The sequence below is a fragment of the Enterococcus sp. H57 genome, assembly GCF_003112495.1.
GTDB classification, from domain to species: Bacteria; Bacillota; Bacilli; order Lactobacillales; family Enterococcaceae; genus Enterococcus_B; species Enterococcus_B faecium.
This window is the reverse complement of record NZ_BEHC01000015.1, coordinates 1-57,671: the sequence shown is the minus strand read 5'-3', so window position 1 is coordinate 57,671 and position 57,671 is coordinate 1. Positions and strand designations below refer to the sequence as shown.

The 57,671-nt window shown below is 38.7% G+C and carries 53 protein-coding genes, 1 tRNA gene, 1 pseudogene and 1 riboswitch (1 of these 56 running past the window's edge); of the genes and pseudogenes, 11 read left to right on the top strand and 44 right to left on the bottom strand.

Translation table 11 applies throughout. The features are described 5' to 3' along the window. The 3 genes in view from DIZ30_RS04985 to pdhA are tightly spaced (at most 24 nt apart) and all read right to left on the bottom strand, a layout consistent with a single transcriptional unit that may run on beyond the window. A protein-coding gene (locus tag DIZ30_RS04985) for a dihydrolipoyllysine-residue acetyltransferase (RefSeq protein ID WP_002300399.1) crosses the window boundary here: on the bottom strand, positions 1-200 show its 5' portion. Its footprint begins 1,444 nt before the window's first position; only the first 200 of its 1,644 coding nucleotides appear in the window; its start codon is at positions 198-200; its stop codon lies off the left edge, out of view. A gap of 24 nt (positions 201-224) precedes the next feature. Further along, complete coding sequence (locus DIZ30_RS04980) at positions 225-1,202, bottom strand: alpha-ketoacid dehydrogenase subunit beta (protein ID WP_002289688.1); 978 nt, start codon at positions 1,200-1,202, stop codon at positions 225-227. 2 nt (positions 1,203-1,204) lie between these two features. Continuing rightward, on the bottom strand, positions 1,205-2,314 hold the full coding sequence (pdhA, locus tag DIZ30_RS04975; protein WP_002289692.1) for a pyruvate dehydrogenase (acetyl-transferring) E1 component subunit alpha: 1,110 nt from the start codon (positions 2,312-2,314) through the stop codon (positions 1,205-1,207). A 161-nt stretch (positions 2,315-2,475) separates the two neighbouring features. Between pdhA and DIZ30_RS13915 the strand changes: the two genes are divergently transcribed. After that, complete coding sequence (locus DIZ30_RS13915) at positions 2,476-2,733, top strand: hypothetical protein (RefSeq protein ID WP_073460623.1); 258 nt, start codon at positions 2,476-2,478, stop codon at positions 2,731-2,733. A gap of 41 nt (positions 2,734-2,774) precedes the next feature. Here DIZ30_RS13915 and DIZ30_RS04965 read toward each other — a convergent pair whose 3' ends face one another. From DIZ30_RS04965 to chvE, 5 genes are all read right to left on the bottom strand, one after another. Continuing rightward, a complete protein-coding gene (locus DIZ30_RS04965; RefSeq protein WP_002298994.1) occupies positions 2,775-4,199 on the bottom strand; it encodes a PLP-dependent aminotransferase family protein in 1,425 nt (474 codons plus the stop codon). Between the two features lie 263 nt (positions 4,200-4,462). Next, positions 4,463-5,440: a GMP reductase gene (gene guaC / locus DIZ30_RS04955; RefSeq protein WP_002287992.1), complete on the bottom strand. Its 978-nt coding sequence runs from the start codon at positions 5,438-5,440 to the stop codon at positions 4,463-4,465. Positions 5,441-5,696: 256 nt separating this feature from the next. Beyond that, entirely contained in the window at positions 5,697-6,902 is a 1,206-nt protein-coding gene (gene mmsB, locus DIZ30_RS04950) for a multiple monosaccharide ABC transporter permease (RefSeq protein ID WP_109023123.1), read from the bottom strand. Between the two features lies 1 nt (position 6,903). After that, a complete protein-coding gene (gene mmsA, locus DIZ30_RS04945; RefSeq protein ID WP_002287995.1) occupies positions 6,904-8,430 on the bottom strand; it encodes a multiple monosaccharide ABC transporter ATP-binding protein in 1,527 nt (508 codons plus the stop codon). Between the two features lie 53 nt (positions 8,431-8,483). Next, positions 8,484-9,572, bottom strand: coding sequence for a multiple monosaccharide ABC transporter substrate-binding protein (chvE, locus tag DIZ30_RS04940; RefSeq protein ID WP_002298998.1), 1,089 nt, complete (start codon positions 9,570-9,572; stop codon positions 8,484-8,486). Positions 9,573-9,791: 219 nt separating this feature from the next. Here chvE and DIZ30_RS04935 point away from each other — a divergent pair, with 219 nt between their 5' ends. Genes DIZ30_RS04935 through DIZ30_RS04925 form a run of 3 tightly spaced genes read left to right on the top strand, consistent with a single transcriptional unit; the run spans position 9,792 to position 13,852 of the window. Next, positions 9,792-10,808: an ABC transporter substrate-binding protein gene (locus tag DIZ30_RS04935; RefSeq protein WP_002300388.1), complete on the top strand. Its 1,017-nt coding sequence runs from the start codon at positions 9,792-9,794 to the stop codon at positions 10,806-10,808. A 13-nt stretch (positions 10,809-10,821) separates the two neighbouring features. After that, entirely contained in the window at positions 10,822-12,273 is a 1,452-nt protein-coding gene (locus DIZ30_RS04930; RefSeq protein WP_002295478.1) for a sensor histidine kinase, read from the top strand. Then, on the top strand, positions 12,266-13,852 hold the full coding sequence (locus DIZ30_RS04925) for a response regulator (protein ID WP_109023122.1): 1,587 nt from the start codon (positions 12,266-12,268) through the stop codon (positions 13,850-13,852). The genes DIZ30_RS04930 and DIZ30_RS04925 overlap by 8 nt, the downstream gene beginning before the upstream one ends. A gap of 111 nt (positions 13,853-13,963) precedes the next feature. On the opposite strand, the gene DIZ30_RS04920 is transcribed toward DIZ30_RS04925, so the two are convergent. From DIZ30_RS04920 to purC, 10 genes are all read right to left on the bottom strand, one after another. Next, positions 13,964-14,878 carry an aldo/keto reductase family oxidoreductase gene (locus tag DIZ30_RS04920; protein ID WP_002288005.1) on the bottom strand — a complete coding sequence of 305 codons (915 nt, stop codon included), beginning with the start codon at positions 14,876-14,878 and terminating at the stop codon, positions 13,964-13,966. Between the two features lie 121 nt (positions 14,879-14,999). After that, positions 15,000-16,274, bottom strand: coding sequence for a phosphoribosylamine--glycine ligase (gene purD / locus DIZ30_RS04915; protein WP_002299002.1), 1,275 nt, complete (start codon positions 16,272-16,274; stop codon positions 15,000-15,002). Positions 16,275-16,289: 15 nt separating this feature from the next. Further along, positions 16,290-17,825 (bottom strand): bifunctional phosphoribosylaminoimidazolecarboxamide formyltransferase/IMP cyclohydrolase, encoded by a 1,536-nt coding sequence (gene purH / locus DIZ30_RS04910; protein WP_002302313.1) that lies wholly within the window; start codon positions 17,823-17,825, stop codon positions 16,290-16,292. Beyond that, entirely contained in the window at positions 17,822-18,400 is a 579-nt protein-coding gene (purN, locus tag DIZ30_RS04905; protein WP_002302314.1) for a phosphoribosylglycinamide formyltransferase, read from the bottom strand. Before purN ends, purH begins: the two co-directional genes overlap by 4 nt. Next, complete coding sequence (gene purM, locus DIZ30_RS04900) at positions 18,397-19,449, bottom strand: phosphoribosylformylglycinamidine cyclo-ligase (protein ID WP_199914195.1); 1,053 nt, start codon at positions 19,447-19,449, stop codon at positions 18,397-18,399. The genes purN and purM overlap by 4 nt, the downstream gene beginning before the upstream one ends. 22 nt (positions 19,450-19,471) lie before the next feature. Continuing rightward, the gene (gene purF / locus DIZ30_RS04895) at positions 19,472-20,911 is read right to left on the bottom strand and encodes an amidophosphoribosyltransferase (RefSeq protein ID WP_002299010.1); all 1,440 of its coding nucleotides are present in this window, start codon (positions 20,909-20,911) and stop codon (positions 19,472-19,474) included. Next, entirely contained in the window at positions 20,896-23,118 is a 2,223-nt protein-coding gene (gene purL / locus DIZ30_RS04890) for a phosphoribosylformylglycinamidine synthase subunit PurL (protein WP_002299012.1), read from the bottom strand. The genes purF and purL overlap by 16 nt, the downstream gene beginning before the upstream one ends. After that, positions 23,119-23,790, bottom strand: a complete 672-nt coding sequence (gene purQ / locus DIZ30_RS04885; protein WP_002302316.1) for a phosphoribosylformylglycinamidine synthase subunit PurQ — start codon at positions 23,788-23,790, stop codon at positions 23,119-23,121. 1 nt (position 23,791) lies between these two features. Then, positions 23,792-24,046 (bottom strand): phosphoribosylformylglycinamidine synthase subunit PurS, encoded by a 255-nt coding sequence (gene purS, locus DIZ30_RS04880; protein ID WP_002295474.1) that lies wholly within the window; start codon positions 24,044-24,046, stop codon positions 23,792-23,794. Continuing rightward, positions 24,046-24,774: a phosphoribosylaminoimidazolesuccinocarboxamide synthase gene (gene purC / locus DIZ30_RS04875; protein WP_002288021.1), complete on the bottom strand. Its 729-nt coding sequence runs from the start codon at positions 24,772-24,774 to the stop codon at positions 24,046-24,048. The genes purS and purC overlap by 1 nt, the downstream gene beginning before the upstream one ends. Before the next feature lie 255 nt (positions 24,775-25,029). Between purC and DIZ30_RS04870 the strand changes: the two genes are divergently transcribed. Beyond that, complete coding sequence (locus tag DIZ30_RS04870) at positions 25,030-25,407, top strand: hypothetical protein (protein ID WP_002297115.1); 378 nt, start codon at positions 25,030-25,032, stop codon at positions 25,405-25,407. A gap of 179 nt (positions 25,408-25,586) precedes the next feature. Here DIZ30_RS04870 and purB read toward each other — a convergent pair whose 3' ends face one another. The 14 genes from purB to DIZ30_RS04795 form a co-directional block, all read right to left on the bottom strand. After that, positions 25,587-26,882, bottom strand: a complete 1,296-nt coding sequence (gene purB / locus DIZ30_RS04865; RefSeq protein WP_002288023.1) for an adenylosuccinate lyase — start codon at positions 26,880-26,882, stop codon at positions 25,587-25,589. Positions 26,883-26,894: 12 nt separating this feature from the next. Beyond that, positions 26,895-28,019, bottom strand: coding sequence for a 5-(carboxyamino)imidazole ribonucleotide synthase (purK, locus tag DIZ30_RS04860; RefSeq protein WP_002300547.1), 1,125 nt, complete (start codon positions 28,017-28,019; stop codon positions 26,895-26,897). Then, positions 28,012-28,500, bottom strand: coding sequence for a 5-(carboxyamino)imidazole ribonucleotide mutase (gene purE / locus DIZ30_RS04855; protein WP_002303771.1), 489 nt, complete (start codon positions 28,498-28,500; stop codon positions 28,012-28,014). The genes purK and purE overlap by 8 nt, the downstream gene beginning before the upstream one ends. A gap of 415 nt (positions 28,501-28,915) precedes the next feature. Next, positions 28,916-30,223: a nucleobase:cation symporter-2 family protein gene (locus tag DIZ30_RS04845; protein ID WP_002295470.1), complete on the bottom strand. Its 1,308-nt coding sequence runs from the start codon at positions 30,221-30,223 to the stop codon at positions 28,916-28,918. Positions 30,224-30,225: 2 nt separating this feature from the next. Continuing rightward, positions 30,226-30,807: a xanthine phosphoribosyltransferase gene (locus tag DIZ30_RS04840; RefSeq protein WP_109023120.1), complete on the bottom strand. Its 582-nt coding sequence runs from the start codon at positions 30,805-30,807 to the stop codon at positions 30,226-30,228. A 115-nt stretch (positions 30,808-30,922) separates the two neighbouring features. After that, positions 30,923-31,020: riboswitch (purine riboswitch) on the bottom strand. A 358-nt stretch (positions 31,021-31,378) separates the two neighbouring features. Further along, positions 31,379-32,671 carry a Gfo/Idh/MocA family protein gene (locus DIZ30_RS04835; protein ID WP_002306874.1) on the bottom strand — a complete coding sequence of 431 codons (1,293 nt, stop codon included), beginning with the start codon at positions 32,669-32,671 and terminating at the stop codon, positions 31,379-31,381. After that, positions 32,668-33,291, bottom strand: a complete 624-nt coding sequence (locus DIZ30_RS04830) for a hypothetical protein (RefSeq protein ID WP_109023119.1) — start codon at positions 33,289-33,291, stop codon at positions 32,668-32,670. The genes DIZ30_RS04835 and DIZ30_RS04830 overlap by 4 nt, the downstream gene beginning before the upstream one ends. A 2-nt stretch (positions 33,292-33,293) precedes the next feature. Beyond that, positions 33,294-34,130: a carbohydrate ABC transporter permease gene (locus tag DIZ30_RS04825; RefSeq protein WP_002300540.1), complete on the bottom strand. Its 837-nt coding sequence runs from the start codon at positions 34,128-34,130 to the stop codon at positions 33,294-33,296. A 16-nt stretch (positions 34,131-34,146) separates the two neighbouring features. Continuing rightward, a complete protein-coding gene (locus tag DIZ30_RS04820; protein ID WP_002295465.1) occupies positions 34,147-35,034 on the bottom strand; it encodes a carbohydrate ABC transporter permease in 888 nt (295 codons plus the stop codon). Between the two features lie 15 nt (positions 35,035-35,049). After that, the gene (locus DIZ30_RS04815; protein WP_002289643.1) at positions 35,050-36,333 is read right to left on the bottom strand and encodes an ABC transporter substrate-binding protein; all 1,284 of its coding nucleotides are present in this window, start codon (positions 36,331-36,333) and stop codon (positions 35,050-35,052) included. 683 nt (positions 36,334-37,016) lie between these two features. Next, positions 37,017-37,700, bottom strand: coding sequence for a hydrolase (locus DIZ30_RS04810; RefSeq protein WP_002298744.1), 684 nt, complete (start codon positions 37,698-37,700; stop codon positions 37,017-37,019). Positions 37,701-37,717: 17 nt separating this feature from the next. Further along, complete coding sequence (locus tag DIZ30_RS04805) at positions 37,718-38,335, bottom strand: glycoside hydrolase family 73 protein (RefSeq protein WP_002298743.1); 618 nt, start codon at positions 38,333-38,335, stop codon at positions 37,718-37,720. A 9-nt stretch (positions 38,336-38,344) separates the two neighbouring features. Beyond that, positions 38,345-39,169, bottom strand: coding sequence for a D-alanyl-D-alanine carboxypeptidase family protein (locus DIZ30_RS04800; protein ID WP_002298742.1), 825 nt, complete (start codon positions 39,167-39,169; stop codon positions 38,345-38,347). Then, positions 39,162-39,722, bottom strand: a complete 561-nt coding sequence (locus DIZ30_RS04795) for a hypothetical protein (RefSeq protein ID WP_002295457.1) — start codon at positions 39,720-39,722, stop codon at positions 39,162-39,164. Before DIZ30_RS04795 ends, DIZ30_RS04800 begins: the two co-directional genes overlap by 8 nt. Positions 39,723-39,895: 173 nt before the next feature. Here DIZ30_RS04795 and DIZ30_RS04790 point away from each other — a divergent pair, with 173 nt between their 5' ends. Continuing rightward, positions 39,896-40,852, top strand: coding sequence for a Gfo/Idh/MocA family protein (locus tag DIZ30_RS04790; protein ID WP_002298741.1), 957 nt, complete (start codon positions 39,896-39,898; stop codon positions 40,850-40,852). Between the two features lie 427 nt (positions 40,853-41,279). Here DIZ30_RS04790 and DIZ30_RS04780 read toward each other — a convergent pair whose 3' ends face one another. Further along, the gene (locus DIZ30_RS04780) at positions 41,280-42,236 is read right to left on the bottom strand and encodes an aromatic acid exporter family protein (protein ID WP_002299760.1); all 957 of its coding nucleotides are present in this window, start codon (positions 42,234-42,236) and stop codon (positions 41,280-41,282) included. Between the two features lie 104 nt (positions 42,237-42,340). Between DIZ30_RS04780 and DIZ30_RS04775 the strand changes: the two genes are divergently transcribed. Then, complete coding sequence (locus DIZ30_RS04775; protein WP_002295450.1) at positions 42,341-42,943, top strand: aromatic acid exporter family protein; 603 nt, start codon at positions 42,341-42,343, stop codon at positions 42,941-42,943. 87 nt (positions 42,944-43,030) lie between these two features. On the opposite strand, the gene DIZ30_RS04770 is transcribed toward DIZ30_RS04775, so the two are convergent. After that, entirely contained in the window at positions 43,031-44,530 is a 1,500-nt protein-coding gene (locus DIZ30_RS04770) for a flotillin family protein (RefSeq protein ID WP_002299759.1), read from the bottom strand. Between the two features lie 15 nt (positions 44,531-44,545). Further along, on the bottom strand, positions 44,546-45,070 hold the full coding sequence (locus DIZ30_RS04765) for an NfeD family protein (RefSeq protein WP_002328579.1): 525 nt from the start codon (positions 45,068-45,070) through the stop codon (positions 44,546-44,548). A 174-nt stretch (positions 45,071-45,244) separates the two neighbouring features. On the opposite strand from DIZ30_RS04765, the gene DIZ30_RS13910 reads away from it, so the two are divergent. Together DIZ30_RS13910 and DIZ30_RS04755 are read left to right on the top strand one after the other, a co-directional pair. After that, positions 45,245-46,894: an ATP-binding protein gene (locus DIZ30_RS13910; RefSeq protein WP_045135970.1), complete on the top strand. Its 1,650-nt coding sequence runs from the start codon at positions 45,245-45,247 to the stop codon at positions 46,892-46,894. After that, entirely contained in the window at positions 46,863-47,579 is a 717-nt protein-coding gene (locus tag DIZ30_RS04755; RefSeq protein WP_002321172.1) for a response regulator, read from the top strand. Before DIZ30_RS13910 ends, DIZ30_RS04755 begins: the two co-directional genes overlap by 32 nt. A 101-nt stretch (positions 47,580-47,680) precedes the next feature. Here the strand turns inward: DIZ30_RS04755 and DIZ30_RS04750 are convergent, their stop codons facing one another. From DIZ30_RS04750 to DIZ30_RS13505, 6 genes are all read right to left on the bottom strand, one after another. Continuing rightward, positions 47,681-48,700 (bottom strand): 2-hydroxyacid dehydrogenase, encoded by a 1,020-nt coding sequence (locus DIZ30_RS04750; RefSeq protein ID WP_002299757.1) that lies wholly within the window; start codon positions 48,698-48,700, stop codon positions 47,681-47,683. An 18-nt stretch (positions 48,701-48,718) separates the two neighbouring features. Then, a complete protein-coding gene (locus tag DIZ30_RS04745) occupies positions 48,719-49,720 on the bottom strand; it encodes an AEC family transporter (protein ID WP_079291926.1) in 1,002 nt (333 codons plus the stop codon). A 278-nt stretch (positions 49,721-49,998) separates the two neighbouring features. Then, positions 49,999-51,147, bottom strand: a complete 1,149-nt coding sequence (nagA, locus tag DIZ30_RS04740) for an N-acetylglucosamine-6-phosphate deacetylase (RefSeq protein WP_002289803.1) — start codon at positions 51,145-51,147, stop codon at positions 49,999-50,001. A gap of 75 nt (positions 51,148-51,222) precedes the next feature. Next, positions 51,223-52,059, bottom strand: a complete 837-nt coding sequence (locus DIZ30_RS04735) for a helix-turn-helix domain-containing protein (protein ID WP_002292704.1) — start codon at positions 52,057-52,059, stop codon at positions 51,223-51,225. 183 nt (positions 52,060-52,242) lie between these two features. Then, positions 52,243-53,460 (bottom strand): pyridoxal phosphate-dependent aminotransferase, encoded by a 1,218-nt coding sequence (locus tag DIZ30_RS04730; RefSeq protein ID WP_002317674.1) that lies wholly within the window; start codon positions 53,458-53,460, stop codon positions 52,243-52,245. Between the two features lie 148 nt (positions 53,461-53,608). After that, on the bottom strand, positions 53,609-53,788 hold the full coding sequence (locus DIZ30_RS13505; protein WP_002303756.1) for a hypothetical protein: 180 nt from the start codon (positions 53,786-53,788) through the stop codon (positions 53,609-53,611). A 54-nt stretch (positions 53,789-53,842) separates the two neighbouring features. On the opposite strand from DIZ30_RS13505, the gene DIZ30_RS04725 reads away from it, so the two are divergent. Continuing rightward, a tRNA-Leu gene (locus DIZ30_RS04725) sits at positions 53,843-53,926 on the top strand. Between the two features lie 239 nt (positions 53,927-54,165). Here the strand turns inward: DIZ30_RS04725 and DIZ30_RS04720 are convergent. Further along, positions 54,166-55,536: a DUF6056 family protein gene (locus DIZ30_RS04720; RefSeq protein ID WP_002327954.1), complete on the bottom strand. Its 1,371-nt coding sequence runs from the start codon at positions 55,534-55,536 to the stop codon at positions 54,166-54,168. A gap of 92 nt (positions 55,537-55,628) precedes the next feature. Between DIZ30_RS04720 and DIZ30_RS13645 the strand changes: the two genes are divergently transcribed. Then, on the top strand, positions 55,629-55,979 hold the full coding sequence (locus tag DIZ30_RS13645; protein ID WP_002317672.1) for a VOC family protein: 351 nt from the start codon (positions 55,629-55,631) through the stop codon (positions 55,977-55,979). Between the two features lie 271 nt (positions 55,980-56,250). Here the strand turns inward: DIZ30_RS13645 and DIZ30_RS04710 are convergent, their stop codons facing one another. Both DIZ30_RS04710 and DIZ30_RS13640 read right to left on the bottom strand, forming a co-directional pair. Continuing rightward, entirely contained in the window at positions 56,251-56,541 is a 291-nt protein-coding gene (locus DIZ30_RS04710; RefSeq protein ID WP_002295437.1) for a hypothetical protein, read from the bottom strand. Positions 56,542-56,748: 207 nt separating this feature from the next. Continuing rightward, a pseudogene (locus tag DIZ30_RS13640) lies at positions 56,749-57,441 on the bottom strand (DNA-directed RNA polymerase subunit omega). Positions 57,442-57,671: the final 230 nt, after the last annotated feature.

Sequence of the window (57,671 nt, the reverse complement as noted above, 5' to 3'; positions counted from 1 at the left end):
GCTACGGTACCTTCTGGAACAATCACATTTTTAACCGTTCCTGTAACAGGTGACGGGATTTCTTCTACTGATTTGTCATTTTGAACTTCTAGTAATGTATCATCTTCATTGATCGTATCTCCTGGTTTGACGAACCATTTGACGATTTCACCTTCTGCGATTCCTTCACCGATATCCGGCAATTTAAATTGATAAGCCATGACTTTGTTTCGTCCCTTCTTTTCTTAAAATTCCGCGATTTCTTTTACTTTGTCTTCGATATCTTTTGCATTTGGCAACCAGACATTTTCTGCTTGTCCAAATGGGAAGACTGTATCAGGTGCAGAAACTCGTCCGATTGGGGCTTCTAATGAAAGGATAGCGCGTTCTGAGATCTCAGAAACTACTTGCGCGGCAACGCCCGCTTGTCGTTGTGCTTCTTGGACAACAACTACGCGACCAGTTTTTTCCACGGATTGAATGATCGTTTCTACATCTAATGGCGCAACTGTACGAAGATCAATGATTTCAACAGATATATTTTCTTTTGCAAGATTGTCTGCTGCTTTGATTGCTTCACGCACCATTGCTCCGTATGTGATAATAGATACATCTGTTCCCTCACGAGTAACTGCTGCTTTATCCAAAGGAACTTCGTAAGCTTCATCCGGCACTTCTTCTCGGAATGAGCGATATAGTTTCATGTGTTCTAGGAAAACAACCGGATCGTTACTTCTAATAGAAGAAATCAATAGTCCTTTTGCATCATAAGGGTTGGAAGGAATCACTACTCGAATACCAGGAGACTGAGCGATCAAACCTTCTAAATTATCCGAATGCAATTCTGGTGTATGAACACCGCCACCAAATGGCGAACGAATTGTGATGGGTAGATTTCTAGTGCCGCTCATTCGATATCTTGTACGAGCCATTTGAGCTACTACTTCGTCCATTGCTTCGAAAATAAAACCAAAGAATTGGATTTCAGGAACTGGACGAAATCCTTCTAACGCAAGACCGAAACTCAATCCTGCGATTCCAGATTCAGCTAAAGGAGTATCGAATACTCGGTCTTCTCCGAACTTTTCCTGCAATCCTTCAGTTGCCCGGAAAACTCCTCCGTTTTTCCCAACATCTTCACCAAAAACAACGACATTCTCGTCATTTTCTAGTTCAAGTGCTAAGGCATCTGTGATTGCTTGGATCATTGTTTTTTGTGCCATGATTATTTCGACTCCTTCGCTTCATAAATTGCAATTTGTTCTTTGATTGATTGTGGAGATACTTCGAACATGTTTTTCAAGAAATCTGAAACCTTCTGTTTTGGTACTTTGTCGGCTTCAGCAATAGCTGCTTTGATTTCTTCTTTAGTTGCTTCGATGACTTGTTCTTCTTTTTCTTCAGACCAAAGTCCTTTTTCCGTCAAATATTTACGGAAGCGGATCAATGGATCTTTTTTCTGCCAATCGTCATCTGTGTCTTTTGTACGGTAGCGGGTTGGATCGTCACCAGATAGTGTATGTGGTCCATAACGATAAGTCAGTGTTTCGATTAGGACTGGTCCATTTCCACTGATTGCCCATTCCCGTGCCATTTTAGATACAGTATATACTGCAAGCGGATCCATTCCATCGACTTGAATACCAGGAATCCCAGCTGCGACAGCTTTTTGTGCAAGTGTTTTTGCTGCAGTTTGTTTTTCACGAGGTGTAGAGATCGCATACCCGTTGTTTTGGATATAAAATACGGCATTTGCATGGTAAGCGCCAGCGAAATTGATTGCTTCGTAAAAATCACCTTGTGATGAACCGCCATCACCAGTATAAGTGAAGACGACATTTTTCTTGTTTCGTTTCTTCAAACCTAATGCAACACCGGCTGCTTGTACATATTGTGCACCGATGATGATTTGTGGTGGTAGAGCTTTCAATTCTTCCGGATAAGAATTACCTGCAGCATGTCCTCTAGACCATAAAAAAGCTTGAGATAAAGGTAAACCATGTTTTACTAGTTGAGGTACATCCCGATAACCTGGAAGAAGAACATCTTCTTTATCAAATGCGTAAGCACTAGCCAGCTGACTTGCCTCTTGTCCAGCAGTTGGTGCAAAAAAGCCTAGGCGTCCTTGGCGGTTCAGCGCTGTTGAACGTTGGTCTAATACACGAGACCATACCATATGAGTCATTAATTCAACGAGTTCATCATCGGATAAATCAGGTACTAAATCTTTGTTAACTACGTTTCCATCTTGATCAAGTGCTTGATATACTGGGAAATCTGCATTGACTTCATCTAGCAGTGCTTGGAAGTCGATCGGTGCTTTTTTGTTTGCCATTTGTCACACATTCCTCTCTCATCTATAAGAAAATCTCTTCATTCTGCGATTGAAACAGTGAATAAAACTGTATCACTATTTAACCGTCTTCATTAATAAATTATCATGGATTTATGAGAAATACAAGCTAAAAGCACAAATTTTCACGATGAAAGGAAATTATGCCAATCCGCATATTAACAGCATTAGTGAATATAATCACAATAAGGAAAGCGTTTTATATTTCATCTGCATTTTTTCTATTTTCTAATCAAACTTACAACCATCTGTTTCTATTTAGAAACGTTGGTGTTATACAGTTTTGTTGCAAATATTTATTTTATTTACACATCGTGAACGGACGTACAAATAATGGTTTTTTCTTAGTTTCTTTATATCGTATTCTTTTTCCGAAAAAAAAGAAACAGCTTGAAATTTAAATCCAAGCTGTTATATTCTTTAATCTATTTACTTTGTTAAATTATTCTGTTAACCACTTTTCTAGAATTTTCATCTTTGAATAAAACAACGGTATTTGGGTTTCATCCAGCCTACTGTAATTGATTCTGATTCCATTTATATCTTGCCCAAAAAGTAGACTTGGTGCAATTCCAAGACCCATATCTACTACTTTTTCTGCTAGTTCGGGGTCTAGTTTTTTCCCATCCCAAGTAATCCAGGCATAGTAACCACCTAAAATTGAATGAAGCTTGAAAAACGATTGTGAATCTCCCCAAGCGCTTATCAGTCGGCTTTTTTCTTTCAACTTTTTTCTTACATCTTGCATTTTCAAATCAATTGCTTCATTAAATACATTAGCCACTGTGATTTGTGTAAGGATATTCATCGAAAACTCCATCATTTCTTGCGCTTGAGCTAGTTGCGAGATAAAAGTCTCAGGTCCTATCACCCAACCGATTTTCGTTGTTTTTCCTAAAACCCTAGATAACGAACCGACGTATAACACATTATCCGGATCAATCGTTCGTATAGGAAGGACTTCTTCTTGATTTAGAAATGAAAGATCCGTAAATACATCGTCTTCAATAATTGGAAGCCGATACTGTCGACACAATTCTACTAGCTTTTCTCGTCGTTTTTGACTCATCACTTTTCCTGTAGGGTTTTGAAAATTCGGGTTGATAAGCACTGCTTTCAATTTATTTTTATGGATCGATTCTTTCAGTTTTTCTAAGTCGATCCCTTCTTCATCCATCGGTATCCCAAATAAACGCGTTCCTGAAGCTTTGAAAAGAGGTAATCGATAAAAAAAAGAAGGTGACTCTACAGCTATCCCCTCTCCAGCTGAAAGAATCGTTTGTAAAATCAAAAAGATTGCTTGCTGACCGCCACCAGTCACAAGAAGCTGGTTGGGGGAAAATGCCAATTCAAATTTACTTTCCAAATACCGTTTGATTTTGTTACGTAACGGAGTATAGCCTAAAAGATCCATTTCTTTTTCTTCCGCTAAGATTTCTTCAAGAGAATAAGAAGGAAACTCAAAATTCGGCAAAAGCTCATCTGGCATCTCGCTAGCGTATAAATCAAGAAACGATGTTTTTTGGATCTGCTTTGCTTCTCTTATTTTTTGCTCATACCAGTCCATCTGCTCATAACGAGGAGAGATCATTTGCCGCCAATCGATTCTTGGAACAGCGAATTTCCCCCATTCAGTCTGATTAACAAACCATCCGCTGCCACGTTTGCTCGTTAGTACCCCAAGCTCCCTAAGCTCTTCCAATGCATGGACAACGGTGGAACGATTCACACCAAAAAGTTGCCCTAGTTTTCGTTCTGATTCAAGTTGACTTCCAGGATTGATCCTTCCGTTTTCGATTTCTCTCATAATCTGTTCCATGATTTGACGATAAATCGGTCCTTGTTTTTTCTCTACTTTTTCCCACATAAGCTTCTCTTTTCTATTGTCTATTTTTTCTTTTGATTTTACCGAATTTACGAGAAAAAAGAAAAACTTTTTTTGCAAAACATAAGGGACTGTGACAAAAGTCTTATCACAGTCCCTTATTCTGAATAATGATGTTCAAAAGCTTGTATCTGCGATAATAAGTCCAGCCAAACAAAACATATAAAGAACTATTTTTGTTTGGCTGTTCTTATTACTTAATGCAGGACAACTTTTTCACAACATCCTAATATTTTATTTATTTTTTAGATTGTGTCTCCATTAAAAATCGAATTTTTCACGATGACATAGTCAACTTTTCGAATGGCTTCCAGATCTCTTCCTCCAGCATAAGAAATAGATGATTGAAGGTCTTGTTGCATTTCCACTAGTGTATCTTTCAAAGATCCTTTATGCTGGATCCAGATTTTCTTTCCTTCAACATTTCGTTTTTCGCCTTTTTGGAATTCTGAAGCAGAACCAAAGTATTCTTTATACACGATTCCATTTTCGACTTTTGTTTCGCCAGGAGATTCCTCGTGACCGGCAAACAATGAACCAATCATGACCATTGTCGCACCAAAACGGACAGATTTTGCAATATCGCCATGTGTTCTGATCCCACCGTCAGCGATGATCGGCTTGCGAGCTGCTTTCGCACACCATCTAAGAGCTGCCAGTTGCCAGCCTCCAGTCCCAAAGCCTGTCTTGATTTTTGTAATACATACTTTTCCTGGACCAATCCCGACTTTTGTTGCATCTGCGCCCGCATTTTCCAATTCACGGACGGCTTCCGGTGTACCAACATTACCGGCAATCACAAAAGTTTCAGGCAAATATTTTTTAATATGCTGAATCATATCAATAACTGAGTTAGCATGTCCATGTGCGATGTCGATAGTGATATAATCAGGATTTAGCGATTCTTCTGCCAACTTCTCTATAAAGGAATATTCCTCTTTCTTGACGCCAACACTGATTGAGGTAATCAATCCACGCTTTTTCATTTTTTTGATAAACGGAATTCGAGCTGCTTCATCAAACCGATGCATGATATAGAAATAACCATTTTCCGCTAAGAATTCTGCGATTGTTTCATCAATAATCGTCTGCATGTTGGCAGGCACTACTGGCATTTTGAATGTATGTTTACCTAATGTGACCGTTGTATCACATTCAGAACGGCTATTTACGATACATTTATTAGGAATTAATTGAATATCTTCGTAATCAAATACTTTCATTACATTATCCTCCTGATGTTCACATCCAGCAAAACACGAACATTATTAATTTAATCAAGGCTTTTTTTAGCGCCCTATGTAATTTAACTCAATTAAGCAAAAAAATCAAGAGCAAAAAGAGAATTTATACGAATGGTAAAAAAACATATATTATTTTTAGTCTATACAAACGAAACAATGAATGTTCGCTTTTAGCAAAAAAAAGACTGTGACAAATGTCTTGTCACAGTCTTTTTTCTGAATAACCGGCGTTCTCCTACGTTGTTCGTTTTTTCTTATTATACAAGTCTAACACAACGGCTAAAAGCAAGATCAATCCTTTGATTGCCTGCTGCCAGTCTACCCCGACGCCTAAAATCGACATGCCATTGTTCAATACACCCATGACCAAGCCACCGACAATCGCACCCATGATTGTTCCAATGCCGCCGGAAGTCGAAGCACCACCAAAATATACTGCCGCCATTGCATCCAGTTCCATCGATGTACCTGCTTGAGGTGTTGCCGCATTCAATCGAGCAGCTAAAACTAATCCAGCTAAAGCTGCCATGACTCCCATGTTGACGAATACCCAGAACGTGATTCGCTTTGTTTTGATCCCTGATAGTTCAGCCGCTTTTCGATTTCCGCCCGTCGCATAAATCTGTCGACCTGCTACTGTTTTATTTGTCAAAAACCCATATGCTGCAACGATCAAACCAAGAATGATCAAAATAATCGGATACCCTTGATAAGAGGCAAAGATATAAGTTATTCCTAGTACAACGACTGCTGTAAATACCGCCTTTACCAAGAAAGCTGCTGGAGATTCCACTTCAAATAAATGATTTTTCCGACGATTTCTTGTTCGCCATTGACCAACAACTAACACGATCGTGATGATCATTCCTAAAATCAATGTCAAGAAGTGAAGGCTGCTTCCTTCGCTTAAGTCTGGTAAATAACCCGTAGACATTTTTTGGAAAACAGCTGGAAAAGGTGCTAGAGATTGGCCTCCTAGAACAACTTGTGTCAGTCCACGAAACATCAGCAATCCTGCTAAAGTCACGATAAACGCCGGTATCCCTGCATAAGCTACCCAAAAACCTTGCCATGCGCCGATCAGCCCGCCTACTGCAAGACATGCGATAACTGTCATCCACGGGTTCATTTGGCGATTGACCATCATCATGCCCGCAATTGCACCAACAAACGCCATCACTGACCCTACCGACAAATCCACATGACCTAAGAGCACAACTAATAACATCCCTACAGCTAGTACTAATATATGGCTATTTTGCAGAACAAGGTTAGTTATATTCAATGGACGCCAGAAAATACCATCCGTCATCAATTGAAACGCAATAAGTAGTCCCGCTAAAATGATCACCATGCTGTAGCGACCAAAAAGATCAGCTGCTCTACTTTTCAAATTTAGTTTTTTCTCTTTTTTATCCGTAAGATTTTTTGCCTGTTCCAACTTAACCCACCTCTTCTTTCGTCATTAATTTCATCAAGACTTCCTGATCTGCATCTTCTCGCGAGACTTCTCCTGTAATACGTCCTTCGTTCATCGTATAGATTCGATCACACATCCCTAATATTTCAGGAAGTTCAGAAGAGATAAGACAGACAGCTTTGCCATTTGCTGCCATTTCTTCGATAATCGTGTAGATCTCATATTTTGCCCCAACATCTATCCCACGGGTTGGCTCATCCAAAAAAAGAATATCGGGTTGTGTCATCAGCCACTTGGATAAAACGACTTTTTGCTGATTCCCACCACTAAGACTACTGACAATTTGATGGATGGAGTTTGTTTTTATACGCATCTTTTTCCGGAAATTTTCTGCCTCAGTTACTTCTTTTTCTTTATCTAATACTCCTTTTTGACTTATTTTATCCAAACTGCTCAGCGTCACGTTTTCCCGAATATCCATCAGCAGATTCAGTCCTAAAGATTTTCGGTCCTCCGAGACATAAGCGAGTCCGTTTGCAATGGCTGAAGGAACGGTCTTAACTGATATCTCTGCCCCTTCCTTTAATATACGTCCGGATATCTTGCTTCCATAAGAATGTCCAAATAGACTCATAGCGAATTCAGTTCTGCCCGCTCCCATCAGTCCAGCTATTCCTACAATCTCTCCTTTTTTCAAATGCAAGTTGATGTGGTCATTTATGATTCGCTCATGATCAAGAGGGTGATAGACCGTCCAGTCTTCTACTTTAAAATAAACTTCTCCAATATCCGGTTTTCTTTCAGGATAACGATCAACTAAATCTCTGCCCACCATCCCGCGAATAATATGCTCTTCGCTGATCATTTCATTTTCTAGTGTCTCAATCGTCTGTCCATCCCGTAAAATGGTGATTCGATCTGCGATATCCACGATTTCATTCAGCTTATGTGAAATAATGATGGAGGTTACACCTTGCTCTTTCAACTCTCGGATCAATCTCAGCAAATTCGCGCTTTCTTCTTCATTCAATGCAGCGGTAGGCTCATCCAAAATCAACAGACGGACGGATTTTGATAATGCTTTAGCTATTTCAACTAATTGCTGTTGCCCTACGCCAATCTGGGATACTAGAAGATTCGGGTCGATAGACAAACCGACTTTATTCAGCAGTTCATACGTTTTCTTTTCTGTCAGTTCCCAATCAATCACGCCTCTTTCTGCTTGTTCATTTCCGAGAAAAATATTCTCTTTTATTGAAAGATAAGGACTTAGTGCTAATTCTTGATGAATGATGACGATGCCTTTTTCTTCACTATCTTTCAAATCTTTAAATTGACACAGCTTTCCATCATAAAAGATTTCCCCGTCATAGGAGCCATATGGATACAAGCCGCTCAAGACATTCATCAATGTTGATTTTCCCGCTCCGTTTTCTCCGCACAATGCATGGATTTCCCCACGTTCAATCATCAGATTCACGCAATCTAACGCTCGGATTCCAGAAAATTTTTTGGTGATATCTGCCATTTTTAAAATACAATCCGCCATAATTCTTATCCTCTCTCTGACTTAGATCTCTTTAGTTCCTTGTTTGGTTCCTCTTAATTTTTCAGATCGGATTCTTTATAATAATCGGTGTCGATCAGCTCTGCTTGATAATTATCTTTATCGACAGATACTGTATTTGCTAAATACGTAGGGACAGTTTTCACCCCATTATCATAAGTTTCAGTATCGTTGACCGGGACCTCTTCTCCATCACTGATTGCTTTGATCATTTCAATCGTATTTTTTGCTAAGATACGTGTGTCTTTAAAGATCGTTTGTGTTTGTTCCCCGGCAATGATCGATTTAACGCCAGCAACTGTCGCATCTTGTCCAGTAATCACAGGTAAAGGTTTACTTTCACTCCCATACCCCACGCCTTTTAATGACGAAATGATCCCTAAACTTATTGGATCATATGGCGACAAAACAGCATCCAATGTTTGGTCAGTATAATTTGCGCTTAACAGATTATCCATCCTTGCTTGCGCCGTAGAACCATCCCAGCGAAGCGTAGCGATTTGACTGAAACTCGTCTGTCCAGATGGCACAACCAACTGACCGTTGTCCATATATGGTTGTAAAACAGACATCACTCCGTTGTAATTAATTAGTGCATTGTTGTCGTCAGGCGAGCCACCAAATAATTCAATCGTGAATGGTCCTTTTCCTTCTTTCAATCCTAAGTGCTCTTCAATATAAGCTGCTTGCGATACACCTACTCCAAAATTATCAAAAGTCGCGTAATAATCGACATTTTCTGAATTCATCAGTAAACGATCATAGGCGATCACCTTGATATCTGCTTCTTTTGCTTTAGCTAACACATCAGTTAAAGCCGAACCATCGATAGAAGCAATCACAAGTGTATCTACCCCTTTTGTAATCATATTTTCGATTTGTGCTACTTGATTTTCTACTTTATCTTCTCCATATTGAAGATCTGTTTTATAACCCAGTTTTTCTAATTCCGAGACCATGTTGTTCCCATCAGCGATCCATCTTTCTGCTGATTTGGTCGGCATAGCGATTCCTACATACCCCGTACTATCATCTGCAGATCCTGAATTGCCACACGCACTTAATAGAATGCTTGCGGTCAAAATAGCGATACTCCCAACAATCTTTCTAAATTTGTTTTTCATTTTTTATCCCCCATTTCAATTGATACACCGAGTATAGCTAATAAAGAAAGCGTTAACATTGATTTTTTTATGGGATTTACTTTAAATTTTTTAGGTGTACTTTTTTTGTCTTGGATTTTTTTAAGTTTCTTGGATTTTTTTCGATTGATTCCTTTTGACTTTGATTTTCCCTTTTATCTGATAAGATAGTACTAACAAATCCAGATGGAGTGATTTAAAGTGAAACGTGTTTTATTTTTTTTAGCCCTTGTTGTAATCGCTTACCAAATGATGGGGTGTACACCTAATACAAAGGAAGCACCTGACCCACTAGTCGTTGGTTTTTCGCAATCAGGAACGGAGAGTAGCTGGCGGAAAAAGCATACTGAATCAATTATCACTGCGCTTGAAAAAGAAGATTACCAAGTTCTCTACCGAAATGGCTACATGAATCAGGAACGGCAAATCCAAGATATACGGACGTTCATTGCCTATAAAGTGGATATGATCATTTTTACTCCTTTGCAAGAATCCGGGTGGGACTCTGTATTAAAAGAAGCAAAGCGAGCAGGGATCCCTGTCATACTTGTCGACAGACATATTCAAACGAATGATCCCGAGCTTTTCGTCACCCACATTGGCCCCAGTTTCAAAGCAGAAGGAAATCGGGCGGGTTTATTTGTCAGCAATCACTTCACAAATTCAAAGAAACAGGAAATCAGAATCCTAGAACTTGCTGGTTCAGAGAACTCCACACCGACCAAGCTACGCTCCGAAGGATTTTTGGAATCAATCAATCGTAAACCAACCCTAAAAAAAGATGGAACCATCGACCATAAACCTCCGATGACTATTGTTCACCGAATTGTCGGTGATTTTATTCGGATGAAAGGAAAAGACCAGATGAAACGATATTTAGAAACAAATGATTTATCCGAAATCGATGTATTATACAGCCATAGTGATGAAATGACTCACGGTGCTTTAGCTGCGATAAAAGAAACATCAATCAAACCTGGAGAAGATTTGATCATTGTAACGATTGATGGACAAGAAGATATGATCGAGAAGCTACGCTCAGGAATCGTCAATTGTGTAGTCGAGTGTAAACCTGATGTCGGCTGGTATATAGCCAATACCGTTACTCGTTATTTTGGAAATATTCAAACAGGAAAAACATTACCTAAAGATATTTTTATTTCCGAGACTGTCTTTTCCCAGCAGAATATAGCTAACATCCCAACCAGAAATTATTGACTGGAGAAGTATCATGACAAAAAATTTAAGCATAAAACAGATTTTTGCCCAAGCAAACAAAGCCATGCTTCTATTTGCTGTTATCCCTTTGCTACTGAGCATACTGTTATATTCGCAACAGCTTTTGATTTATCAACAGACGATCGCAAATATCCAAAAAGCAGATGCAATTGCTTTGAAGGTTGATCAAAAAGTTTTGGAAAGTATGTGGGACTTGATTTCTGGCCAAGTAACCGTAGATGAGTTCAATGAGGAAAATATCCTAGAAGAACTTAGGAATGATATTCGAGAGATCAAAAATAATACAAATACACTTAAAGAAATTAGTACGTTAGATGTATCGCTACGTACGATCGATACACTGGAAGATTATCAAAACGAGCTGATCAATAATATCTTGGCAAAAGATTTTATGGATACCAATGAAGAGATCATCAATCAGGTAGATTCTGTCACTCAACTGCTGTCAGATATCTTACAAGATTTTGTTCGTGTGGAGATCGACTTAGCAAGCAAAAAAAATACGACACTTGTCCGCTCGCTCATTCTATTAACAATAGTGGAACTTGGAGTTCTTAGTACCATTTTTTTCTATGCGAAAAAGAATCGTCGCTTTTTAGAGAGAAAGGTCCAAGAACCGATCAATCAGCTGATCGAGATGTCAGAACAACTTTCTTCAGGGAACCTTGGCTTTCGTTTAACCCTGCCGGAAACACTGGAATTACAAACACTTACCGCTAGCATGAATAAAATGGCGGAAGATCTAAACCAGTCTTTACGGGAGAACGCTTTGAAACAATACCATTTAGCACAAAGTGAAGTTCGTGTATTGCAAGCTCAGATTACTCCCCATTTTATTTATAACAGTTTGGATGCCATTATTTCTTTGATCGAACAAGACTGCTTTGAAGAAGCTCTGACTATGACCCATGCACTTTCCGGCTTTTTTCGTACGTCTTTAAGCAAAGGACAAGACTGGATTCCTCTTGAAAAAGAAATTAGCCATATCAATGATTATCTAGTCATCTTAAAAATAAGATACGGCCATATGCTTGACTATAAGATCGATATACCAGAAACACTTTTTCCTGTTTCTATTTTAAAAATGATCTTGCAGCCATTGATTGAAAATGCTGTGTACCATGGAACGAAGTACGTCCGTCACAAAGGATTTATTCGTATTACCGCATGCAAAATCGATGAGATGATCCAATTCAAAGTCATAGACAACGGGATTGGAATCCCTGCAGAAAAACTGGCAGAAATACGTAAAGAGTTAGCCAAAGGGATCGATTCAGATTTCAGTATCGGCTACGGACTTTACAACGTAAACAAGCGTCTCCTTCTTTATTACGGAAATGATCAAAAACCTATCACGATTGACAGCAAATACCGAGAAGGAACAACTGTCACACTGATGATCCCTCTATCTCCCAAAACAATTGGAGGAAACAAACATGTATAAAGTTTTTATCATCGAAGACGAATACCTCATTCGCAATAACTTGCGGGAACAAATAACTGTCCTTGGTTCTTATTATCCAATCACTTATGTCGGCGAAGCTGGAGATGGTGAGATGGCACTGTCTTCAATTATCGACTTACAGCCCGACATCATTCTGACTGATATCCAAATGCCTTTCATGGACGGGTTGACTTTTTCAAAAGAAGCAAGGAAACTACTTCCTTGGACTCGTCTCATATTTATTAGTGGATTCGACGATTTCGATTATATGAAAGGAGCAATCCAGGTACAGGCAGATGATTATCTGCTTAAACCGATTAAAAGTAACGAATTGAAACAAGCAATAGAAAAAGCAGTAACTACTTTAGATTTGCAGCAAAAAGAAACGCACACTTCTTCTGATCTTGTTTTCGAATTGAAAAAAAATCATTTCTTGAACGGTTTGTTCAAAGGCTCACTTACGATCAGTGAAACATTGAAACTTGCTGAATCTTTCAATCGCTCTTTAGCAGGGAAAAAAATGACCGTATTATTAGCAGCAAACCAAGTTAGTACAGACTTTGAAGATTACGCTCATCTCAGTGATTATTTAAAGTTTTTATTTAGGGAGAATCAACAAGTGATCTTCTCTGCTGTTTCCTCTCGATTCATCAAATTTTTAATAGTTGATTCTCTTGAAGAAAATGTGATCGAGACCAGTTATCAGGTAGCCCAAACGTTGGTCCATGAATTAGAAAAGGGACAAAAAAATAATTTTTCTGTCGCCATTGGTCCTGTCGCAGAAAGAATCAGCGAATTACCTGCATCTTTTGAGATCACGCAGATGATACTTGAAACCGCCAGTTCCCTTAAAGAACAAATTATCAGCTATGAGGATTTGATTCAAGAAGCGAAACTTCCAGTTGATTCTGTCTTTTACTTTGACCTCTCACTTGATTTGTCTTCATTATCGAAAAACGAAGTATCTAAGTACATCGAACACTTGACGAAACCACAAGGCACACCAACTCGAACACGATTATATCGTTTATTTGTCTTGACTAAGCTACTCCAGCATGTCTGCCTGAAAGAAAAGAAAATCCCGCAAGAAATGGTTCATTGCACATCCACCAGTCAACGCTTAGCAATCAGCGCCGACGACTCGCTTTACCGTTCGACAGTTTATATGTTCATTTCTTTCTTAACTGCTCTGCCCTCACAGCCTTCAAGGAACAAATATCAGCCAATTTTGAACCATGCATTGGATTTTATCAAAGAAAATTTTACCGATCCAGATATGTCCTTAACTTGGGTCGCTCAACAAGTTGCATTAAGTCCCTCTCATTTCAGTACGATTTTTTCTCAATCGTTTAACCAAACATTCATCGATTATCTGACAGAACAAAGAATCGAATTAGCAAAAAAATTATTGCAGCAATCAGACTATCGTATTTCAGATATTGCTTTTGAAATTGGTTATAATGACCCTAACTATTTCAGTTATTTATTTAAGAAAAAACAAGGGATTTCTCCAAAAGAATATCGGACACAACTTTTCCTTAAAAACAAAAATAACCAACAAACGAAATCCGTACAATGATACTCTTTCCATTTGCAATTAAAAAAGACAGAATATCTCGAAGCCGAAAACAGCTTTCAAGTTATTCTGTCTTTTTAATTTATAGCCCTTTTGACCTGCTTATGACAATCTTTAAGGTAAAATGTTTCCAGCAGCACGGTACAATTCGTACCAATCTTCCCGAGACATATTAATTTCTGAAGCTTGAGCGATTTCCTTGATTCGCCCTACGTTCATCGTACCGGCGATCACTTGCATATTGGCTGGATGGCGCAAAATCCAAGCAGAAGCCAAGCCAGTTGGTGTCGTTTGATATTTAGCTGCTAGTTCTTCTAATGTTTGGTTTAATTCAGGGAATTTTTCGTTCCCGATAAATACACCTTCAAAAAATCCATACTGGTATGGTGACCATGCTTGGATCGTCATATCATGCAATCGGGAATAATCAAGTACACTACCGTCATGATCGATACTTGCTTCATCTGTCATATTGACATGAATCCCTTGATCGATCATTCCAGTATGTTTCAAGCCAAATTGGAGCTGATTAGCTACTAATGGTTGACGAACATATTTTTTCAGCAATTCGATCTGCATTGGTTTTTGATTGCTGACGCCAAAATAACGAACTTTTCCTGACCGTTCCAATTCATCAAACGCTTCAGCTACTTCCTCTGGTTCTACCAATGTATCTGGACGATGAAGAAGTAAAGCATCCACATAATCCATTTTCAGACGGGTCAAACTTTTTTCCACAGATTCAATGATATGTTTTTTAGAAAAATCAAACATCACACCTGGAACGATTCCACATTTTGTTTGAATAAAAAGATCTTCTCGTTTGATTGATGTTTTTGCTAGAGCATCTGCAAAGATTTCTTCACATTCACCGTTTCCATAAATATCTGCATGGTCAAAAAAATCAATGCCGTTTTCATAAGCTGTCTCAATCACTTTTACTGGATCTTCCGCATTATTGATACGCATACAGCCTAAGATCACTGCAGCTGCTTTCTGATCAGAAGTACCTAATTGAATTTTTTTCATCTGAACTCCTCCTTATTTATATACACAACAAAAGTGTACCACACTCTTTATGAAAAGGCTTCACTAAAATCGGCGCTTCCGATTATGTTTGTTGTATTTTTTATAAATGGAAGCAGCTGATTTACTTCACGATCAGTTCGCTATTGGCAGCTTTTTCTCCAATATCTGTACGATAAAATGTTCCATCTGTCGTTTTATCCATTAACGCGGTGTAGATTTTTTCCTGTGCTTCTTTGATCGTCTCACCGTATGCTTCTACTAAATAAAGACGTCCTCCTGCTCCAACTAGTTTGCCGTTATTTGAGGAAACTCCAGCATAGTAAACAGAAAGCTCTTCTTCCGGAAAATCTGGTAGAACCATTCCTGTCTCATATTCTTCGGGGTAACCGGCAGCTGCCACCACAACGCCTACATTGTATCCTTCTTGCTGCCACTTTAACTCTACTGCACGATTCTCTAATAAGTCATCGATTACTTGCGCAAAGTCACTCTTCAACCGAGAAAGAACGACTTGCGTTTCAGGATCACCGAAACGCGCATTGAATTCGATCACTTTTGGTCCTTCCTTCGTAGCAATCAAACCCGCATATAAAACACCCGTGAAAGAGCGTCCTAGTTCTTTCATTCCCAAAGCCGCTGGTTTTAAAACTTCTTCCACAGCTTCTTCAATCATCTTTTTTGGAATTTGCGGTACTGGTGAATAAGCACCCATTCCGCCTGTATTTGGCCCTTTATCGTTATCAAATGCCCGCTTATGATCTTGCGAAATGACCATCGGATACACCTTGGTATCACGGACAAACGCCAAAAGGGAGAATTCTTCTCCTGCCAAAAACTCTTCTACGACGATTTTTTTGCTGCTGTTCCCAAATCGATGCTGGTTCAACATTTGTTCTGCCGCATCCAGCGCTTCCTTCACTGTTGTAGCCACGACTACACCTTTTCCAGCTGCTAAGCCATCTGCTTTCACTACGATTGGCGCACCATTTTCTTTGATATACGCTGCTGCTTTTTCGTAACATTCAAAACTTCTGGATTTAGCTGTCGGGATTTGATAAGTATCCATTAATTGTTTAGCAAAACTTTTCGAACCTTCGATCAGAGCTGCTGCTTTTGTCGGACCGAAGATTTTCAATCCTTCCGCCATAAAATCATCGACGATCCCATTTAACAAAGGAACTTCAGGACCAACGATACTCCAATCAATAGCCTCTTTCTTAACAAAATGGATTAACGCTGAATGATCTCGCTCACTGATAGCGACACAATTGATACCATCTTTTGTCATCCCCGGATTTCCTGGCGCACAATACACCGTATCCACCTTCGGACTGGCTAAAAGTTTTTTACTTATTGCATGTTCACGACCACCTGCACCGATTACCAAAACGTTCATTTATCCGACTCCTCTCTAATGTCTAAAATGCCGAACATCAGTAAAGACCATTGCTAGATCGTATTTATTCGCCATATCAATAGAATCTTGGTCTTTGATGCTTCCTCCTGGCTGAATGATTGCTTTTATACCATGTTTGGCTGCATATTCAACCGAATCATCCATTGGAAAATAAGCATCGCTAGCTAAAACTGCACCTTCCATTTTCTCTTGCGCTTGTTCAATCGCAATTTTTACTGAACCGACTCGATTCATCTGCCCGGCTCCGATTCCTACTGTCTGACGTTCGTTTGCCAGTACGATCGCATTAGATTTCACATGTTTGACAGCTTTCCAAGCAAACGCTAATGCTTTTGCTTCTGCTGGATTCGGCTTACGTTTTGTCACGACTTTCCACTCTTCTTCATTTTCTATTGCCAGATCTTGATCTTGTACAAGAAGTCCACCTAAGACTGAGACCGTTTCTTCTCGCTTTTGATTTTCTTCCTGCGCAAAGTCTACTGTCAGTAATCGGATGTTTTTCTTTTTTTGCAGTAATTCCAAAGCTTCTTGTGTATAAGAAGGGGCAATGATGATTTCTAGAAACAGCTTATGCATCTGTTCTGCTGTTGGCAGATCTACTTCTCGATTCAAAACGATGATCCCACCAAAGATTGAAACAGGATCTGCTTCATACGCTGCTTCCCACGCTTCTAAAATCGTAGATGCTGTCCCAATACCACAAGGATTCATGTGTTTCAAGGCGACTACCGTTGGCTCGTCATATTCCTTCATGATCCGTAGCGCAGCATCTGCATCTCGGATATTATTATAAGAAAGTTCTTTCCCATGGAGTTGTTTTGCTGCTGCGATCGAATATTTTTCCAGAAGAGCGGACTGATAAAAGGCAGCGGCTTGATGGCTGTTTTCACCGTAACGAAGCGTTTGTTTTCGTTCATACGTAAGTGTCAATTTTTCCGGTTCTTTTTCTTCCACCCAATCCGTTAAGTATTGAGCGATCAGTGCATCATATGCCGCAGTATGACGAAAGACTTTTGCCGCTAGTTTTTGTCTGAAAGAAAGTGAAGTATGCCCATACTGACGTAATTCTGAAAGTACTTCTTCATAGTCAGATGGATCAACAACAGAGGTGACAAATTCATGGTTTTTTGCTGCACTACGGAGCATACTAGGACCACCGATATCAATGTTTTCAATAGCTTCTGCTATTTCGACATCTGGTTTCATAATCGTTTCTTTGAAAGGATATAAATTGACACAAACAAAGTCGATTGGTTGGATATTTTCCGTTTCCATTGCCTCCATATGGCTAGGGAGATCGCGTCTTCCTAAAAGACCACCATGGATTTTAGGATGAAGTGTTTTGACACGGCCATCCATCATTTCAGGAAACCCTGTCACTTCTTCGATCGAAAGCGTATTGATCCCAGCTTGATCCAACGCATGCTTTGTTCCTCCTGTTGAAATGATTTCTACTCCTTGTTCAATCAAACCTTGGGCAAATGCTACAATCCCAGTTTTATCTGATACACTGATCAATGCTCTTGTCATTTCAGATAGCCTCCATTTTCAATAATTTCACTAATCACTTCTGGATAGATTCGATGCTCTACTCTATGGATTTTTCCTTCTAAAGAATCGAACGTGTCCTCCTGTTCAATTCTCACTTTTTCCTGCCGGATGATTGGTCCGGTATCTACACCTTGGTCGATATAATGAATTGTGACACCCGTTTCTTTTACTCCAGCTTCAAATGCATCACGAATGCCATGCAAACCAGGGAATGCAGGTAAAAGAGATGGATGGATATTGATGATTCTTTTATCATAATTTTCCAGCAATACTGGTCCAATGATTCGCATGTATCCAGCTAATACAATCAAATCGATCTTTTTTTCTTTCAATTTATGCAAAATTGCTTCTTCATACTCTTTTTTTGAATCAAATTCTTTAGGTGAAAAACAATCTGCCGGTACACTCAACGCAGTTGCACGTTTCAAAACATATGCTTCAGGCTGATCACAAAACAACCAGTCAATCGAAGCTTCCAATTCTTTTTTCGATAGATAATCGGCTAGCGCTTGAAAGTTGCTTCCGTTTCCAGAAGCAAAAACAGCGATTCTCATCGTTCTTCTCCTATAAACACCACACGATGTTTTTCTTTGGCGATCACTTTCCCGATTTCATAAACTTTTTCGCCAGCTTGCTCAATTTCGTGTACTATTTCTTTTACTTTCGATTCTTCGACTGCCAGGACCATGCCGATGCCCATATTGAAGATTTCATACATCTCCATCTCAGGAATTTCACCATATTTTTGTAAACAGCCGAATATTGGAAGAATCGGCCATGAGCCAAGTTTGATTTGTGCAGCCATAGATTCTGGTAACATTCGCGGGATATTTTCTACAAACCCTCCACCAGTGATATGTGCAGCTCCTTTTATTTTCTTTTCTTTGATCAGCGGAAGCAAGGAAGAAACATAGATTTTCGTTGGCTCAAGCAATTCTTCGCCAAGTGTTTTTTTCAATTCTGGCAGTTTTGATGATAAAGAAAACTGCTGCTGCTCAAAGAAAATTTTGCGAACAAGAGAGTACCCATTTGAATGGATCCCGCTAGATGCTATTCCAAGCAACACATCTCCTGGGTTGATCGTTTCTCCTGTCAATAATTGAGATTTTTCAGCTATCCCTACAGCAAATCCGGCTAGATCATAATCATTACCTGAGTACATACCAGGCATTTCAGCTGTTTCTCCGCCAATCAGCGCCATATTTCCTTGAACACATCCATCTGCTACACCTTTTACTACATTTTCCAAACGTATCGGATCATTTTTCCCCGTTGCTAAGTAGTCTAAGAAATATAACGGCTCTGCGCCTTGTGCTAAGATATCATTGACACACATCGCTGCGCAGTCGATCCCGATTGTATCGTGTTTGTCTGCTTCGATTGCCACTGCTAATTTCGTCCCCACACCATCGGTCCCCGAGACAAGGACTGGCTCTTTTAATTGAAAGACCGATAAATCAAAACAACCGCCGAATCCTCCTATAGCGCCCATCATACCTAAACGTTCCGTTTTTTTGACATGCTTCTTGATCCGTTCTACTACTTCATATCCAGCTTCGACATCTACGCCAGCTTTTGCGTATGCATTTGCCATTGAATTCATATACTCCCTTCTTGGTCTGCTTTTAAAAGAACGATACTTTTTCTTTTAGCGATTCCTGATACTTTTCTTCATAGTCATATAACGGCGTTGGATAATCTCCGTTGAAATAAGCCATACACAATCCTGAATACGGGCCATCCTTTTTCAGTCCAATCGATTCGATCAGACCCTCTTCACTTAAAAATCCTAAAGAATCTGCACCGATACATTCTTTGATTTCATCAATCGTGTGATTTGCCGCAATGAGTTCTTTACGCGTTTGAATATCAATCCCGTAAAAACATGGATATTTCAAAGGAGGAGAAGCAATCCTCACATGGACTTCTTTTGCTCCTGCTTCTTTCAAAAGATGGACGATCCGTCTGCTTGTCGTACCCCGAACAATTGAATCATCGACCATAATCACCTTTTTACCTTCCACTACTCCTCGTACAGCAGATAATTTCATTCGAACACCTTGCTCTCTTAGCTCAGGCGTTGGCTGGATAAATGTTCGGGCAATGTATTGATTTTTTACTAATCCGATTTCATAAGGGATTCCACTAGCTTCCGCATAACCGCTTGCGGCTGACAAAGAAGAATTAGGTACGCCGACGACCATATCTGCTTTTACTGGCGATTCTTTCGCTAAATTCCGTCCCATATTTTTCCGTGCAGTATGCACATTGATCCCTGCGATGTTTGAATCTGGTCTGGCAAAATAGATATATTCCATCGAACAAATGGAAAGCTGCGTATTCTTCGTAAAGCAATCAATCTGGATTCCTTCGTCATTGATGATCACTATCTCTCCAGGCTGGACATCTCTTATAAAACGTGCCCCGATAACTTCTAATGCACAAGTTTCCGAGGCAATCACGTATGCTCCGTTTTTCATTTGCCCAATTGCTAATGGACGAAAACCATTTGGGTCCAAAGCGGCAATCATTGCCGTTTCTGTCATTAATAAATAGGCAAAGCCACCTTTGACTTCATTTAAAGCACTTTTCAATTTATTTAAAAAATCTGTTTCTTCACTTCGTCGGATCAAATGCATCAATATCTCCGTATCGGAGTTAGAATGGAAGATCGCTCCATTTTCTTCTAACTCTTTTCTAAGTGAACGAGCATTGATCAAATTGCCGTTATGCGCTAAGCCGATCGACTGATCATGAAATTTGAATAGAAAAGGCTGAATATTGTCCACACTTCCATTGCCTGCTGTTGCATAACGTACATGTCCGATTGCAGCTTCTCCTGTTAACTGCTGCAGTTTTCTTTGATCTTTGAATACCTCAGAAAGCAGCCCCAGATCTCGATGACCCATAAGCTTTCCTCGATCATTGGACACGATGCCCGCACCTTCTTGTCCTCGATGCTGAAGACTATGGAGCCCGAAGTATGCCACACTAGCGGCATCCGGATGACCCCAAACGCCGAAGATCCCGCATTCTTCATTTAAACTCTTCACTTCATAAGACATACGATTGCATCCTCCCAGCACTTTCTTGCTACTGCAGTTTCTATTTTGATCTGACCGTCAGTTGCTGAAATTTCGATTATCGCTTCATCCGTCACCTTACCTGCTAAAACAGCAGCATCTCCCATCATTTCTTCGAATCGTGTCTTATTTTCCGGTGCGACTGTCAACACAAATCTTGATTGAGTTTCTGCAAATAATTGAGCAGAGGACAATTCAAACTGTACAGATATCCCTAGCTGATGTTTGAAAGCTGATTCTGCCAGTGCAATTGCCAAGCCACCTTCTGAACAGTCATGAGCACTTTCAATCAATCCGTTTTGGATGGCTGTCAATACTAACTCTTGGTTTCTCTTTTCAATGGATAGATCAAAGTTTCGGATCACACCTTCGATTCTTCCAAGCTGCATCTTTTGTAATTCACTGCCATCAAAATCTGCAAACGTCTTACCTAATATATAGATTAGATCCCCTGATTTTTTGAATTCCTGAGTAGTGATATGTTTATGATCCTCAATCAATCCGACCATACCAATCATTGGTGTTGGATAGATTGCTTGACCATCCGTTTCATTATATAAAGAGACATTTCCTGAAATAACAGGAGTTCCTAACGTTTCACACGCAGCAGCAATTCCATCAGCTGAAGTCGATAATTCCCAAAAAACTTCTGGTTTATCAGGAGAACCATAGTTCAGGCAGTCGGTGATCGCCAAGGGCTTGCCACCGCTAGCAATAATATTTCTAGCAGCTTCTGCCACTGCTATTTGTCCTCCGATTTTTGGATCCAAATACAGATAGCGCGCGTTGCAGTCTGTGGTCATAGCTAACGCTTTATTCGTCCCTCTAACCCTCATCACAGCAGCGTCGCTTCCTGGACGGACAACTGTATTGGTTTGTACTTGTGAATCATAAGTTTCATAGATTGAACGTTTCGAAGCAATCGTCGGTTGCTGCAGCAGATCAAGCAATACTTGTCCAGGTTCTTCGATAACTGGCTGATAAGGAGCTAACTGCTGAAATTCTGCGATTCGAGCTGGTTCTTTCATTTCTTTATGATAGACTGGTGCATCTTCAGCTAATGCATCGACTGGCAGATTTGCTACTTCTTCTCCTTGATGATATAGCCGATATTGCCCGTCATCTGTTACTTTCCCGATAGTGACTGCATCTAGATCATACTTCTGAAATAGTTCTTGGATTTTTTCTTCCTCTCCTGATTTGACACAAATCAACATCCGTTCTTGTGATTCCGATAGCATCATTTCATAAGGCGTCATTCCAGTTTCTCTTTGTGGGACTTCATCTAATGTCAATATAAGTCCTGAACCAGCTTTTGAAGCCATTTCCGCACTAGATGAAACAAGTCCTGCTGCTCCCATATCCTGTATACCTATTAGAGAATCCGAATGATGCAAGATTAATTCCAAACACGCTTCAAGCAGCAGCTTTTCCATAAAAGGATCGCCTACTTGTACAGCAGAACGTTGCTGTTCTTCTTCTTGATTAAATTCTTCTGAGGCAAAAGTTGCTCCGTGGATACCGTCGCGACCTGTTTTTGCGCCTACATACATGATCGAATTACCGACGCCAGCGGCTTGCCCTTTCTGGATATGTTTGTGTTCAATCAAACCTACGCACATTGCATTGACTAATGGGTTTCCTTCATAACAAGGATCAAATGCAATTTCGCCGCCTACAGTCGGTATGCCGATACAATTGCCGTATCCGCCGATACCTGCAACTACTTCTTCTAGTAAATATTTCGTTCTTGGATTATCTAATTCGCCGAACCTCAATGAATCTAGCAACGCAATTGGACGAGCCCCCATGCTGAAAATATCTCTGATGATTCCGCCAACTCCTGTCGCAGCTCCTTCATAAGGCTCCACGGCTGAAGGATGATTGTGACTTTCTGCTTTGAAGACAACTGCTAGTCCATCACCGATGTCGACGATGCCTGCGCCTTCTCCAGGGCCTTGCAACACATGAGGTCCACTAGTAGGAAATTTGCGTAGAACCGGTTTAGAATTTTTATAGGAACAATGTTCGCTCCACATAACAGAGAACAGTCCAGTTTCCGTATAATTAGGCATTCTTCCTAAGATATCTTCTTCGATCATTCGATATTCTTCATCAGTCAATCCCCATTCGGCATAGATTCTTTTTTTCTTGATCTCTTCAGCTGTCGGTTCTTTCAATGTTTTCATCTATACGGTCACCTTTCCGAAGTTTTTTAAAATGGAAGCAAAGAACCGTTTCCCATCTTCTGATCCTAGCAAGTCTTCTACTGCACGTTCTGGATGAGGCATCATTCCTAACACATTCCCTGCTTTGTTCGTAATCCCTGCAATGTTTTCCACGCTGCCGTTGATGTTGTCATTATAAGTAAAGGCAATCTGATTATTTTTTTTTAGTTCTTGAAGTGTTTCTTCGTCACAGAAATAATTTCCTTCCCCATGAGCAACTGGAAGATAGATTATTTCGTCGGCTTCATACTCTGAAGTAAAGGCCGTCTTGGAGTTGACTTTCAATGGTACAGTTTTGCAAATAAAATGCAAAGACTCATTTCGTCTCAGTACACCTGGCAAAAGTCCTGCTTCTGTCAATATCTGGAATCCATTGCATGTACCGAATACCGGTTTCCCTTCTTCAGCAAAACGAATCACTTCTTCCATGATTGTAGAAAACCGAGCAATCGCACCGCATCTCAAATAGTCACCATAGGAGAATCCTCCCGGCAGTAAAACCCCATCAAATCCTTCTAAAGAGGACTCATCATGCCGTACAAATTCGGCATCAGCGCCCATGATCTCGCGAACTGCCCATAACATATCTGCGTCACAATTTGAACCTGGAAAAACGATGACCGCAAATTTCATGTTATACTTCCTCCATTTTTTTGATTTCATATCGGTATGTTTCCATATTTACATTTGCAAGCAGCTTGTCACAAATCGTTTCAATCACTGTATCGATTGGTTCTTCTGCATCAGCAAGTTGTATCTCAAAGTATTTTCCTATTCGGATATCTTCGATTGTTTCATATCCCATACGATGGACTGCTTTTTTTACTGCCTCCCCTTGAGGATCTAACACTGAATCTTTATAGGTTACATATACTTTTACGAAATACATCATACTCGCTCCTTTTCTTCAGTTAGTTCCGATAGACGGTTATATACTTCTTGATAGACTGGGATCAAATCACCTAGATCTCTGCGGTAAACGTCTTTGTCCATATGTTCATTCGTACGTTCATCCCATAATCGGCAAGTATCCGGTGTTACTTCATCCGCAAGCAAAATTTGTCCATTCGACCGGCCAAATTCTAGCTTGAAATCTACTAAAACCAAACCGACCTTAGCAAATAATTCGGTCAAAATTTCATTAATAGCCAACGCTTGGGCTTTCAGCTCACTGATTTCTTCCGGTTTTGCAAGTTGTAAGAAATAGATATGCTCTTCATTGATAAATGGATCATCCAACTGGTCATCCTTATAGTAGAATTCAATGATTGGTTTGATGAATTCTTTACCTTCGGGAACACCTAGACGTTTTGAGAAACTTCCTGCTGCAATATTTCGGATAACCACTTCCAGAGGGATAATTTGTACTTTTTTTGCTAATTGTTCGGTTTTAGACAATTGTTCAATAAAATGATTTTTTATTCCTCTTTGAGTCAGATAACGGAAAATTGCACTTGTGATTTGATTATTCAATTCTCCTTTTCCACTTATCTGGTCTTTCCTCGCGCCATTCAACGCAGTTGCTTGATCTAAATATTCTATCCAAATCAAGTTCTCATCAGAAGTAAGATATATTTTTTTGGCTTTTCCTTCATACAAAAGTTCTTTCTTCTCCATGTACGTCTCTCCTTTTTATTTACATTAAAAGCAAATACATCGTTTTTTGTTCGTGTTTTCACTTTAAATTTTAGCAATCATCTTTTTATAAATCAACAAAAATATGTACATTTAAGGCATTAGATTCTTTTAATGTTCGTGTTTTATCAGAAACGAAAATCTTATACCATCAACAAGCGTTTACATTTATACTTAATGATGGTATATTAGAATTAACTAAAAATTTGGATAATGGGTTCGAGGAGGCACTTGCCGATGGAAGATGCAATAAAACAAGGTCAGCTTTTTTTATCAGAATTAACAGCTGAAGAACGTTCCTGTCTATATAATGATTTGCTGTCGATCAAAGACGTTTATTTATGCAATAAAGATACTAGTTTTTATACATTCCGAAAAATCCGCCGAGCAACCAAGCGCTGTGCTGAATGCCGTAAAAGGACTTTTCTTTATCAGACAGAACACAAAGGCGAACTTTCAATCAGTCAGATTCATGAACAGAAGCGTTTCAAAAATCATTATCGTATCCAGATCTTATTCAATGGACAAGAGATGGAATACGCTTTTCTCGAAAACTTGCTGCAACATCTCCATAACCAGCATTTTAGTTATAATAGCCAAGCCATTTACGCTTAATTCCTCTATTTTTTGTATGTAAAGAGGCACGGTAAAGAGGTAGCCGCTTTTAAAATCAGGTTCCTATTATTGATAAGAAAATATAATAAACTAAAAGAAGCAGAACCGCTAACGGATCTGCTTCTTTTTTGGTTATTTTTGCTATTCTATTTTAATTGAATTTTGCAACTCACTCTTCTTTATTCCAAACCTACTCGTTTGAATATCACGTCAACGTTTTTCAAATGATGATGATAATCAAAGGCATCGTCTATTTCTTCTTTAGATAATACCGATGTGATGGTTGGATCTTCTTCTAACAGCGGGCGGAACTGCACTTGGTTGTCCCAAGCGTACGCAGTTTTTGGCTGAACAAGATCATAAGCTTCTTCTCTTGTCATTCCCTTATCGATCAATTTCAGCATAACGCGCTGGCTATAAATCAAACCAAATGTTGCAGACATATTCCGCTTCATGTTTTCAGGAAAGACCGTTAGATTTTTAACGATATTGCCAAAACGATTTAACATGTAATTCAATAAAATCGTGGTATCAGGCAAGATGATTCGTTCTGCTGAAGAATGAGAAATATCTCTTTCATGCCATAATGTGACATTTTCATAGGCAGTGACCATGTGTCCGCGCACCACTCTGGCTAGACCAGCCATATTTTCTGAACCGATCGGATTCCTTTTGTGCGGCATAGCAGAAGAACCTTTTTGACCTTTCGCAAAAAATTCTTCTACTTCACGTGTTTCGGATTTTTGCAATCCGCGTATCTCTGTTGCAAAACGTTCAATACTTGTAGCAATAAGCGCCATCGCTGAGAAATATTCAGCATGTAGATCCCGAGGGAGAACTTGAGTAGAGATTTCTTGTGGACGGATCCCCAATTGTTTACATACATACTCTTCAATAAATGGCGGGATATTTGCGAACGTCCCCACTGCTCCTGAGATTTTTCCTGCTTCTACTCCTTTTGCCGCATGTTCAAATCGTTCGATGTTCCGTTTCATTTCTGAATACCATGTGGCAAGTTTCAATCCAAAAGTAGTTGGTTCAGCATGGACACCGTGTGTCCGACCCATCATCACTGTATATTTGTGTTCTTTTGCTTTTTCGCCAATGATTTCCGTAAAACGTTTCAAGTCTTCCCGTAAAATATCATTTGCTTGCTTGATGAGATAGCCATAAGCAGTATCTACGACATCCGTACTTGTTAGACCATAATGGACCCATTTTCTTTCTTCTCCCAATGTTTCAGAAACCGCTCGTGTAAACGCAACGACATCATGGCGTGTTAATTTTTCGATTTCCAAGATCCGATCGATATCAAATGATGCATGCTCACGAATTTTTTTCACATCTTCTTGCGGGATTTCACCAAGTTCTGCCCAAGCTTCATCTGCTAAAATCTCGACTTCGAGCCACGCACGGTATTTGTTCTCTTCCGTCCAGATATTCCCCATTTCAGGGCGTGTATAACGTTCTAACATGTTTTTTCTCCTCTAATCCCAAATATTCGTTTGTTTGATTTCTTCCAGCGTTTGCTGGATGTCTTCTGTCAAGATAGTGATATGTCCCATCTTGCGACCTTTTTTTGCTTGTTTTTTTCCATAGAAATGGAATTGCCAGTCTGGCTTATTCTCAATCAAGCGATAGCTTTCCAGCAGTTGTTCTCCCAAAACATTGACCATTACTGCATTGCTTATCAAACGTACTTTTTCTCCTAATGGCCAACCACAAATACCTCGAATATGGGCATCGAACTGACTCATAGAACAAGCTTCAATAGAATAATGTCCAGAATTGTGAGGACGAGGAGCTAATTCATTCACATATAGCCCGCCTGTTTTTGTTAAAAACATTTCTACCCCTAAAACACCTGAAAGGCTCACTGCTTCTGCAATCACACGGGCAATACGCTCAGCCTCCTCGATCACATCCTGATCAATCGCGGCTGGAGCAATCGTTTCATGAAGAATATTGTTGTGGTGGATGTTTTCCACGACCGGAAAAGTCATGAAATCTCCTTGACCATTTCCTGCCACCATGATCGAAATCTCTTTTTCAAACGGGATCCATGCTTCTAAAACACAGGTTCCTTCTCTTAAAAGGTCCATGGCAGGAGCTAGATCCGCCCGACTTTTCAAAACATACTGCCCCTTGCCATCATAGCCGCCTCGAGTGGTTTTCAAAACACAAGGATAGCCGATCCCGTCAATCGCATCTTGGATATCCGTCGGACTGACGATCGTTGCATAAGGAGCAATCACGATGTTGTTCGTTTCCAAAAAAGATTTTTCTAACAGGCGGTCTTGCGTAATCGCAAGCAAGTCTGTCCCTTGAGGAATAAATGACATGGGTAAAATCGCATTTAACGCCTCTACACTGACATTTTCGAATTCATAGGTAATGACATCTGTTCTTCTGGCAAGCTCTTTCAGCGCAAAGGTGTCATCATAGACACTTTCAATGTGCCAATCTGCAACTTGTGCGGCTGGACAATCGCTCACAGGATCCAGCACACCTACTTTAAAGCCCATTTCTTTTGCACTAATCGCCATCATACGACCTAATTGACCGCCACCGACGATCCCGATCGTTGAACCAGGCAACAAAGGTTTAACCAAGTTGATCACTACTTTCTATAACAGTTTTAGCCAACATTGAACGTCTTTCAGCCAATTTAGCCTCCAATTCTAAATCATACATGGAAAGCATCTGTATCGCAAGTAGTCCAGCATTAATTGCTCCCGCTTTTCCGATTGCTGTAGTAGCTACAGGTACTCCTCCAGGCATTTGGACAATCGAAAGAAGCGAATCCAAACCATTTAATGTTCGTGATTGGACCGGTACACCGATAACCGGCAAAGTTGTTTTTGATGCGACCATACCCGGCAGATGCGCGGCTCCCCCTGCTCCTGCAATAATGATTTTGATTCCTTTTTTTCGAGCGTTTTGTGCATATTCAAACATCAAATCTGGGGTTCGATGAGCAGAAACGACCTTTTTTTCATAAGACACACCGAATTCATCCAATATTTGACATGCTTCTTTCATTGTTTCCCAATCTGAAGTACTCCCCATAATCACAGAGATTTTTGCTGTCATTGTTTTTCCTCCCAGTTTTTCTACATTCATATTTTAACAATCACTTTTTTTGATGTCAAAGAAATTTCGAATGTTAACAAAGAAAAACATTTTATTGTTCGTTTTTATTAAAGATGAAAAAAAGGAATGTGACAAAAGTTAGGTCACATTCCTTTTTATGGATAAACGGTGTTCTCCTGCCAACTCCTCGGTCACAAGGAACAATATTCAACAAACATGAGAAGCTTTTTTTTGAAATTGTTCCTTGTGACTCGGAGATGAACGGCAGGCTCACGACCTCTTCCTTCAACGGTGTTCAATCAGCTGACCCTCGGTATTAGCTCAAACAAACGGCAAAATACGAGGAACTATTTTTCCGTTTGTTTCTCTAACAATCAGGTCAAAACGCTGATTTCACAACCTTTCTTTTGCTCTATTACTTCTTGAAGGCTTCTTCCAATATTTCTTCATCTTTTTTCAATCCATTAAAGATCAAATTCAATATGATAGCCGTAATGCTACTCATTACGATGCCATTTCCAGTGAACATTTGCAATGTTTGCGGCATTTGACTGAATAATGTCGGCGTAACATTGAAACCCAGCCCAAATCCAACAGAAACAGCAACAATCAATAGATTTTTATCATTGCTGAAATCAACTTCCAACAGCATACGGATTCCTTGGACTGCCACCATCCCGAACATGACTAACATTCCTCCACCAAGTACCGGCTCAGGGATGATTTGTGCTAACGCACCGATTTTAGGGAATAATCCTAAAACAATCAAGAAGAATGCAGAGAAATAGATGGGTTTTCTTGTTTTGATTCCCGAAAGTTGAACCAATCCGACATTTTGAGAAAAGCCAGTATAAGGGAATGTATTGAAAATACCGCCTAAGATAACGGCAAGTCCTTCTGCACGATATCCCTTTTTCAATTCTTCTTCTCCAACATTTTTCCCAGTAATGTCACCAAGTGCAAAATATACACCTGTTGATTCTACCATGCTGACCATGGAAATGATGATCATTAGTAAAATCGACCATACGTCGAAAGTTGGTTTACCAAAATAAAAGGGTTGTGGAACATGGAACAACGGCGCATCTCCAATCGCGCTCAGATCAATCATTCCCATGAAAGCAGCTAAGATGCTTCCTCCGACTAAACCAATCAATACCGCGATTGAACGAATGAACCCTTTTGCCAGCATTTGCACGCCTACAATTAGGAGAATCGTCACAAATGCAAGTAGCAGATTTGTTTTGTCACCAAAATCAGCTGCTGTTGCATTACCTCCACCCATTTTCTCGATTGCTACAGGAATCAAAGTCAAACCAATAACGGTGATAACCGTTCCTGTTACTATAGGAGGGAATAGTTTTTTAATTTTAGAAAAGACACCAGAAACTAACACAACAAAGATCCCAGAAGCGATAATAGATCCGTAGATAGCTCCTACTCCTTCATTGGTTCCGATCAAGATCAGTGGAGCCACTGCTTGGATCGCACATCCTAAAACGACAGGCAAGCCAATTCCGAAAAATCGGTTAACTGTCAATTGCAATAATGTCGCTAATCCACACATAAAGATATCAATTGAAATCAAATAAGTCATCTGTTCTTGATTAAAGCCTAGTCCTGTACCGATCAAAAGAGGCACCGCTACTGCTCCTGCATACATCGCTAGCAGATGCTGCAGCCCTAAAACCGCAGCTTTTCCATTTTGTGTTTCTTTTTCCACGATTATGCGTCCTCCTCAAGAAACTCAACTTGTCCATTCGTCAAGGAAGCAATACGCGCAAGAGAAACGACTCTCAATCCCATTTCTTCAAGTAACTGACGTCCATCTTGGAAAGACTTTTCGATGACGATCCCGATTCCTTCTACTTGCGCTCCAGCTTGCTGGCATAATTCGATCAATCCTTTTGCCGCTTGTCCGTTTGCCAAGAAATCGTCGATAATCAATACTTTGTCTTCTGAAGATAAAAATTTACGAGAAATAGAAATCGTACTTGTCACTTGTTTCGTAAAAGAATAAACAGAAGCTGTCAATAATTCTTCATCCATCGTCAAACTTTTTGCTTTTCTAGCGAAGATCATTGGAACATCTAATTCTCTTGCAGCAAATAAAGCTGGTGCGATCCCAGAAGCTTCAATGGTCACAACTTTCGTGATTTCTTGTTCTTTAAATACTTCTGCAAACCGTTTTCCCATTTGTTCCATCAATACAGGGTCTACTTGGTGAGTGACGAAGCTGTCGACTTTTAATACGCCCTCGCCTAATATACGTCCGTCTTTTTGAATACGTTCAACTAATTCTTTCACTTTATTTGCTCCTTTATCATTTATTAATACCGAAATAACCGCTTTTGTGCAAAAACCTACTATGTTTCTGTTAAAGAAAAACACCCTCCACTTTATCATAAGAAAAGAAGGGTGAAATAGCCAATCTTTTACTTATAGTCCAGCATTTACGGTACTGGCTAGAAACTGTCATCCATATTATGACGATATATAAGTAGGTATGTAAAACTAATAATAGTGTAAATTCATTTTCTTGCAACTGTTTTGCACGTGAAGGCAGTTTGCCATATTTGAATAAAAAATGTTGTTTCAAATATTGAAAACAGTCTAACACTACTTTCTGAAACTGACAACGTGGTTTACTTATTTTTTTGTAAAATCTAATGATTTTTAATGCATTATTCCTTTTTGTTCGGGTTTAAATAGTTATTTTTATTTTCTCCTATCTAAAAAAGCAGCCCACATAAAAAGAAGGCATGACAAAAAGCATGTCATAGCCCCTTTTTCCGAATAAATAGTGTTCAAAAGACAGCCTATCGGCAATAAGGCAAGATTTTATAAACTACGGGAAGTAATTTCCGTAAATCTATTCTTATTCTTTTAAGCTGACAAGCTCGTCAATCACTACTGCTTTTCCTGAAGCAATAGAATGATTTGCTGCGATTCCTGTCAAAATCGACAAAATACCATCTACGTGAGTTGCTGCCCGATTCCACGGATCTTCTTCTTTTTCTTCACCAAATAGATCATCTAATAAACGCGGATCTCCTCCGCCATGTCCGCCCGCTTCTTGTTCGACGATTACCTCATATGGCTCACCGAACATCGGATAGACATGGATGGACTGAAGAACGGCTGCTCCTTCATCCTTTTTATCTCCACCTGCATTGATGTAAGACTTTTCGATCACTTTCATTTCGATCCGTCCTTTGCTGCCATTGAAAGAAACATTGAATCCTTCCCACGGCATATACGCGTTTAGCGAATACGTCAAAATCGCACCAGTTTCATATTTGACCGTTACGCCTAGTGTATCTTCAATAGAGATATCATCGGAAAATACACTGCGGTCACGAATATATCCACTGTCTTTTTCTGCTTCTAAATACATTTCTCGCAATTCCTCATTGGCTGACAGGTCTATAGCAAATGGATCAGCTTTAGCTAGTTCGCTTCCATAGCATCGACTGTAAAATGTTTCTACTCCGCGTTTCTCCGCATTATGCATCCCATAAAAGTTTAATCCACCGAATGCAAATACCTTTTGGGGACGGCTGTTCAACCAAAAATTCACTAGATCAAAATGATGGGTAGATTTATGAACAAGAAGCCCGCCGCTATTGTGCTTATTTCGATGCCATCTTCTGAAATAATCTGCCCCGTGTTGCGTATTTAACAGCCATTCGAAGTGGATAGAAAACACATCACCAATCACATCACTTTCTATCAGTTCCTTTATCTTCGTGTGATACGGTGCATAACGATAATTAAAAGTGACTCGCAGGCTTCTTCCCGTCTGTTTTTGGACCGTTATTATTTCTTGAGCTTTTTCCTCATCGATAGTCAGAGGTTTTTCGCAAATAACATCATATCCTTTTTTCATTGCACGAATGATATAATCATGATGCGTTCGATCTACTGACGTAATAATGACTTCAGCCGGCCGTACGTCATCCAGTAGTTGCTCAAATTGTGATGGCATACATGTCTTTACTTTTTTCTGTCCATACTTGTTCACAAGTATCCGATTTGCATAATCCATCCTTGTTTGAGATACATCACAAAAACCGACTAGTTCACAAGTTTGATGATACGTAGAGGCAATTGCCTCATAAAAAAAACGCGCTCTCCCACCAAGTCCGACTTGTACATATTTTTTCTTCATTTAAAGTCATTCTCCTTTTCTTTTAAGCAAAATACTGTGACAAATGGCAGCCCTGGATACAGTAATGCAGTGAGTAAAAAATCATGCTGTATACACCAGAACTGTCCATACAAAAGGCATAAATACCACAGAAACCCCTTGACGTTTTTTGACAACAGCCAGATATTCCTTTTGATCAAATAAACAAGACTATCTGCTTTATCTTCTTTGCAGATATCAATTAGCGTACTAAAAAAACTATGGGATACAAAAAGCAACAGACACAATAGAAAAGGAATCAGATACCAAGCTCCAATCTTTCCCACTAATAAATACCAATCAACTGCAAAAATAATGACAAACAGCTGAAACAACGTAATGATGAAACACATCCGTTTGATTTTTCCTTTCCTCCAACATACCTTTTTTTCTGCCAAGTAATGGACAGATAGATAATAAGAAGGATACATCATCAAAAAATAAATCAGATAGACAACACGAGCAGACAGCACTAATCCTAAAGTGAACAAACATCCTAGAACTAAAGCGAAAAGAGCATTACTGATAAGACTGGTTAAAAAAATCCGACAGACATAGTAGTTGAGCTTGTAAAGAAACATCTCTTCTATTGGCTTTCTCATATTCAGCCCTTCAGACCGCTTGTACTGATCCCCTGGACAAGATATTTATTGAAGAATAAGAAAATCAGAAAAACCGGTAGCAGCGACAACGTAGACATCGCAAACATACTCGCGTAAGTCGTACTAGATCCAGCGTCTGCAAATAATTTGATGGCAATCGATACCGTGTAAGATCTCGGCTTGTTTAAATAAATCAATGGTCCCATGAAGTCGTCCCATTTCCAATAAAACTGGATGATGATCGTCGTGATGATCGAAGGTTTCAGCAAAGGAAAAATAATTTTGGTAAAGACACTATACTTGCTGCATCCGTCAATAATCGCTGATTCATCTAACTCTTTGGGGATGCTGACCATGAATTGCATGATCTGGTAAATGAAAAATGCTTGTCCAAAAAAATGTGGTAAAATCAGCGGCACATACGTCCCAACCAAATTCAGCCGATTGTAAATAATAAACTGCGGAATCAAAATCACTTGTGCAGGAATCATCATCGTTACTAACATGACGACGAACCAGAATCTTTTTCCTTTGAAATCGATTCTCGATAATGCGTAAGCAATACAAGTCGAGCTCAGAACTGTCCCTATCGTCGAAACTGCAGAGATGACAAACGAATTCCTAAAGAAAGTAAAAAATGAAATTCCAGCAAACCCCGCCCATCCTTTTGCGTAATTTTCCCATTGAAAAGTCTCTGGAATCAAATTCAGCGAACCACTCAGAATCTCTTGATCCGTTTTAAAAGAACCTGCGATCATCCATAAGACCGGATAAATCATGACTAGACCTAATAGCAAAATAAAACCGTATTGAAACCATTTCGTTACTGTATTATTCATTTCTTCCTCCTCTCATTCACACAACGACCCATTTTTTTGATGATTTGAAAATCAGAAAGGTGACAGCTCCCATAATCAACAGCATGATCCACGAAATAGCACTAGCATACCCCATAGAATTAAAAGAAAAAGCTTGGTTATACACATAAAGAGCATAAAAGTTCGTGGCATCATTCGGACCACCTTGGGTAATGATAAATGCCTGCGTAAAAGTCATAAACGCCGCGATTGTCTGCATAACCAAGTTATACAAAATGATCGGCGAAAGAAGAGGTAACGTGATCTTGTAAAACGTCTGCCATTTGTTCGCTCCATCGATCTCTGCCGCTTCATAATACGAGCCTGGGATCTCTTTGATACCTGCAGCAAAGATGATCATTGCCGAACCGAATTGCCAAGCAGACATCAAAACAAGAGGGATCATGACCAGTTTTTGATCGCTAAACCAGGAAAGCGCAGGTGCGCCTAATCGTTCCAGGAAAATATTCACTAACCCGTTTTTAGAAAACAACTCCCGCCAAACTAGAGCGATAGAAATACTGCCACCGATCAAACTAGGCACATAATACAAAGAACGAAAGAAAGTCGTTCCTTTGATATTCCTCGTTAAAAGATAAGCAATCAATAGACCAAAGATCAGTTTCACAGGTACAGATGCAAATACATAGAGAAAAGTGACTCGGATGGAGTTCAAAAAACGGGCATCACTCAGCATCTTTATATAATTATCCAAGCCGATCCATGAGACTGGATTTCCCAAACGATAATCGGTGAACGAATAATAAAGTGACAAGATCATCGGTATCACTGTTATCAATAGAAATCCTAGGATGAATGGAGAAGCAAATACGTAACCGACCACATTGTCTTGATCCAAGAACCGTTTTAGTTTTTCTTTTTTCATGCCTTCCTCCTGCTGCTATCCTAGAATGTTTGACGCAAACTCATAAAGACTCTCTGCTGCTTCTTCTGCTGTTACTTCTTCATAAATGACTTTTTCAACTAAAAGATTGTATTGGTCTTGAATTTCCGGATTCAAAGCACTATCAAAGACATTCACTTCGCCGTTGTCCATATCGGAAATCATTTCTAAATAATCAAATGTCGCTTGCAAAGTTGCATCATCTGCACGAGCGAGCTGTTCTCGAATATTCGACATGATTGGTACACCACGTTCTCCTTTTAAAATTTCATTGGCTTCTTCACTGTTTTGAAAGAAATCAATAAACTTAGCAGCTTCTTCTTTATGGGCTGAGCTTTTTGCCATACTCAGCATTTGCGAAGAACGTAAAGGGATACCAGATTCTCCATCTGCTTTTCTGCGAGGTGGATTAATCAACTGAATCTCCATATCTTCAGGAGCCCCTGACAATATTTCTGTCAACTGGTTACTTGATAGAAACACCATTGCCGCTTCTCTATCCCTAACCGCCTGAAAAGACAGATCCGTCGTACTTGCAGCTCCACCACCTGGTTCTGGATGGGCCCCTTTGTCTACCAGATTTTTACGCAGCTGGAAAAAATCTGTTAGATAGTCTGGATTTTCAAATCCCAAGCTGTTAGATAGATCTTCCCGATTATAAAAATTCAATCCTTTCTCAACTTGTGGTATTTGAATAATACAGCCAGCTATAAAATCTTCGAATCTTGAAATAGCATAGATTCCTAATTCTTCAGTGATTTGATAGCTGATTTGTTCAAATTCATCCCATGTCCAATTTGAAGCTGGTTCAGGGATATTTAATTGTTCAAATATATTTTTATTGTAAGCAATCGCAAACGAATTCACCCCGTTAGACAGTCCAACTAATTGCCCGTCGTAAGTCGTCGTTGCTAAATAGGATTCATCTGCATTAGAAATATCAATTATCCCTTGCTCCACATATTCATCTAATGGTTCAATCTGATTGATGTATTGAGGAAATTGATTGTTCAGTTGGAAAATGTCCCAGATATCATCTGATGCTGCTAGTGTACCTAATTTTGTGTAATATCCTTCATAATCATAAAATTCATAATCGATCGTCACATGGGGATTTTTTTCTTCATAAAGCTCGATTACTTTTACTGTTGCATCGTGTCGGACTTGCGAACCCCACCAAGCCATGTTCAGCGTGATTTTTTTGTCATCTTCTTGCCCACAAGCCGTCAAGAAGAATAACATAACACTTAAAGCTAAGATGATTCTCATTCTTTTCTTCATTCTCTGCACCTCTACTTCCATTGTTATTTTTCAATATACTGTATTTTTATACAGAACATATTTATTAAACGATCTTTTTCAAGGGGAATAAAAACCAAGACTTGCCTTATCGTTCTGCCTAGGATGAACAACTCAATACTTTCAAGGAAAATTAGATAGTGCTGATTCTTCTTTCATCGCTAAAAACACTTCTTGCTTCAATGATGGGAGGATAATTACGCAAAGAAAAAAGGATATCAGACAACTGTCCAATATCCTTGACATAGCTAAATAAGCATGCTTCTTCGTGTACGCTCTTCCCTAAAAAACAGAAAAATAACTAGTAATTCTGTATGAAATTAGGTACAATATACACGTCGATGCACAAGCATTGACTATGGCAACTTGATTGGTCAGTTCCCGCTGACTTTTCAAGCCCCGACAATTTAGCTGCTACTAAATTGTCGGGTGCCTTTTTTTAGTTTTTATTCGTTTTTCATTCTATAGAAAGCGCTTCAATAAATCAAGACATTTTTTTGTTAGAATGCTAATAATAACAAAAGGTTTTAACTCTTCTTATGTACATTACAGATAAAAAAACAAAAAAATTTCTCTTTTTTTTGAATTCTGAACAAATAGTACTGGAGTACAAAAGACGAGGAAGAGCCACTATCTGCTCTTCCTCGTCTTTTGATTCTCACCTGTTATTCATGATTCTTTTTCTCAGTTTCCCGATATTTTTCCATTTTACGACTAAAAAGTTCTCCGCTACTTGGTGGCGTATATGTGATGGCATTTGCTCCTGCTTGAATGGTCTCAGCAATACTTTCTTCCGTTGGACCACCTGTCGCAATGATAGGAAGTTCAGGATATTTTTTACGAAAATGGCGTACTGCTTCTGCAGTTTCTTTACCTGCACTGATATTGATAATCGAAATACCAGCTGCTAACTTTTCATCTATTTCTGTATATTTCGACGTTACCGTACTGATAACTGGAATATCAACTACTCGACAAACTTCTTTTACTGTCTCTAAAGGCGTAGGACCGTTCAAAACGACCCCTAACGAACCTTGCGCTTCTGCGAACATGCTCATGTAGGAAGAACGAGTACCTTGTGTCAAACCACCACCTACACCAGAGAAAACTGGAATGTCAGCTGCCTCAATAATGCTTTTAGTAATCGCTGGATGAGGTGTAAAAGGATACACAGCAATTACTGCATTCGCATTTGTATTACGTATGATCGCAATATCCGTAGTAAAGATGATGGAACGGATCAATTTTCCAAATATCTTGATCCCGCTTGCTTCTAAAATGATTTCCGGTACTCTTACGATATCTTTTCTCAATTCCGTCATGATTTCTGGCGTAAATTGTTCTGCCATCAGCCACTTCTCCTTTGCTATCTCCGGTCATACTGATTCAATTGATACGTCTCGATGACCTGGATGATTTTTTGCGCATAACCGGGGTCTGTCGCATAACCTGCATCTTGCAATGCTTGTGCGGCTTCCTGATAGTTGGTGGCCGTAATCACTTTTTCATACAGCGCAGGATTCCAATCTACTCCTTGGACGAACAGTTGTGTATGGTCATCCATGGACTGTTCCCATGAATCATACACTTTGAAGTCTCCTTGGATAGTTATCCATTCTTCGTTAACAAATTCCTTTGTTTCCAGGCTTACTTTCTTCTGATCCCCATAAGCCTTGATCCCGAAAAGATTATTGTATTTGCTAGCCAAGGTACTTTTTCCCCAATTTGATTCTAATATAGCTTGTCCTAAAATGATACTAGGAAGCACTCCATAACCATCTTGTAGTTCTTGGGCATGCGGAACAAGCCGTTCAATAAATTTCTGATGGGATTGCGCTTCATTTTCTTGCTGATTATCAGTAAAAGGAGAAGACAGATTCTTCAAGGAAAAAACAAAGGCTAAGAGTATCACTGCTACACCGGCAACCACTGCTGGCCAACGGATATTCTTGCGCTTTTGCTTTTTCCACTTTTTTTTCGCCATGATCAATTCCTACTTTTCATTTAATTCATTCAGATATTCTTCTAGCGTCAATTGGTGTTTGGTGATATACTCAGCATTTTCTTTACCGACATAACGTAAGTGCCAAGGTTCATATGTGATCTTAGTTATATCTTCGTGTCCTTTTGGATAACGAACGATAAATCCATACTGCGCAGCATTATCTGCGATCCATTTAGCTCCAGGCTGATCTCCGTAACTTGCATCCAATACAGTAGAAGGATAACTGTTGTACCAGTTTTGATCGACGACATCGACTGCCAGACCTGTGTGGTGTTCGCTGTATCCTGGCTCCGTAATCGTCTCTTTAGTAATCTTTGTCGCCTCCTCTTCTGATACACCTTGACGACTCATCACATCTTGGACATTTTGTTTGAAAACTTGTTGTTGGGATGATACAGACCGGTAAGCTGAGACCATCACTAATGGAAATCCAGCTGCTTCAGCTGCCTTAGCAAATGCTTCATATTCTGGAGCAATGCGTTTGTCGATCAAGTATCCGTTACTTAATGATGCCAATTGAGTAGACTCATCGATTTCTTTTTCTAATTTGTGATCTGGACCAACCAAAACTAGCTTCCAATCGTCTGTTTTAACATCTGGCAATTGTTTGGACGTACGATCTTTTGTTTCTTTGTCCTTTACCTTGCTGCTGGTTGTTTGATTGTTCTTTTCTTTACTAGCAGTTGTTTTGGTGCTTGTTCGTTCGACTGCTTGATTGCCGGCTTGAACATGCGAATCATCATCGCTAAAAATAACATAGCCCATTGCTGCGATCATAATCACAACTGCTCCAAATCCTAAAAATTTATTCACTTGAAAAATCCTTTCGTTGTTCTTCACGTTCCCCATTCGCCTCATGAACGTAAGTTTCTTCCAGATTTTCATTCACCCAATCGAGAAGTTCGATTTTTTCTCCTTCGATCTGTTTTTGAACATCTGCTGGCAGACGAAAATTCAAAATATCATCATAGCCCCATTCATCATATTGAATACTTACTTTCAAGTCAAGGTATCTACCAGCCTGCTGATTATTTTTCAAAGGGATCAGCTCGACTTTTGCTGCTTTGCTGCTAAGCCATTTTTGCGCGATGCGTGTTTTGATTTGCTTGTACTCTGCAACGGCAACGTTTCGTTTTTCGGGAAAAATAATCGTTTGACGCAAAATCTTTTGCGTTAGCATCCATTCATAATCAGTGAAAAGATTTTTTACTTTCTGCATCGCTTCAGATGGCAGGTTTTTCTCGCCATCTTTCCATTTTTGCCATTGTTCTGGACTGATCAGCAAGTATTCATCTAAAAAATTTTTTTCAGTTTCAAACTGTTCTAATAATACACTCATAATAAGATCAATATATACTTGATGCACGTTTATCCCCTCCTTTTAACTATTCTACTTAAGTTTTGATCAAAAAGCACCTCTTAAATCGCTGCTTTCATTTTTTTTAATGTTTCAAGTCCTCTCCTCTTTATTCTTCGTGATTTTTGTTATAATAATAGACAGACAAGAAACTCAATCCAATTATGAAGGAGCGTTTTCAGATGAAAAAATATCAATGGGGAATCGTTGGTCTTGGTACCATCGCACATGAGTTTGCCGAAAGCTTCAATCAAGAGACGAGCGAACTAACAGCAGTTGCTTCCAGAACTTCAGAAAAAGCGGAAAACTTCGCTCACCGTTACAATATTCCAAAAGCTTACGGAAGCTATCAAGAAATGTTAGACGATGCTGAAATCGACATCGTGTACATTGCTGTACCAAATAGACAGCATATCGACCATATCTTGGCAGCATTGGAAGCAGGCAAACACGTTCTATGTGAAAAAGCCATCACGATGAATAAAAAAGAACTGGCTGACGCTATGCGCTTAGCAGAAGAAAAGAATTTGATCTTAGCAGAAGCGATGACAATCTTCAACATGCCACTTTATCAGCAGTTACGCTCAATAATGGATACAGGAAAACTGGGGGCTTTAAAAATGATCCAAGCACCTTTCGGCAGTTACAAAGAACCAGACCCTAAAAACCGGTTCTTCAATCCAGAATTAGCTGGAGGAGCACTGTTGGATATCGGTACGTATGCTGTATCTTTCGCTCGTTTCTTTTTGAGCTCTCAACCTGAAGTAGTTGCCTCTACAATGGTTCCTTTTGAAACAGGCGTGGACGAACAATCAGTCACTATCTTGCGTAACAAAGAAAATGAACTTGCTGCTGTCAGCTTGACTTTTCAGGCAAAAATGCCAAAAGTCGGTATCGTTGCCTTTGAGAACGGTTATGTGACGATTGCTGATTACCCGCGTGCTGATCGTGCGGAGATCTTATTTACAGATGGTACAAAGGAATTCATCGAAAGCGGGAATACATCTGAAGCAATGAATTACGAAATAAAGAATATGATACACATGATTGAAGGTGACTTGCCCAATCGCTCTCTCTTCTTGACAAAAGATGTCATCGAAATCTTGGATCAAATGCAAGTTCTATGGAAAAATATGTAATTTTAAAAGGTTGTGAAAAAGCTGTTCTGCATCAAGTAATAAGAACAGTCAAACAAAAATAGCTCCTCCTATTTTTCGTTTGGCTGGACTTATTACCGCAGATGCAAGCTTTTGAACACCGTTTAAGAAAGAGGTCGTGAGCCTGCCGTTCAGCTCCGAGTCACAAGGAGCAATTTCAAAAAACAGCTTCTCATGTTTGTTGAATATTGTAACTTGTGACCGAGGAGTTGACAGGAGAACACCGTTTAAGGAAGAGGTCGTGAGCCTGCCGTTCAGCTCCGAGTCACAAGGAGCAATTTCAAAAAACAGCTTCTCATGTTTGTTGAATATTGTGACTTGTGACCGAGGAGTTGACAGGAGAACACCGTTTAAAGAAGAGGTTGTGAACTCAGCTTTTTGACCTGAATATTAGCTGAATTCACAACCTCTATTTTTGGATTTTTTGTTGGGAGAATTCTGCCTTGATTTCAATAAAACTTTTAAAAGACTGCAAAAACTGGAACAATTCTGCTCGATCCTCGAATTCAGGGCGACTAGTCGGCAGAGGCATTTGCCGATACAATACATAAACTTCTTCAATACGTGCTAAAATTTGTCTGCCATCATTTGACTCTGAAAATGTTTCTGCAGTATAAATCAATAAACCATAGATATGTTTTCCATAATAAGCTGGTTGCTGGATTCTCTCTAGATTTTCCAGCATGTCTTTAATCACATTGGCCTGTGCTCTTCTCATAGAGAAGTAAGTTTCGTAGTATAGCGGCTGTCTGAGCCAGTAGTTTTCTTGATGTTCTCTGGCATCTTCTTGGCTTTCGCGAATGAATGTCAGTAAACGTTCGCATTTGATCTGCACATCTTCTTTATTTTCTGATAAAAGAAATTCTGCCATTTGTCTCAAAATATTTCGAAATTCTTTTTCGATCTGTATTTGGTTTTCCTTCAGCTGCTTCGTACGATCTGGCATGTAAACATTTGCAAGCAAAGCAAATACTAATCCAATCGCCATTAATCCCGCTTCATTGCCGATCAGCTGCCAAGACATGTTTTCCTCCACTAAATAATGAGTGACCAAAACCGAATTTACTACGATCCCTTCGGTTAATTTGAAGCGAGAGGCAAGCGGGATGAACAGGAATAAAAAAAGACTGAAGCCAAAAATAGTATACCCAACAGCAAAAAAACTGAACAGTGCTGTTGCCGTAGCTAATATAAAGGCTGCGATTCGATTCATGCCCGTACGCAATGTAGAGCGCTTGGTATTTCCTACACTTAATAATGCAATGATCCCTGCAGCTGGCCAATACAACAGCGATAAGCTACCCGCTGTGACCATCGAAAAGAAGACACTGATCACTGTTTTGACTGTTCGCATTCCTATACGCATTTACTTCCCCCTTTTTTTATTTTAATTATACTTGAATAATGAAAAACTAGCTATCAGACAAAAGTTTAGGTATGATAGTAAAAAGACCAAAAAGGAGAATCTCTATGCAATTTGGCCGTTTTCGACTAGGTATGCGTACGATCAAAAGTGCCTTAGCTGTTTTTTTATGTATCTTGTTTTTTCATTTGACTCAACGAGGAATCCCGATGATTGCTGCATTATCTGCTGTTTTTTCTTTGCGTCAGGACTTGACTACAACCGTTTCTTTTGGAAAGTCTAGGATCATCGGCAATACATTAGGTGGTACATTAGCTATCATTTATTTTTTTGTCAAAAGCTATTTTCACAATGATTTTTTGGTAGAATTGATCTTGCTTCCTATTCTAGTTATTATTGTGATCGTCGTGTCAGATGGTATTAACAATAATTCCGGTATCATTTCCGCAATCGCTACGTTGTTGCTGATTGCGTTGAGCATCCCTCAAGGCGAATCCGCTTTGTATGCTATCCAACGTGTACTAGATACTTTTATAGGGACATTCATTGCAATCGGTATCAATTTCTTTCTTCGTCCTCCTGAAACAGAAAAGAAGGAAGAACTATCAGAAGATTTGGTCGAACTCCAAAAGAAAGAACGATTGCTAAGAACAAATTTACAAGAGATAGAAGCTAAGATCCAAAAACAAAAGAAAAATAGCGAGGACTAATTTTCTTTTGCAATAAAATAAAAAAATGGAGAGAAGAACTTTAAAAAGTCTTCCTCCATTTTTGATTGAACGGTGAAGTGTACTATTTTATTCTTCATTCATCGAGTTTTGTTCTGCCTCTTTTGGCGCTTCATACATATTTACTTGGCTAGTAGTCCCACGTGTCGACAAATTCTCTACGATTTCCTTCAAGTCAAGTCCTGTTGTCGCTTTTAGTGTTTCTTGAGTAGAAGAAAGCAAATTTGTGGCATAATTTGTCACTCGGTTCGCTCCACTGGTTTCTCCTGAACTGCTTCCTGTATCGACAACAGAGATTTTTTCGATATTTCCTAGCGGCTGTGCTGCTTCGCGCATCAATTGCGGTAGCATATCGATAACCATACTCAAGACAGCTGCTTCGCCATATTCCTTGAAGGCATTGGCGATCTTTTGTTTTGCTTCGGCTTCGGCTTTTCCTTTTGCTAGTGCTGCTTCGGCTTCTGCTTGTCCAGCTAAACGTGTCTTATTGGCTTCCGCTTCTGCCAGTGCTTCCACACGGAATCGTTCTGCTTCGGCTTCAGTCACTTCTTTGACTTTTTGAGCTTGTGCTTCTTGTTCTTTAGCGTACCGATCGGCATCTGCTTTTTTCTTCACTTCCGAATCATATTGCTTTTCACGACGTGTGATTTCTTTTTCTTCCAGTTCGATTTGTTTTTGACGTTCTACGATTTTAATCTGCATTTCCTGTTCGATTACTTGTTGTTGTGCTCGGGCACTTTCTAAATTGTAGGCTTGGTCTGCTTTTGCTTTAGCAACATCTTGTTCTTGTTTGTAGGTTGCTAATTTCAGTTCTTTTTCTTTTAATGATTCTGCGATCTCTGTTTGTCGCTGTAATTCAGCTGCTTGTGATTCTTTTTCTGCTTGAGCTTTTTTGATACGCGTTTCTTTTAGAGCTTCCGCTTCTGCTATATCTGCATCTCTTTTGACTTGGGCGATTCTTGGTTTCCCTAAAGAGTCAAGATAACCGTTTTTGTCTCTGACCTCTTTGATAGTGAAAGAAACGATGATCAACCCCATTTTTGCAAGGTCTACAGAAGCGACTTCTTGTACGCTTTGACTGAACTTATCGCGATTTTGATAGATTTCTTCTACAGTCATAGAACCAAGAATCGAGCGCAAGTGTCCTTCTAATACTTCTCTTGCTTCATTTTCCAGTTCTTCTCTTGTCTTGCCTAAAAACTGTTCTGCTGCTGTAGCAATCTCTTCTACAGATGAACCGATTTTGATGATCGAAGTACCATCACACATCACCGGTACGCCTTGTTCCGTATACACTTCAGGGGTGGAGACGTCCAATTTACTCGATAATAGACTGATCCGATTCGAACGTTGAAAAACTGGCAAGACGAATGCGCCACCTCCACGCACAATTTTGATTTTGTTATTGCTTTCATCAATGTGCACATTTTTGCTTCCTAAATAACTTCCACTGATGATCAACGCTTCATCCGGTTTTGCTGTCTGGTACTTCGCTACAAAGACGATCAGCAACATCAGTAAAATCAAAGCTGCGATTGCGATCGCGATAAAAACAACTGGTATTTCCATTTAACACACGCTCCTTTAAGCTTTTATCATGCTTTCATAAGGCATGACATAACAGATTCTTTCCTTGATCTCAATGATCAATACTTTCGTTCCCCGCTCAGCTGTCTGTTCTTGGGGGCTGTAAAAACAAGCTGGACGACTAATGGAACCGGTAACACTTTTCAACTGAATTTCTCCCATACCTCGTACAGGGATCGGTGTGATCACAACAGCTACTTGTCCTTCCAGAGTTTTTTCAGAAGACGAAATCGTTGATTCGGCATGTTTCATCGGCATCAATATATAGAAATTAAGCAAAAATACCAACACTATCGATATGCCTCCACTAGCAATAAATAAAAATAAAGATGATTGATCTGTTAAACGCTCACCTAGAAAACCAAACAAGCTTGTGAAAGTTAACCAAGGGATAATAAGCATCGGATCAAGCGGGCCATCAAAATCGAATACATCTCCAAAAATAATCAATAGGACTGCCAATCCTGCACAAATCAGCAATGTATACCAATAAATCGTCTCAAGTGCGATTCCCCCTATCATATACACGCCTCCTTCCATTTCTACGTCTATCATACCAATGTTTGAAAATTCTGTATAGCTTCTTTTACCGACTCAGTGGTGTTTTTTATAGGAAGGTTGTGTTTATCGTTGACAATTTGTTAAATTTTTGTTTTCATGTTAAAATTTTCACAATAAATTCTTTCGAGGTAGCCTATGTTTCCTTTTTTTAAGAAAAAACCATTAAAGCTCCAGAACACGATCATCCTTGTCGTTTGTTTCTCCACATTCGTTTCTTTGATTGTTTCTGCCATATTGATCAGGAATTTTATTCTTTCGATGAACCGATCTAGTGTGTCAGATAAAATCTCTAGCATTGCTAAAATCGTTGCCAATGATAAACTCATCCAAAAAAAGCTGCAGACTGGTGACCCGACACATGCGATTCAAGGAATAACAAATGAAATCATGATTGCATCGAATTTAGATTTTATCGTGGTCATGGACCCTGAAGGCATTCGATATTCTCACGCAGACCCAAGTTACATCGGTCTTCCTTTCTCAAGTCATGAAGATGTGAAAAAAGTGATTGGAGGACAAGAATTTTTCTCTGAAAAAGAAGGAATGTTAGGGTTCGGCTTCCGCTATTTCGTTCCTATTTATTACAATCAAGAGATTATTGGTGCAGTTTGTGTTGGCTTAACAAACAACACGATTGACAATCAAGTCAAAGATGGACAAAAAATGATTGTTTTTTCATTGATTATCGGACTTAGCGTAGGCATCATAGGCGCCGTTTTTCTTGCCCAAAAAATGAAAAAAGTACTGCTTGGACTTGAACCACAAGAAATAGCAGAACAGTTAAGTGAAAAAACGATTATCGAAAATGAAGTAGATGAAGGAATCTTAGCCATCTCTTCTGATAAAACTATCCTCTTGATCAATACACCTGCAAAAAACATTTTCTACCAAACAGAGCAGCTATTGGATTTCGAAGTAGGAAAAAAAATCAGTGATAATCTATATGACGTTTTGTTTAAAGAGACGATTGAGCATCAAACGACCGTTCGGACTCAATCCATGTATTTAAATGGGATAGAAACTATTTCTAGCGTTACACCTCTTTTTAGCAATGACCGTTTTTTAGGAGCAGTCGCAACTTTACGAAATCGATCAGAAGTAATGAAATTAATGGAGGAGCTTGGGGGGACGAAACAATATATAAACTCCATGAGAGCTCAAACCCATGAATTCATGAATAAACTTCATGTCATTTCTGGTTTGATTGATTTGAAGAAGTATGAAGAAGTCACCCATTTTATCCAGCAGCTAAATCAAAATTATAAAAAAGAGATTGGCCAAGTCTCAAGTCTGATCAAAGTTCCTGCAATTGCCGGTTTTTTATTAGGCAAAATAAACGAAGCCAAAGAACAATCTGTTGAAATGCTGTTAGAAACCGATTCTTTTATCCCTAAAATGGAGATGGATGACTCCATCCATTCACTTTTGCAAGTGTTAGGGAACTTACTTGATAATGCAAAAGAAGCCGTGCTACAAAAACATGAAAGAAACGGACAGGTCCGGATTCATTTAAACTATGACACAGAAGCTGAAGTATTCATCGTGACCGTCTGCGATGACGGTGTCGGGATATCAGAAGAAATCTCAGAAAAAATATTTACGCTAGGTTTTTCGACGAAGGGAATCAATCGTGGGTTTGGGTTGAATCTCATCCATTCAATCGTCAAACGCCACGGTGGATTTTTAGAATTTTCCAAACAAACAAATGGCGGTACAATCGTCTATCTAGAATTACCAAAAAAGGAAGATCAAAATGATGACAAATGTCCTGATAATCGAAGATGATCCAATGGTTGCAGAATTGAATCGTACTTTTGTGGAAAGCATCCCTAATATGAACGTAATCGAAAGTTTCAGAAATGTAGAAGAAGGAAAAAAATATTTCAGACAAAAAAACGCAGATCTGCTGCTGCTTGATGTATACATGCCTGGCGAAAGTGGTATCCATTTTTTATCTTGGCTTAGACAGCAAGGAAATGATATCCCAGTGATTTTGATCACTGCTGCAGATGATATCGAAACCATAAAGAATGTGATCCGCTACGGTGCCTTAGATTATTTGATCAAACCGTTCACTTTGCAACGTTTTCAGCTGGCGATCGAAAAGTATCTTGCTTTCTCTCAGACAATCCAAACGACTGAAAAAGCCGATCAGAAATTGATCGATCAAGTATTCAACCACACCACTCCCATTCACGAAATACCATCATTCATCGATTTGCCTAAAGGTCTGTCAAAACTGACTTTAAAAAAAATAAGTGCATTTATTCTAAAAGAAGATACTATTTTTTCAACAAAAGAACTGGCTCAAAAAAGCTCACTGTCACGTATATCAGTCAAGAAATATTTGAATTTTTTGGTAGAACAAGATATATTGAACGAAAGAATCAAATATTTGGAAATCGGCCGGCCGCTAACCTGTTATGAATTGACAAAGAATGGGCGGAAAAAGCTCACAGATTACTGTTGAGTCATCGAATTATCCCATACAAAATAGTCCAAGTATACAGAAGTAACAACTGTTTACTTGGACTATTTTTAAACATTTTATTGACGAATATCCATGTTTTCTTATCTTAATTGACGGGCTTTAGGAAGAGATACCTCATTTTTCGTTTTTCCAGTTTCTATTATTTCACGAAAGTTCTCGAAACTTGTCGAAATCATATTTGATAATGCCTCATCTGTATTTGAACCTACATGCGGGGTTACAAGAACTCTAGGGTACATTTCTACTAATTGCTGGATAGCAGGGTCTGGAATCGTCTCCCATGGCTTGAAGGATCGGAAAAAAACCTCTGTTTCATTTGCAAAAACATCGGTTGCAAAACCAGCTAAATGATTGCTTTTCAAAGCTCTTAAAATAGCTTCATTATCTTGAAGCTCTCCACGGGCTGTATTGATCAAGATGCTGCCTTTTTTCATTTGAGCTAAAAATCCTTCATTGATCATTTGATCGTTTTCACCTGGGATATGAGGTACATGAATACTGACGATATCGCTTTTGGCTAATAACTCTTCAAGCGAGTGGAACGTCAATACTTTTTTAGCAGCTTCTGTCTGATGAATATCGTAGCCGATAACTTTGGCTCCTAGTCCCTTAAACAAAACAGCTTCCGTCAACCCTATCCTGCCTGTTCCTATGATCCCTACTGTGCAATTTCTGATTTCACGACTAAACATTTGCTCATCCACTCGAAAATCTTTGAAAGATGTTCGGATCGTCGTATACGCAGTATTTCTCAAAAGCATCATGGCAAAAGTCAAAGATAACTCTGCTATCGCATTTGGCGAATACGATGGTACACGGGCTACTGTCATACCAAAATCAGCTGCCGCTTGTAGATCGATATGATTGACTCCCACAGTCCGTGTAAAAACATAACAAATCCCATATTCCTGCATTTTTGCAAGATTGGTCTCATCTGCTATACAATTTCCCCTCAACAATACAGCATCATGGTCCTTTGCTGACACGATATTGTCATGTGTCAACAGTTCTTCATAAAGACTGAGATCATAATGGTAAATATTCAATTTTTCAAAAAAATCTATCTCGTTCGGACGAACACCGTAACATGCGATTCTCATACTTTCTTCCTCCATTTCTTATGAAAATAAACCTATGCCATGAATCATTTGTAATACAACGATCCATACAGGTGTCAGTACCACAGCAAAAATAGTTGACAGTAAGGATGCATTGGAGGCTAAAAGTGCCTCCCTATCAAAACTGATAGCATAGGCTGCTGCCACTGTTGCAGCTGGTGTAGCCATCATGATAACGATTGTTGCCAGTGCTTCAAAATTGACTGGTAGAATATTCGTTGCCGTCAAAACTGCTAGAATCACGATATTCAATGCAGGTACAAATACCACTTTGACTAGACTGTAATACCATGAAGTTTTTTCAGATGCAGCTTTTTTGAAGCTTACTTCACCTAATGTTGCGCCGATTGCTAGCCACGCCAATGGTGAACTTAAACCAGCTAAATAATCCATCGGCTGAAATAGCCACGGTGCAGTCTGGTCAATTCGCAAAAACGCTACTTGGCTTATCTCTCCTTCTGCACCTGTAACTGACACTTGTGGCAGATACCCTTGGAACAGCCAAATGAAAAGGCCGGCAAAAGTAGCGATAATGATTGGATTGACGAACATCGCTTTGATATTTTTAGCTTCCATCTTCAAGCCACTCATTTTTATGTATCCATAAGAATACAAAAAGATTCGGTAGCCAATATTGAAAATTGAGGAATACATCACGCCGACAGGACCATAAATCGCACTGACGATAGGCGTTCCGAAAAAGGTCGTAGAACCAAAGATCGTCAGGACACGCAACGTTGTTTGCTTATCCCCTTTATAGCTTAAGAAAAAAGGTTTTGAAACTAGAATAAGAATAATATAAATAACTAATCCCCAAATCAAGACATTGATTCCTTGCATCAGTAATTCTGTATTGATATCTTGCATGAAAGCTCGAAATGCCAGTGCTGGCAAAGCCACTGTTAAGACGACTTTCGATAGAATTTTTCCAACAGATTCAGAAAAAATCCCCTTTTTTCTACAAACAAACCCTAATAATATAATAAAAACTGTTGAAGTGATTGCACTGACAATCGACATATCTGTCAAAGTCGATCGAAAAATGTCAAATAAGTTCATCTTTCTCCTCCTAATTATGTTCATTTATTCACAATAAAAAAACGCTTTTATTTTGCTAATACGTATTAACATTTTTAATTTTATCTTTACATTGTTACTTATTGAACAATAGGAAATTAAAGAAACTTTTGAAACTTATGTAAAGTGATTTTTACTAGAACACAAAAAAAACCTTAAAACCAAACTTAAGAAGTTTAGTTTTAAGGTTAACTTAAATTATATTATGCGTGGAAACGTTCCACGCCATCTAGATAAGTTGCTTCCAATGTCATATCAGGGTTCAATACGATAAAGTCTGCATCGCGTCCTTGAGCGATTTTTCCACATGTATCATCGATTTTACAGCTGATTGCTGGAATCAGACTAGCCATCATGACTGCTTGTTCTGGTGTTGCTAATCCCCAATCTACAACATTTTTAATTGCTTCTTTCAATTTCAATATACTTCCAGCTAAGTTGCCAGATTCTAGACGTGCTGTTCCTTCTTTTACTACTACTGGAAATTCGCCTAAATTGTAATTTCCATCAGGCATCCCACCGGCCATCATACAGTCTGTAATTAATGCGACATGATCATGTCCTGCTTTTTCCATTAGGATTCCCGCAGCATTTGGATGTACATGATGGCCATCACAAATCAATTCAGAAAAGACATGTTCTAAAGATAATAACGCACCCACCATACCTGGTTCGCGATGATTCAATCCACGCATACCATTGAAAGCATGGACAAATACACTGGCGCCAGCTTCAACAGCTTTTTGCGCTTCTTCTAGCGTAGCGTTACTGTGACCTAGAGAAACAACTACTCCTTCTTCAGTCACTTGTTTGACAAACTCTTCTACACCTTGACGTTCCGGTGCTAAAGCAATTTTTTTGATTAAACCGCCTGAAGCTTCTTGCCATTCATGGAAAGTATCCAAATCAGGATCCCCGAAATAACTTGGGTTTTGTGCCCCTTTGTGTTCTTCTGTGAAGAAAGGACCTTCAAAATAGATTCCTTTGATTTTAGCTCCTGGTGCTTCCTGATACATTTTGCCGATTGTCTCAGCTACATCTTTTAAACGTTCTTTGCTTGACGTCAATGTTGTTGGTAAAAATGAAGTCACTCCACAAGATAACAGACCTTCAGACATCACTTTGATGCCTTCTGCATCATTATCCATTACATCATGATTCATATAGCCGTGAATATGTGTATCTACCAAACCAGGAGCAATCCATTTGCCGCTTTGGTCAATGATGTTGACTTCTCCCTCAGGTAGTTCTTTGGTGTATTCACCAAAAAGTCCATCGGTAATTTCAAGATAGCCTGCATGTTTGACACCTGACGCTAAAAAGAATTTGTCAGCATAGATAAAAGTTCTCATTCTATTCTCTCCCTTTGTTTTTCTACCTCTAAAGTACTCTTATTTAGAGAAGAAGTCAAGAATGGTCTACACCATTTACAAATTTTTTGAAATTTGTTTCACAGCTTGTGCTAAGCCTTCATAGAATGCTGCTCTTTCTGGTTCTTCTTTACGCTTGTATATTAAGCTTTTAAGCACAAATAAATCATTGAGGTAATAGTAGCTATTCTTCTCTTGAGCCCAATAGATTCCTTGATTCACCTGTTCTAACGCTTCGTCGATTTCATTTTGATGGAATAAGAAATTTCCATAATTATAAAAAATTTGCGAAAATTCACTTTTTGATCGTTCGTCAGCTGATTGGTGCAACAGTTGAATGCTTCGACTCAAATAATAGCGTGCTTCAGCCGTTTTTCCTGCAACACCATATATTTTTCCAATGCAACTGATCAGTTGTATTTCTGTGTCAGAAACATGGATTCTTTCTTTTTGGCTAGAGTAGCTTAATGCTTCTTTCAAATAATAAAGGGACTGAGAGATATTTTGACGCAACGTGAATTCGCAAACACCGAGATAATAATAATAGCGTTGAAAGTCAGTTGCTTGATACAGATTTTCAGAAATATCAGAAGATTTTAGTACTTGTTCTAACTTCCGATAATCACGTTTTTGGAAACAACTATCCAACAGTTCAAATAATTTATCGTTTGTCCGAGTAGTTTTTCGAGAGAGATTCATCACATGATCAATCGTTACCCCTAGCCGTTGACAAATCTGCATCATCACCAATACATTCGGCAGTTCCTCATTATTTTCGATCCGACTTAATACACTTTGTGAACAAATATCTTGCGAAAGCATTTTTTGCGTCATTTTTTGTTCTTTTCGAATCTCTTTAATGATCGTGCCAAAGGACTCGATTAACGTTTCCATAAGTATCCTCCCCAAAATATGCGTATTCGCATTCTATTCGTATTTTACTTTAGGAAGTCGCAAACTTCAAGAAAAGACTTGCAACTAAATAATATACTTTAGTTATTTAAGAAAACTCCACTAGAAAGAGAGCCTCAGTGTGTTTGTCTGTGGCCCTCCTACTGAAAAATTTGGTTTTTAAAATCATTTTTGGCGATAGGTTGCTAGGAATTCTCTCATTTTCTTAGCTGTTTGTTTCAAATCATCCATTTTAGGAAGATAAACGATTCGAAAATGATCTGGCTGGTTCCAATTAAATCCACCACCATGTACAAGTAGAATATGATGTTCATGTAAAAAGTCCAAAACGAATTTTTCATCATCCAAAATATTGAATCGCTTTGTATCAATTTTTGGGAATATATAAAAAGCAGCTTTTGGTTTTACGGCTGAAAGACCAGGAATATCATTGATTGCATTATAGATATATTCTCTTTGTTCATAGATCCTTCCGCCTGGCAGGAGCAGCTCATCGACACTTTGATAACCGCCTAGCGCGGTTTGGATAATTTGCTGAGACAATACATTGGAACACAAACGCATGGAGGACAACATATTCAGCCCTTCTATATAGCCTTTAACGTGTGACTTATCTCCACTTAGGACCATCCAGCCTACTCGAAATCCTGCTACACGATGAGATTTGGATAGACCATTCAGCGTAACAACGAACAAATCAGGCGCTAATGTAGCAATCGGAATATGTTCTAGACCATCCATCACTAAGCGATCATAGATTTCGTCGGAATAAATAATCAGGTTATTTTGTCGAGCTACTTCAACGATTTCTTCTAATAATTCTTTTGGATAAAGTGCCCCAGTAGGATTATTAGGATTAATGATAACAATAGCTTTTGTCCGACTCGTTATTTTTGATGTGATATCATCAATATCAGGATACCATTCTGCCTCTTCATCGCAAATATAATGAACAGGTGTGCCTCCAGCTAATGCAATAGAAGCCGTCCACAACGGATAGTCCGGCATTGGAACCAGTACTTCATCTCCATTGTCCAGCAACCCCTGCATACACATCGTGATCAATTCGCTCACTCCGTTGCCGGTGTAGATATCATTGATCGTCACATTCGGAAAATGTTTCAGTTGGCAATATTGCTCAATTGCTTTTCTAGCAGAAAAGATCCCCTTGGAATCTGAGTAGCCTTCTGAGTCACGGGCATTCATGATCAAATCACGAATGACTTCGTTTGGTGCTTCAAATCCAAAAGGTGCGGGATTTCCCGTGTTCAATTTTAAAATACTAATGCCCTCTTCTTGCATCCGCTCCGCTTCTTCTAGAACGGGACCGCGAACATCGTAACTGACACCTTCTAATTTGTTGGATTTTTCAAATTCTCTCATCACTTAGCCAATCCCTCATTTCAAAAAGTTAGAACTTTCCAAATTTTTTGTTATTTACTATTTCAATATCATACTCCATCCTAGAAAATTTTGCCACTTATTTAGGAAAAACGTAAGTATTAAAAAAACACAAACAAGCGTTAAGAACTTAATTGTCATGATAGTCATTCCATAGATTCGCTGCCCAATCCATTGCAATTCCACAAATGATTCCTAGCATAAAACCAAGCAAAAAACGTCCGAATGCAAGTCCAATCAATACACCTAAGATCATTCCCAGTCCTGAAAATTCTCCGTCATATTTCTCCATCTTAATAAGTCCTCCCATTTTTGAGCTTGACAACTATGTAAAACCTCGCTATCATTATTGTGTTATTATTACGCAGATGTGTTGGAATTGGCAGACAAGCATGATTGAGGGTCATGTGAGCGTTAGCTCGTGTGGGTTCGAGTCCCATCATCTGCACTACAACTCGTGAAGTTAATTTTGCTTCACGAGTTTTTTTGTTTGAACGTTTCTTTATGCCATTATATACATATCACTGTATCCTTTACAAAAAGAACGTACAATCATGTAAACAGCCTGAGGTGAGTATATGAAGGTCGGAAACAAGCTACTCGTAGAAACTTGCAAGTGTTAAAACAATTAATCGAAAAACGAGTAAAATCCCTCACCTAATACTAGAGCGAGGGATTTTTTGTATATTATCTGTTTATCACCGTTATTATAAAGGTACAAATACCAAGCACGGTTAATCCAAATTGCATAAATTCATTTTTTTGTAAACTCATGCTTTTCATTAGCTCTTTAACTGCCATTAGTACTAAGATGGCGATAACAACATAAAGTATATAGTACGTCCGCATTCCGGAAGCCCATACTGTGGGAGAAAATCCCATAATTAACCTTGAACAAAATCCCATTATCATCAAAATAACTAAAAAAATAGAAGTTTTCTTATTGTCAAAACTTAAATAAATTCCAACAATTAAACATAGTAATAATGCCAAGACTACTAAAGTAGCTATCCAAGTACCTGGATAAAAAAGTGACAGTTTCGTTCCTAACTCTGTAAAGAGATTATTCAGGTTACTACTACTCCAAATCATTGCCCTTTTATTTCCATTGACGTAAGTAAAGCTTTGACCCATTGTATTACCAAAATAAATAATCAGGTTTAAGAAAAACGGTAATGCAGTCAATATACGCACATAATAGTTTTGACATTTCCTATATGTTAGAAGGAAAATTAAGAAAAATAGCAATAAAAATAAGATATTCATGTCTAAAAAAAACGGCTTTCCAAATGATGAAATACCTAAATCTAACTTATTAAGAAAGTTGAAATTTTTATATTCAGGAAACCATTTATTAATTTCATGTGCAGCACGTAATGCATTCCCTGGAGTTGTCAAAGAGAAAATTAATTCTGCTAAGCTTATTATTGAAAATACTGATAACTTATAATTATATCGTCCATTGACAATCAAATATAAACTAACTATACTTGTTAGAACAAAAAAACAGGCGTTGACTTGTTCTTGATTAGTTAAAAATATCAATAAAGGAATACTTACCCAATATATTTTTCTATTTATTTCTTCTCCTCTTAAGAGTTGAAAAAACGGATAAAAAGTTAGTAAACTAAATGCTACTGGCCACTGATAGTTCAAGGTGGTTGCTCTCCAACCGGTTTCCCCCATTACTGTCAATGGTATTAAACAGTATATAGAGCAAACCAATAATAAATTTTTAACATTTATTTTCTCAAAAACATACTTGCAAAGTAATACTACAATTCCTAACATAATCGTAGAATTTAATAATTTCCATAGCATAAAGTGTTTAGAAAAGAACATTAAGAATAGTTCTATAATAATTCTTGAACTCCATGTCTTATAATGTTCTATCGAAGCACCCAAATAGCCAAGTTCATCTAATCTACTTGCATAAACTACGTCATCCGCTCTCATAGTCGGCATATACATATTAAAGAGTAAAAAGATACCCCAAATCCCTATTAGTAACAAGATCAGTTCTTTGTTATTCGTTATTTTTCTATTATGTTTGTTCATTTTTATACTCCTTCTTATATTTCCTAATAGAGTATAACATAGCTTTAAGCATTACTTAAAGATAACTTAAAAGTTATCTTTTAAATACTTAATTGTTAAATACCTTATTTGATGCAAAAGAAATCTACGATAGTCAACAAAAAAAATTTTCATTATATCCAGAAAAATTTTTCTTAGTTAAGGACCTATGGATTGCAGTAATGCAGAATTCGTCGAATAAACTGCCAAAGACATACAATCATATTGCTTTTAAAATTGACGAACAAGATATAGATTCGTTTGTCTCAAAAATCCAAATGTTAGGTTTAACTGTCGAACCAGGACGTTCTCGTGTGAAAGACGAGGCTTCTTCAATTTACTTTTACGACTATGATAATCACCTCTTCGAGTTACATACCGGTACTCTCCAGGAACGTTTAAAATCCTACAATTCCACTACCTGAGACTAGTAATGACTAGTCTCTTTTTATGGCCTCTGATCCCCCCATTGAGCGAATACTAATAGGGCTTCGAATTGATCTGTTCAATCTTTAAGCAATATCCCTCAAATGAGTTTGGAAAGTTTAGTGATTCATCACAAATACTTAAATACATGTAGTTATATATAGATTGAGGTTCTTGTGAGCGTATGCTCGTGTGGGTTCAAATCCCATCGTCTGCATCCATCTTTCCAAAACAAGCGGCTAGGACATTTTTGTCTCAGCCGCTTGTTTTCTAGTTTATTCTTTCATCTTGTCGGACCTTTTTTCTTGGGTATAGACTTTTCTCATATTCTACCACAATTTTGGGTTTCCCTAACACATGATAGGATCTCACAACAAATTGCTTTCTATTATTATAATAACCTGTAACGACTAACTTCATCCCTTCGTCTACTTCAGCTAGGAAGTTCAAACTATGGGAAGCAATCAAACAATTGACCCCATTTAAACTGAAACGGATCAACGGTCTGGCACTAACTTGCAAAGTACGGATCTTATCTACTGTTCCATATTTTTTCTCCATAACCTTCACCTCAATACCATTATACGAACATACATTCCCTTTGTAAAGAAGAAACTCTGTTTTATCTTTTTGACTTTTTGTCTATTACCTTTCTTAAAATCATATTGGCACTTCCTGCGAAGATGAAGGACATGTACTAAAAAAAAGAGGCAGCAGTATAGATTACTGTTGCTTCTTTACTAATTTAGGTTTACTTGTTAAGAAAGATTATTTACGCAAATGTTCTTCAACAATTTGCTGAGATTTATCAGCTGTATCTTCCACTTCATCTTTTGCTTTTTCTAACTTTTGAATATATTGTTTCAAGCTTGAGTTTTCAGCAGTTGCTTCGTCTAATTTCTTTTGTGTATCTGTTAACTGAGTTTCTACATTTGTTTTTTCTTGTGTCAGTGTTGCGATTTGTTGATTCAAACCATTTACAGTATTTTGTAATTCTGAAAGTTTTGCTTGTGCTTCTTGTAGTCTTGCTGTCCAATCTGCATTCAGATGATTGATTTCATCATTTTTTTAGTTGATCTCATCTAGTTTGACATTGATTTCATTTTGTTTGCTTTGTAGTTGTGCATCCTTGCTGACTAATTGACTTTCTAAGTTTTGTTTTTCTGCTGCCGATTGATTTTTTTGGTTTTCTAATTCATTTACTTTTGTTTGGTATTCTTGGACATCTGCCTTTGAATCTTGCAATGTCTGTTCTTTTTGTGCTAGTCGAGCGGTAAGATCTGTAATCGCTTGCTCTTTATCTGTCAATGTATGATCAAGCTGTGTCAGATTCTCATTGATTGTATCAATATCTGTCTCTCCACCCCACAAAATAATTTCATTTGCGTACCGCGTGCCTGTGTAGCCAATTAGACATAGAAATGCAACGACAATCCCACCAGTAATAAATTTCTTTTTCATTTGCATAGCTCCTTAATCCAATACTTTTACATACTAAAAGTAAGTGATCTCAAACACAATGTCAAGCGTTTTTAAATTACATATGTAATTTTAATATAAATACTATCAAATACTCATTTAATCCTCCTTTTTTATCTATCGCCGATTGTAAAATTAAGCTAGACAACTAAAAAAGTCATTTGTGCTACACTCAAAATAGTTCCGACCAAAGAATTATAAGGAGTGAGTAC

Excerpts from the sequence above, each read along its gene's own strand:
- DIZ30_RS04965 (WP_002298994.1), bottom strand. The coding sequence starts at position 4,199 with ATGTGGGAAAAAGTAGAGAAAAAACAAGGACCGATTTATCGTCAAATC.
- purM (WP_199914195.1), bottom strand. The coding sequence starts at position 19,449 with ATGAATTCAATGGCAAATGCATACGCAAAAGCTGGCGTAGATGTCGAA.
- purE (WP_002303771.1), bottom strand. The coding sequence starts at position 28,500 with ATGACAGCAAAAATCTCTGTGATTATGGGGAGTACTTCAGATTGGGAA.
- DIZ30_RS04755 (WP_002321172.1), top strand. The coding sequence starts at position 46,863 with ATGATGACAAATGTCCTGATAATCGAAGATGATCCAATGGTTGCAGAA.
- DIZ30_RS04805 (WP_002298743.1), bottom strand. The coding sequence starts at position 38,335 with ATGGCGAAAAAAAAGTGGAAAAAGCAAAAGCGCAAGAATATCCGTTGG.
- guaC (WP_002287992.1), bottom strand. The coding sequence starts at position 5,440 with ATGAAAGTATTTGATTACGAAGATATTCAATTAATTCCTAATAAATGT.
- DIZ30_RS04730 (WP_002317674.1), bottom strand. The coding sequence starts at position 53,460 with ATGAGAGAATTTGAAAAATCCAACAAATTAGAAGGTGTCAGTTACGAT.
- DIZ30_RS04720 (WP_002327954.1), bottom strand. The coding sequence starts at position 55,536 with ATGAACAAACATAATAGAAAAATAACGAATAACAAAGAACTGATCTTG.
- chvE (WP_002298998.1), bottom strand. The coding sequence starts at position 9,572 with ATGAAAAACAAATTTAGAAAGATTGTTGGGAGTATCGCTATTTTGACC.
- DIZ30_RS13910 (WP_045135970.1), top strand. The coding sequence starts at position 45,245 with ATGTTTCCTTTTTTTAAGAAAAAACCATTAAAGCTCCAGAACACGATC.
- DIZ30_RS04775 (WP_002295450.1), top strand. The coding sequence starts at position 42,341 with ATGCAATTTGGCCGTTTTCGACTAGGTATGCGTACGATCAAAAGTGCC.
- purF (WP_002299010.1), bottom strand. The coding sequence starts at position 20,911 with ATGTCTTATGAAGTGAAGAGTTTAAATGAAGAATGCGGGATCTTCGGC.
- DIZ30_RS04710 (WP_002295437.1), bottom strand. The coding sequence starts at position 56,541 with ATGGAGAAAAAATATGGAACAGTAGATAAGATCCGTACTTTGCAAGTT.
- DIZ30_RS04925 (WP_109023122.1), top strand. The coding sequence starts at position 12,266 with ATGTATAAAGTTTTTATCATCGAAGACGAATACCTCATTCGCAATAAC.
- DIZ30_RS13505 (WP_002303756.1), bottom strand. The coding sequence starts at position 53,788 with ATGGGAGGACTTATTAAGATGGAGAAATATGACGGAGAATTTTCAGGA.
- purL (WP_002299012.1), bottom strand. The coding sequence starts at position 23,118 with ATGAAAACATTGAAAGAACCGACAGCTGAAGAGATCAAGAAAAAAAGA.
- purQ (WP_002302316.1), bottom strand. The coding sequence starts at position 23,790 with ATGAAATTTGCGGTCATCGTTTTTCCAGGTTCAAATTGTGACGCAGAT.
- DIZ30_RS04920 (WP_002288005.1), bottom strand. The coding sequence starts at position 14,878 with ATGAAAAAAATTCAATTAGGTACTTCTGATCAGAAAGCAGCTGCAGTG.
- DIZ30_RS04830 (WP_109023119.1), bottom strand. The coding sequence starts at position 33,291 with ATGAGAAAGCCAATAGAAGAGATGTTTCTTTACAAGCTCAACTACTAT.
- nagA (WP_002289803.1), bottom strand. The coding sequence starts at position 51,147 with ATGAGAACTTTTATCTATGCTGACAAATTCTTTTTAGCGTCAGGTGTC.
- DIZ30_RS04735 (WP_002292704.1), bottom strand. The coding sequence starts at position 52,059 with ATGGAAACGTTAATCGAGTCCTTTGGCACGATCATTAAAGAGATTCGA.
- purB (WP_002288023.1), bottom strand. The coding sequence starts at position 26,882 with ATGTTAGAACGTTATACACGCCCTGAAATGGGGAATATCTGGACGGAA.
- DIZ30_RS04780 (WP_002299760.1), bottom strand. The coding sequence starts at position 42,236 with ATGCGTATAGGAATGCGAACAGTCAAAACAGTGATCAGTGTCTTCTTT.
- mmsA (WP_002287995.1), bottom strand. The coding sequence starts at position 8,430 with ATGGCGGATTGTATTTTAAAAATGGCAGATATCACCAAAAAATTTTCT.
- DIZ30_RS04825 (WP_002300540.1), bottom strand. The coding sequence starts at position 34,130 with ATGAATAATACAGTAACGAAATGGTTTCAATACGGTTTTATTTTGCTA.
- DIZ30_RS04765 (WP_002328579.1), bottom strand. The coding sequence starts at position 45,070 with ATGATAGGGGGAATCGCACTTGAGACGATTTATTGGTATACATTGCTG.
- DIZ30_RS04835 (WP_002306874.1), bottom strand. The coding sequence starts at position 32,671 with ATGAAGAAAAAATATGTACAAGTCGGACTTGGTGGGAGAGCGCGTTTT.
- purS (WP_002295474.1), bottom strand. The coding sequence starts at position 24,046 with ATGTATTTCGTAAAAGTATATGTAACCTATAAAGATTCAGTGTTAGAT.
- DIZ30_RS13915 (WP_073460623.1), top strand. The coding sequence starts at position 2,476 with ATGCCAATCCGCATATTAACAGCATTAGTGAATATAATCACAATAAGG.
- purC (WP_002288021.1), bottom strand. The coding sequence starts at position 24,774 with ATGGAGAAGAAAGAACTTTTGTATGAAGGAAAAGCCAAAAAAATATAT.
- DIZ30_RS04820 (WP_002295465.1), bottom strand. The coding sequence starts at position 35,034 with ATGAAAAAAGAAAAACTAAAACGGTTCTTGGATCAAGACAATGTGGTC.
- DIZ30_RS04750 (WP_002299757.1), bottom strand. The coding sequence starts at position 48,700 with ATGAGAATCGCATGTTACGGTGTTCGTCCGAACGAGATAGATTTTTTT.
- purN (WP_002302314.1), bottom strand. The coding sequence starts at position 18,400 with ATGAGAATCGCTGTTTTTGCTTCTGGAAACGGAAGCAACTTTCAAGCG.
- DIZ30_RS04980 (WP_002289688.1), bottom strand. The coding sequence starts at position 1,202 with ATGGCACAAAAAACAATGATCCAAGCAATCACAGATGCCTTAGCACTT.
- purD (WP_002299002.1), bottom strand. The coding sequence starts at position 16,274 with ATGAACGTTTTGGTAATCGGTGCAGGTGGTCGTGAACATGCAATAAGT.
- DIZ30_RS04790 (WP_002298741.1), top strand. The coding sequence starts at position 39,896 with ATGAAAAAATATCAATGGGGAATCGTTGGTCTTGGTACCATCGCACAT.
- DIZ30_RS04770 (WP_002299759.1), bottom strand. The coding sequence starts at position 44,530 with ATGGAAATACCAGTTGTTTTTATCGCGATCGCAATCGCAGCTTTGATT.
- DIZ30_RS04810 (WP_002298744.1), bottom strand. The coding sequence starts at position 37,700 with ATGGCAGAACAATTTACGCCAGAAATCATGACGGAATTGAGAAAAGAT.
- purH (WP_002302313.1), bottom strand. The coding sequence starts at position 17,825 with ATGACAAGAGCATTGATCAGTGTATCAGATAAAACTGGGATTGTAGCA.
- DIZ30_RS04815 (WP_002289643.1), bottom strand. The coding sequence starts at position 36,333 with ATGAAGAAAAGAATGAGAATCATCTTAGCTTTAAGTGTTATGTTATTC.
- DIZ30_RS04930 (WP_002295478.1), top strand. The coding sequence starts at position 10,822 with ATGACAAAAAATTTAAGCATAAAACAGATTTTTGCCCAAGCAAACAAA.
- DIZ30_RS04870 (WP_002297115.1), top strand. The coding sequence starts at position 25,030 with ATGGAAGATGCAATAAAACAAGGTCAGCTTTTTTTATCAGAATTAACA.
- pdhA (WP_002289692.1), bottom strand. The coding sequence starts at position 2,314 with ATGGCAAACAAAAAAGCACCGATCGACTTCCAAGCACTGCTAGATGAA.